At 63.2% G+C, this 49,012-nt stretch carries 44 protein-coding genes and 1 riboswitch; of the genes, 12 read left to right on the forward strand and 32 right to left on the reverse strand.

Annotated features, from left to right (window positions below; genetic code table 11):
• On the reverse strand, positions 1 to 520 hold a 520-nt coding region (locus GX515_12715), incomplete at its 3' end, for a glycosyltransferase family 2 protein (protein HHY33856.1).
• 281 nt (positions 521 to 801) lie between these two features.
• On the opposite strand from GX515_12715, the gene GX515_12720 reads away from it, so the two are divergent.
• Entirely contained in the window at positions 802 to 2,721 is a 1,920-nt protein-coding gene (locus GX515_12720) for a HAMP domain-containing protein (protein ID HHY33857.1), read from the forward strand.
• A 251-nt stretch (positions 2,722 to 2,972) separates the two neighbouring features.
• Positions 2,973 to 3,518, forward strand: a complete 546-nt coding sequence (locus GX515_12725) for a purine-binding chemotaxis protein CheW (protein HHY33858.1) — start codon at positions 2,973 to 2,975, stop codon at positions 3,516 to 3,518.
• On the opposite strand, the gene csrA is transcribed toward GX515_12725, so the two are convergent.
• The 18 genes from csrA to flgF all read right to left on the reverse strand — a co-directional run bounded on the left by csrA (position 3,448) and on the right by flgF (position 19,563).
• Complete coding sequence (gene csrA, locus GX515_12730) at positions 3,448 to 3,717, reverse strand: carbon storage regulator CsrA (protein ID HHY33859.1); 270 nt, start codon at positions 3,715 to 3,717, stop codon at positions 3,448 to 3,450. The two genes, GX515_12725 and csrA, sit on opposite strands and share 71 nt — an antisense overlap.
• Entirely contained in the window at positions 3,689 to 4,138 is a 450-nt protein-coding gene (locus tag GX515_12735; GenBank protein HHY33860.1) for a flagellar assembly protein FliW, read from the reverse strand. The genes csrA and GX515_12735 overlap by 29 nt, the downstream gene beginning before the upstream one ends.
• A 43-nt stretch (positions 4,139 to 4,181) precedes the next feature.
• Positions 4,182 to 5,132, reverse strand: coding sequence for an HD domain-containing protein (locus tag GX515_12740; protein HHY33861.1), 951 nt, complete (start codon positions 5,130 to 5,132; stop codon positions 4,182 to 4,184).
• 21 nt (positions 5,133 to 5,153) lie between these two features.
• Complete coding sequence (locus tag GX515_12745; GenBank protein ID HHY33862.1) at positions 5,154 to 5,936, reverse strand: protein-glutamate O-methyltransferase CheR; 783 nt, start codon at positions 5,934 to 5,936, stop codon at positions 5,154 to 5,156.
• 89 nt (positions 5,937 to 6,025) lie between these two features.
• Positions 6,026 to 7,153 (reverse strand): chemotaxis response regulator protein-glutamate methylesterase, encoded by a 1,128-nt coding sequence (locus tag GX515_12750; protein HHY33863.1) that lies wholly within the window; start codon positions 7,151 to 7,153, stop codon positions 6,026 to 6,028.
• Between the two features lie 44 nt (positions 7,154 to 7,197).
• Positions 7,198 to 7,554 carry a response regulator gene (locus tag GX515_12755; GenBank protein ID HHY33864.1) on the reverse strand — a complete coding sequence of 119 codons (357 nt, stop codon included), beginning with the start codon at positions 7,552 to 7,554 and terminating at the stop codon, positions 7,198 to 7,200.
• On the reverse strand, positions 7,555 to 8,286 hold the full coding sequence (locus GX515_12760; GenBank protein ID HHY33865.1) for a hypothetical protein: 732 nt from the start codon (positions 8,284 to 8,286) through the stop codon (positions 7,555 to 7,557).
• Positions 8,240 to 10,567 carry a chemotaxis protein CheA gene (locus tag GX515_12765; GenBank protein ID HHY33866.1) on the reverse strand — a complete coding sequence of 776 codons (2,328 nt, stop codon included), beginning with the start codon at positions 10,565 to 10,567 and terminating at the stop codon, positions 8,240 to 8,242. Before GX515_12765 ends, GX515_12760 begins: the two co-directional genes overlap by 47 nt.
• A 13-nt stretch (positions 10,568 to 10,580) precedes the next feature.
• Positions 10,581 to 11,534, reverse strand: coding sequence for a flagellar hook-associated protein FlgL (flgL, locus tag GX515_12770; protein ID HHY33867.1), 954 nt, complete (start codon positions 11,532 to 11,534; stop codon positions 10,581 to 10,583).
• A gap of 36 nt (positions 11,535 to 11,570) precedes the next feature.
• Positions 11,571 to 13,034, reverse strand: a complete 1,464-nt coding sequence (gene flgK, locus GX515_12775) for a flagellar hook-associated protein FlgK (GenBank protein ID HHY33868.1) — start codon at positions 13,032 to 13,034, stop codon at positions 11,571 to 11,573.
• Positions 13,009 to 13,542 carry a flagellar protein FlgN gene (locus GX515_12780; protein ID HHY33869.1) on the reverse strand — a complete coding sequence of 178 codons (534 nt, stop codon included), beginning with the start codon at positions 13,540 to 13,542 and terminating at the stop codon, positions 13,009 to 13,011. The genes flgK and GX515_12780 overlap by 26 nt, the downstream gene beginning before the upstream one ends.
• A 94-nt stretch (positions 13,543 to 13,636) precedes the next feature.
• Positions 13,637 to 13,945 carry a flagellar biosynthesis anti-sigma factor FlgM gene (gene flgM / locus GX515_12785; GenBank protein HHY33870.1) on the reverse strand — a complete coding sequence of 103 codons (309 nt, stop codon included), beginning with the start codon at positions 13,943 to 13,945 and terminating at the stop codon, positions 13,637 to 13,639.
• Positions 13,946 to 14,011: 66 nt separating this feature from the next.
• Entirely contained in the window at positions 14,012 to 14,293 is a 282-nt protein-coding gene (locus tag GX515_12790) for a rod-binding protein (GenBank protein ID HHY33871.1), read from the reverse strand.
• 279 nt (positions 14,294 to 14,572) lie between these two features.
• On the reverse strand, positions 14,573 to 15,754 hold the full coding sequence (locus tag GX515_12795; protein HHY33872.1) for a flagellar basal body P-ring protein FlgI: 1,182 nt from the start codon (positions 15,752 to 15,754) through the stop codon (positions 14,573 to 14,575).
• A 47-nt stretch (positions 15,755 to 15,801) separates the two neighbouring features.
• Positions 15,802 to 16,401: a flagellar basal body L-ring protein FlgH gene (locus GX515_12800; GenBank protein HHY33873.1), complete on the reverse strand. Its 600-nt coding sequence runs from the start codon at positions 16,399 to 16,401 to the stop codon at positions 15,802 to 15,804.
• A 157-nt stretch (positions 16,402 to 16,558) separates the two neighbouring features.
• Positions 16,559 to 17,662 (reverse strand): flagellar basal body P-ring formation protein FlgA, encoded by a 1,104-nt coding sequence (gene flgA / locus GX515_12805; protein ID HHY33874.1) that lies wholly within the window; start codon positions 17,660 to 17,662, stop codon positions 16,559 to 16,561.
• A 25-nt stretch (positions 17,663 to 17,687) separates the two neighbouring features.
• Entirely contained in the window at positions 17,688 to 18,476 is a 789-nt protein-coding gene (gene flgG, locus GX515_12810; protein HHY33875.1) for a flagellar basal-body rod protein FlgG, read from the reverse strand.
• 289 nt (positions 18,477 to 18,765) lie between these two features.
• The gene (flgF, locus tag GX515_12815; protein HHY33876.1) at positions 18,766 to 19,563 is read right to left on the reverse strand and encodes a flagellar basal-body rod protein FlgF; all 798 of its coding nucleotides are present in this window, start codon (positions 19,561 to 19,563) and stop codon (positions 18,766 to 18,768) included.
• Positions 19,564 to 20,069: 506 nt separating this feature from the next.
• Between flgF and GX515_12820 the strand changes: the two genes are divergently transcribed.
• A complete protein-coding gene (locus GX515_12820; protein HHY33877.1) occupies positions 20,070 to 20,906 on the forward strand; it encodes a hypothetical protein in 837 nt (278 codons plus the stop codon).
• 223 nt (positions 20,907 to 21,129) lie between these two features.
• Here GX515_12820 and GX515_12825 read toward each other — a convergent pair whose 3' ends face one another.
• A complete protein-coding gene (locus GX515_12825; GenBank protein HHY33878.1) occupies positions 21,130 to 21,612 on the reverse strand; it encodes a hypothetical protein in 483 nt (160 codons plus the stop codon).
• 132 nt (positions 21,613 to 21,744) lie between these two features.
• Between GX515_12825 and GX515_12830 the strand changes: the two genes are divergently transcribed.
• From GX515_12830 to GX515_12855, 6 genes are all read left to right on the forward strand, one after another.
• Entirely contained in the window at positions 21,745 to 23,190 is a 1,446-nt protein-coding gene (locus GX515_12830) for a UDP-N-acetylmuramoyl-L-alanine--D-glutamate ligase (GenBank protein ID HHY33879.1), read from the forward strand.
• Positions 23,191 to 23,204: 14 nt separating this feature from the next.
• Entirely contained in the window at positions 23,205 to 24,074 is an 870-nt protein-coding gene (gene folD, locus GX515_12835; GenBank protein ID HHY33880.1) for a bifunctional methylenetetrahydrofolate dehydrogenase/methenyltetrahydrofolate cyclohydrolase FolD, read from the forward strand.
• 439 nt (positions 24,075 to 24,513) lie between these two features.
• Positions 24,514 to 25,113, forward strand: a complete 600-nt coding sequence (locus GX515_12840) for a sigma-70 family RNA polymerase sigma factor (protein ID HHY33881.1) — start codon at positions 24,514 to 24,516, stop codon at positions 25,111 to 25,113.
• 5 nt (positions 25,114 to 25,118) lie between these two features.
• On the forward strand, positions 25,119 to 25,811 hold the full coding sequence (locus GX515_12845; GenBank protein HHY33882.1) for a hypothetical protein: 693 nt from the start codon (positions 25,119 to 25,121) through the stop codon (positions 25,809 to 25,811).
• A gap of 53 nt (positions 25,812 to 25,864) precedes the next feature.
• Positions 25,865 to 27,133 (forward strand): outer membrane lipoprotein carrier protein LolA, encoded by a 1,269-nt coding sequence (locus GX515_12850; GenBank protein HHY33883.1) that lies wholly within the window; start codon positions 25,865 to 25,867, stop codon positions 27,131 to 27,133.
• A 120-nt stretch (positions 27,134 to 27,253) separates the two neighbouring features.
• Complete coding sequence (locus tag GX515_12855) at positions 27,254 to 28,447, forward strand: PDZ domain-containing protein (GenBank protein HHY33884.1); 1,194 nt, start codon at positions 27,254 to 27,256, stop codon at positions 28,445 to 28,447.
• A 135-nt stretch (positions 28,448 to 28,582) separates the two neighbouring features.
• Here GX515_12855 and GX515_12860 read toward each other — a convergent pair whose 3' ends face one another.
• The 3 genes from GX515_12860 to hutH all read right to left on the reverse strand — a co-directional run bounded on the left by GX515_12860 (position 28,583) and on the right by hutH (position 32,109).
• Entirely contained in the window at positions 28,583 to 29,242 is a 660-nt protein-coding gene (locus tag GX515_12860; protein HHY33885.1) for an ECF transporter S component, read from the reverse strand.
• 171 nt (positions 29,243 to 29,413) lie between these two features.
• Positions 29,414 to 29,606, reverse strand: a riboswitch (FMN riboswitch).
• Between the two features lie 199 nt (positions 29,607 to 29,805).
• Complete coding sequence (locus GX515_12865; protein HHY33886.1) at positions 29,806 to 30,432, reverse strand: hypothetical protein; 627 nt, start codon at positions 30,430 to 30,432, stop codon at positions 29,806 to 29,808.
• A gap of 147 nt (positions 30,433 to 30,579) precedes the next feature.
• Positions 30,580 to 32,109 (reverse strand): histidine ammonia-lyase, encoded by a 1,530-nt coding sequence (gene hutH / locus GX515_12870; protein HHY33887.1) that lies wholly within the window; start codon positions 32,107 to 32,109, stop codon positions 30,580 to 30,582.
• 488 nt (positions 32,110 to 32,597) lie between these two features.
• On the opposite strand from hutH, the gene GX515_12875 reads away from it, so the two are divergent.
• The gene (locus tag GX515_12875) at positions 32,598 to 33,029 is read left to right on the forward strand and encodes a DUF1232 domain-containing protein (GenBank protein ID HHY33888.1); all 432 of its coding nucleotides are present in this window, start codon (positions 32,598 to 32,600) and stop codon (positions 33,027 to 33,029) included.
• An 18-nt stretch (positions 33,030 to 33,047) separates the two neighbouring features.
• Here GX515_12875 and GX515_12880 read toward each other — a convergent pair whose 3' ends face one another.
• The 4 genes from GX515_12880 to GX515_12895 all read right to left on the reverse strand — a co-directional run bounded on the left by GX515_12880 (position 33,048) and on the right by GX515_12895 (position 38,489).
• Positions 33,048 to 33,584 carry a hypothetical protein gene (locus tag GX515_12880; GenBank protein ID HHY33889.1) on the reverse strand — a complete coding sequence of 179 codons (537 nt, stop codon included), beginning with the start codon at positions 33,582 to 33,584 and terminating at the stop codon, positions 33,048 to 33,050.
• Positions 33,585 to 33,837: 253 nt separating this feature from the next.
• Complete coding sequence (locus GX515_12885) at positions 33,838 to 35,877, reverse strand: glycosyltransferase (GenBank protein ID HHY33890.1); 2,040 nt, start codon at positions 35,875 to 35,877, stop codon at positions 33,838 to 33,840.
• Positions 35,878 to 36,337: 460 nt separating this feature from the next.
• The gene (locus tag GX515_12890) at positions 36,338 to 36,799 is read right to left on the reverse strand and encodes a hypothetical protein (GenBank protein HHY33891.1); all 462 of its coding nucleotides are present in this window, start codon (positions 36,797 to 36,799) and stop codon (positions 36,338 to 36,340) included.
• Positions 36,800 to 37,307: 508 nt separating this feature from the next.
• Positions 37,308 to 38,489 carry an aminotransferase class V-fold PLP-dependent enzyme gene (locus GX515_12895; protein HHY33892.1) on the reverse strand — a complete coding sequence of 394 codons (1,182 nt, stop codon included), beginning with the start codon at positions 38,487 to 38,489 and terminating at the stop codon, positions 37,308 to 37,310.
• A 480-nt stretch (positions 38,490 to 38,969) separates the two neighbouring features.
• Between GX515_12895 and GX515_12900 the strand changes: the two genes are divergently transcribed.
• Positions 38,970 to 40,307: a xanthine permease gene (locus GX515_12900; GenBank protein HHY33893.1), complete on the forward strand. Its 1,338-nt coding sequence runs from the start codon at positions 38,970 to 38,972 to the stop codon at positions 40,305 to 40,307.
• Between the two features lie 355 nt (positions 40,308 to 40,662).
• Here the strand turns inward: GX515_12900 and GX515_12905 are convergent, their stop codons facing one another.
• The 5 genes from GX515_12905 to GX515_12925 all read right to left on the reverse strand — a co-directional run bounded on the left by GX515_12905 (position 40,663) and on the right by GX515_12925 (position 47,657).
• Positions 40,663 to 41,517 (reverse strand): carbohydrate ABC transporter permease, encoded by an 855-nt coding sequence (locus tag GX515_12905; protein HHY33894.1) that lies wholly within the window; start codon positions 41,515 to 41,517, stop codon positions 40,663 to 40,665.
• A gap of 44 nt (positions 41,518 to 41,561) precedes the next feature.
• Positions 41,562 to 42,473 carry a sugar ABC transporter permease gene (locus tag GX515_12910; protein HHY33895.1) on the reverse strand — a complete coding sequence of 304 codons (912 nt, stop codon included), beginning with the start codon at positions 42,471 to 42,473 and terminating at the stop codon, positions 41,562 to 41,564.
• Positions 42,474 to 42,813: 340 nt separating this feature from the next.
• Positions 42,814 to 44,145: an extracellular solute-binding protein gene (locus GX515_12915; protein HHY33896.1), complete on the reverse strand. Its 1,332-nt coding sequence runs from the start codon at positions 44,143 to 44,145 to the stop codon at positions 42,814 to 42,816.
• Between the two features lie 126 nt (positions 44,146 to 44,271).
• The gene (nagZ, locus tag GX515_12920) at positions 44,272 to 45,987 is read right to left on the reverse strand and encodes a beta-N-acetylhexosaminidase (GenBank protein ID HHY33897.1); all 1,716 of its coding nucleotides are present in this window, start codon (positions 45,985 to 45,987) and stop codon (positions 44,272 to 44,274) included.
• Between the two features lie 491 nt (positions 45,988 to 46,478).
• Entirely contained in the window at positions 46,479 to 47,657 is a 1,179-nt protein-coding gene (locus GX515_12925; GenBank protein HHY33898.1) for an ROK family transcriptional regulator, read from the reverse strand.
• Between the two features lie 699 nt (positions 47,658 to 48,356).
• On the opposite strand from GX515_12925, the gene GX515_12930 reads away from it, so the two are divergent.
• Entirely contained in the window at positions 48,357 to 48,683 is a 327-nt protein-coding gene (locus GX515_12930) for a hypothetical protein (GenBank protein ID HHY33899.1), read from the forward strand.
• The last annotated feature ends 329 nt before the right edge of the window (positions 48,684 to 49,012 follow it).

The following is a 49,012-nucleotide window of genomic DNA, read 5'->3' on the forward strand; positions in this document are numbered from 1 at the left end:
CAGGTTTAGGCTGCTCGTGGATGAACCCCTTGTAAGCGACGAGGCCACCCCCGGGAAAGAACCTGGGAGCGACGTGCTCGGTCACCTTGCCCGATTCCCCGACGTTCACGATGCGGCACCCGTACATGGCCTTGGGCGCGTGCCCGCAGGCGACCGCCTTCAGCGCCGCCCCTGAAGACGCGTCGAGACGCTCATCCGCATCGAGCACGAGTATCCACCCGCACGTCGCGTGCTTCAGGCTCTCGTTGCGGGCCGCGGCGAAGTCGTCGTTCCACTCGTAGTGGTATACCTTCGCGCCATACTGGCGGGCGATCTCCACGGTGCAGTCGGTGGAGCCGGTGTCAACGATGACTATCTCATCGACAACGCCCTTGACGCTGTCGAGGCAACCGGGGAGGAACTCCTCCTCATTCTTCACGATCATGCAGAGGCTGATCTGGTGCTCCTTCTCGCTTTTCACGCGCCTTGCCTCGGCTCGTCTCTTTGCCTGCTTCTTCTTGGTTGCGCGTCTATTTGCCATCGTCGTGCAACGCTCCTTCGAACCGTGTCGTTCCGAACCGTGTCATATCGTGTCCATTCATCATATCGGCAATCGCGCGCGCCCCTTTAGCCCGGTCAAACCGGCCTGGTACAGAAACGTTCACACCAGCCGGCACGCGCCAGCACACTCAAGCGGGCCGTGCAAGAGATTGCCACGAGTCTGATACTTGTCGGCAAAGCCACGAGGCTCTAAAACGGTGGCGAAACCTGCCGATATATGTACTTGACGAGTCTCTGGATACCTGGAGGGGTGGGGCGCCTATGAGATCTCGGATCCGGTTCGGGATGGGATTCAAGATCCTCGGGAGCTTCTTGCTGCTTCTTCTATTCATGGCGGTCATCGGATACTTCGGCCTGCAAGGAGTCACCAAGGTCAGCACCGACCTCGGCAAGGTCGTCGACGAGCAGATGCTCCGCCTGACGCAGATCGAAGCCCTGCACGGAGCATTCGAGAGGTTCGCGATCGCGCTGCGCGGCTTTCTCCTCTTGGGTGATTCACGGCTCAAGACCGCCCTCAACGAGGCAGACACCGAGATTCAGCAGCAATTCGACGCGCTGTCGGGGGCCACGGTAAAAGGCGGAGGCGACGCGTCGAGCGACACCGGCGCCACCAGTGACACCGGCAGCATCGGCGACGCCGGAGACATCAAGACCGTCGCGGACATCCGGAAGCTCTGGGACGCCTGCCGGAACACGATCTTCCAGTACATCGATAACGGCCAGCTGGGCGAAGCGCTTGGCTACATGATGGCGGAGGGCGATGGCATCATCAACGACATCCGCGACGAACTCGCGACGGGCCTGAAGGCCTACCAGGACGCAGCGGCGTCCGCGAGCGATGCGGCCAAGATAGCCGCGAAGAACGTCCGGGACCGCGCCATAGCCATCTTCGCTGCCGCCGTGGTGCTCGGTCTCATCCTCGCCCTCGCACTTGCGGCAAGCATCACACGCCCGACGAGGGCCCTCGCTCGCGCGGCCCAGGAGGTGGCCGCTGGCCACCTCCAAGTCGAGGTGCCCGGCACAAAGCGCAGTGATGAAGTAGGCGTCATGGCTCGCGCCTTTTCCGACATGGTCTCAAGCCTCCGCACCGTAGTAGAGGAGCTACGCGGCCACGCGAGACACGTGGCCTCCACCGGCCAGGAGCTCGCCGCGAGCACGGATGAGGCGGCCATCGCCACCGAACAGGTAGCCAAGACCATCGAGCAGGTGGCAAAGGGTGCCGCGGAGCAAAGTGCAAGCGCCCATACGACGTCCACCGCCACAAGCCAGCTCTCGGCCGCCATCGACCAGATAGCCAAGGGCGCTCAAGAACAGGCGGCCTCTGTGAATGAAGCCAACTCCGTGGTCGCGTCAATGGCCCGCCTTATGGAAGGGGTCTCGAAGGCCGTGGGCTCGCTCATCGCGGCCGCCGACAAGAGTCGCGCCGCCGCCGGGAGCGGCTCCCGCGCCGTCGACGACGTCATCGCGGGCATGGACGACATCCGCAAGCAGGCCGAGGCGGTGGCCGCAGGCATCAAGGACCTGGGAGCCCACTCCAGCGAGATCGGGAAGATCATCGAGGTCATCGACGACATCGCCGAGCAGACGAACCTTCTCGCGCTCAACGCTGCCATCGAAGCGGCCCGCGCAGGCGAGCACGGCAAAGGGTTCGCCGTCGTCGCCGACGAGGTGCGCAAGCTCGCCGAGCGCTCGGGCAAGGCGACCAAGGAGATCGCGGGGCTCATCACAACCATGCAGCGCAGCATTGAGATGGCGAAAAGCGCGACAGACGTGCAGGCGAGCCGGGTGTCCCAGGGCACTCAACTTGCGGGCCAGGCCGGCCAGGCCCTCCGCGAGATCGATGCGACCATGAACGCCATGAACGCCGAGGTCGAGAAGATCGCCGCTGCCGTGAAGGAGCTCGAGTCCTCCAGTGCCCAGGTGGTCAAGGCCATGGACAACGTGGCCAGCATCACCGAGGAGAACTCATCGGCCACCCAAGAGATGACCGCGTCCGCTGAGGAGGTCCGCAACGCGGTCCAGGCGATGGCCAGCGTATCCGAGCAAACCGCGAGCGCAGCGGAGCAGGTGTCTGCCTCCACGGGTCAGATGAGTTCCGCCATAGAGCAGATCGCCGCGTCCGCTCAGGACCTCGCGAAGATGGCGGCGGACCTTGAGAAGCTGGTGGCGAGGTTCGCGTAAGAAAAAATGCGCCTAAGTGTGGCGCAGCGCCGTAAGTCTTCGCCACTATCCTTGAGGGTGTTAGGGGTTGACGGTGCTTGCACGACGGGGCGTCGAGAATTTGGCGCGCCCGCGCGCCAAATTCGAACGAGGCGCGCCCCAAGCGCGCCGTCCCCGGAGGGCAACACCGGCAACCCCGGACAGGGCTCACCCGCTGAAAAGCGACACGAGCTTTTGGCGACCTACGCAGGAACGAAAGGAGTGGTCACGGCATGTCAGCTTCAGTCAACGCGCCGGTCGGCGCAACGAACCTGAGGGATGAACCGGCGGGGGCCCGCGTCCAGGCGCAGGCGTCTTCCTCCGCCACGAAGCACGTCGTCGTGTTCCAGCTCGGCAAGGAGCTCTACGCCGTGAGCATCAGCGATGTCAGGGAGATCGTGCGCATGCAGCCTATCACACCGGTGCCCAGCGCCCCTGATTACGTGGAAGGCGTCGTGAACCTGCGCGGCCAGGTGATCCCGGTGCTGAGCCTCGCGAGACGCCTGGGGCTTCCCGTCCAGCCGGTCACGTCCGCCACCCGTATAGTGGTGGTCCAGGCGGGGCAGGACACCATCGGAATGATCGTGGACTCTGTGGTCAAGGTGGCCCACATACCGGAGCAGGACATAGAAAAGCCGCAGGCTCTCACCAGAGAAGCGGCAGCTCTCGCATACGTGGTGGGCATCGCGAGGGCGGAGGACAGGCTCATCACTTTGATCGATCTTGAGCAGGCGCTTTCATTTGCCTCCACGCCCGGGCAAGCGCAGCGAAGTCAGTGAGCGTGGCCCCTGAGGCCGCCTCGTTCTCGCGCTTTATCTCCTCGTAGATCTCCTCGCGGTATATCTTAAGGTCGGCAGGCGCGGTGATCCCCAGCTTCACGTATGCCCTGCCGGCCTTCGTGTCCACAGAGATGATCGTCACCTTGATGTCGTCGGCGATGATCACGCTCTCACCGCACCTGCGCGTCAGGACAAGCACCGGCCAACCCAACCTTTCCCTCGCGGATGTCTTCGGGGAAGATATGCGCGGCGAGCGGAAAACCTGACCCGCGCAGAGGCACCTGCCTGCCCTTGCCGGTGCGCCCGTTCACCACAAGCGGCGCGAAGAGATTCGCCGTGGCAAGCAGGGGGTTATCTGGAACAGTCACGATCACGTACAGGGACAACTCTCTCCGGTCGGTTCCGTCAACAAGGTCCGGGCATGCGCTGGCTATGTCGGGGTCGTAGTCGGGCCAGAAGAGGTGCGGATCCACCACTATGAAAGCGAGCTTTTCCGAGGTCGCGCGAAGCCACCTGAACGGGCCCCGTTCCTCGGGATCGACCAAGAGCTCGTACTCTCGGATGTCTTCAAAACCGAGAATACCCTCGTCAAATACGATCCTCACGCGGTCCGTCGTCACCTCCGGTCACCCCCTCCGGCCACCGCCCCTCCCCTGTCGTTCGTCACTCAATGGCGGTTATGAGCGTCGTCTGGTGCTCGGGCCGGGCAAGGTCCATCTCGGTGGACGTCTCCACCCACACGCCGTCCGCCTCTTGCTTGACGAGCCGCACCACCGGGCGCGTCACCATACCGCGGGAGAGCCTCTCCACCGCCGCGAGCTCCCCTGTGCTGAGGCGCACGAACGCCCCCTCGGGGAACGGCGATACACAGCCGAGCATGGCCCGCACCACGTCCTTGTCGAACTCGAAGCCGGCCGCGCTCATCATATAGTCCACGACCTCGCCCGGAGTCATATGCCTTTGGAAGCGGGACCGCACGAGCATGGAGCTGTACGCGTCAGCACACGCGACGATCCGCGAGAACGGGTGGATGTCGGAGCCCCGCAGGCCCCTGGGATACCCGCTCCCGTCCATCCTCTCGTGATGCTGGGCAACGATGGCTTTCGTAAACGCCGAGATCCTCGGGTGCTGCCGCAAGACCTTCACGCCGAGCTCGGGATGCGTGCGCATTTGCTTCGCCTTGTCGGGTGACAGCCCCTCGCCCTCCGTGTAGCTCGCTTCCGGCGCGACGGGAACAAGCGCCATGCCGACATCATGGAGCAACGCCCCCAGCCCGATGTCTTGAATGCGGGCCTTCTCCCCCATGGCGAGCGCGATCGCCACCGAGAACACCGCCACGTCGAACGGGTGCACGCACTCGTATTCGTCAGGCTCGTCGAAGAGAGTCCAGGACACCAGCACGTTCGGGGAAGCTTTGGACACGCTGGATTTGATGCCCTCCACGACCTCAACCAAATCATCGTAGGGCGGCTCAACCGCGGGATCGCCGGCCTCCCTGAGCTGCGAGAGGAGGTCCTGCATGATCCTGATGGCTCGGTTCCTCACATCATCCGGGACGATGCCTGTCCCTCGTGCAACCAACGGTACCACCTCGGCAAGAACGAACGTTGTCACGCCCGGCCGCCTACGCCACGCCTACGCGACGACCGGGTTCCGCTTTCGGTAGAAGAACGGTGAGACGAGCTCGAACCCGAGCTCGGACGCGGTCATGATGGTCTCAGTGCCCCCGATGAACAGAACGCCGCCCGGCCGTAAACTGGCGTTGAAGCCTTTGAAGACCCGGGTCTTGGCATCCTCGGTGAAGTATATCATCACGTTCCGGCACAGGATGAGGTCACAGTCCTGCTCGTACGGGTCGGCCAGCAGATTGTGGACCCGGAACTCGACCATTTGACGCACCGAATCTTTCAGCCTGAGCTTGTCGCCTTCGGCCATAAAGTATTTCTTCACAAGCTCCGGCTTTACCTCTTTGACATCGTCGCGCGTGTAGATCGCCTCGCGCGCAAGGCGGATGGCGGATGCGTTTATGTCTGTGGCAATGATCCGGTGCCTCGTGCCCGGCGCGACCTCGCTCAGGATTATGCCCACCGTGTACGGCTCCTGGCCTGTGGAGCAGCCTGCAGACCACACCTTGAGGTTCGGGCGCGTCTTCAAGAGGCCCGGGAGGATCGTTCCAGCGAGCTCGTCAAACTTTTCACGGTTCCGGAAAAAACTGGATACGTTGATGGTCACGAAGTCCACGAATTCACGGAGCACTGCGGGGTCCTGCTCCATTGCGCGCCAGTACTCGAAAAGGCTCGCATATCCGGACCTTGTGAGCGCCGCGGACAGCCTGCGCTTCATCTGGTTTTCCTTGTAGCAGCTCAGGTCGATCCCGGCTGCCTGCATCACTTTCCACCGGAAAAGGCTATAATCCATGTCTTGCACGTATACTGCAACTCCCGAGATGCATAGTCGCGCCGCCGTTTCTGCTGCTCGTGCCGCAATTCCTGTTGTCGCCTGGCCGCCTATGGGATTTGGTTGACCATCTGCACGATGGCACCGGCCACCTCCTGGAGCGGAACCACCAGATCCGCGAGCCCTTGATCGACCACGGCCTTGGGCATACCGTATATGACGCAGCTCGATTCGTGCTCTGCTATGGTCCTCCCGCCCGCCGCCTTGATGGCGGCCATGCCGGCCGCGCCGTCCCTTCCCATTCCGGTGAGCACCACCCCGACAAGCCGGTCTCCGTACACCCGGGCCGCGGACTCCATCGTGGCGTCCACAGACGGCCGCACGCCATTTCGCGGCGGATCGGTGGAGAGCGCCACCTCCCCGTCAGCGGTGAGCAACATATGGTATCCGCCCGGTGCCACGAACGCCACCCCGTCCGTAAGCTTGTCGCCCGACTCAGCCTCCTTCACAGCTATGGCTGAGGTCTCTGCGAGCCTCGCGGCCAGCGACTTTGTGAAGCCAGGCGGCATGTGCTGCACGATAAGCACTCCGGCAGAGAGGTCGGCGGGCAAAGCGGGGAGGACCTGGTTGAGCGCGGACGGCCCCCCGGTGGAGGCACCAATGACCACAACCGTGTCGCACTCTTCGCCCGGCCCGGCGCCCTGCCTCGCCCCCTGCCCGAGATGACCGCGCTCTCCTCGAGAGGCAGCCTCCCCTGGAACGCCTGAAGAAGGACGTGGTCCACCCCCGGCCGTCCCGTCCACGCCGGGCCTCGCGAGCCTGGGAACATGTACCTTGGCGCGCGCCGCCAGCTTCACTTTGGCAACGAGCTGGTCCCGCACCTCACCCAGGCCCACGGTCATCGAATGAGACGGCTTTGCCACGAAATCGACCGCGCCGAGCTCCAGCGCCCGGATGGTGGTAGCCGCGCCCTCCTGCGTCAGGGCGCTCAACATGACGACAGGGACGGGGCGTTCGCTCATGATGGCCCGCAACGCAGCAAGCCCGTCCATCACCGGCATCTCCACATCCATCGTGATGACGTCGGGCTGGAGAGCACGAGCCTTCTCCACAGCGGCCTTGCCGTCCCTGGCTATGTCAACGACGGTGATGTCTGGGTCCGACCCCAGCATATCCGAAACCACTTTACGTGTAAAGGCCGAGTCATCCACAACGAGGACTCTGATTGGTAGGTTCACGACGGAATCCGATCTCCCCCGTCTCGGCCGCGGCCGCCCGGCCGTCAGCCGACCAGCTTCTTGAGGGACGCGAGCACCTTGTCAGGATCAAACGGTTTCAGGAGGTAATCACGTGCCCCGGACATGATGGCCTCCATGACCAAAGACTGCTGGCCCACGGCGGTGCACATGATGACCTTGGCATGCGGGTCGCGCTTCTTGATCTCCTTTAGAGCGGCGATGCCGTCCATGACGGGCATGGTGATGTCCATGAGGACCGCGTCGGGAGCGCTCTCCATGTATTTCCTGACAGCCTCCTGCCCGTCTTGTGCCTCCTCGACCTGATAGCCGTGCTCCTCCAGGAGTTTGCGCGACCTCATCCTCATGAAGGCCGCGTCGTCCACGATGAGCACCTTGGGCACCTATATCACCCCGTTCCCCTTTGCGTTGTCCGAGCTCAGCGCATTGAGGATCGTTGCGAGAGAGTTGTTGGTCGGCACGATGAAGAACAACGCCTCGACGCTCTCAAGGCTTTGCTTGAGCACCGTCTGGGCTACCAGTGCGTCCGTACCACCGTCCGCGCGGCCTGCGCCACCGGCGGGCCGCCCGCCCACGCATTCTCCCCCGGTGCCGGGCGACGCGGCCTCTTCATTGGTAGCCACCGAGGCCTCCAGCATCTTCGCGACAAACGTCTCCCCATCCAGCACAGGCGGGGCGGGCATGGCACGCAAGCCGGTGGCCTCCGCCAGCGAGTTCAAAAAGAAAGATCCCGCGAGGTTGCCTACCTCACACAGGGCTGATCCGCCCATCTCCGTCAGACTGGTGGTCGTTCCCGGCTTGTTGCCCATGAGAATGTCCACCAGGCGGTAGGCGCTAGCACGCGGGAAGATGAGGATGACATCACCCGTAACGTCACCTGTGAGCCCGATCCTCACTCCGACAGTGGGTTCTTCCACGCTGTGCTTCGACGCCTTGGCGATGTCCCGGCACGCCACGAAACACACGTCGGGCACGCTCATCTCGATCTTGCGGCCTATCATGTCGGAGAGCACCGATGCGGCGCTCTCCATGCCTCTCGCCAGGATACGTTTCAGCGTATCGAGCTCGCTAGCACTGTAATTGATACTCGAAACGATCCTCGTTCCCTCCCTCATAACCTGAGCCCGACCCCGAGACATGGCTGCGGCCCACGGCCTTCTCCAGCACCCGCGCGACATCCAGGATCAGAGCGACTCGCCCGTCACCGAGAATGGCGCCACCCAGGACGCCCTTGGCACGCCTGGCGAGCCTGCCGAGGCTCTTGATGACTATTTCCTGCTCCCCGAGGAGCGAATCAACAATGATCCCCACCCGCATGTCCTCGTACCGCGCTACTACCACGAAGGCCCGCCCGCGAGCCCGCTCACCAGACTGCTCATCCGAACGGCTCGTGGCTAGCTCACCAGCCGGCTCGCACCCCCCGACGCTCGCTGCGGAGCCCCCGCCGCCCTCCCCAGACGAAGCCGGTGCACTGGCATCGTCTCTCCGCGCGAAATCCCGCAAGTCAAACACCGGCAGGACCTTGCCCCTCAGCACTATCGCGTGCCCCTGCCCGACTGGTTTGACCTCGGTAAGCGAGACGCGAGTAACCTCTACCACGGAAGACAGGGGGATCGCGAATTCCTGGCCACACGATTCGACGAGGAGAGCTCTGAAAACCGCGAGCGTGAGCGGCACCGACAAGACGAAAGCCGTTCCCTTCCCGGCAGCGGTGTTCACACGCAAGGTGCCACCCAGCTTCTCGATGTTGGCGCGCACGATGTCCAAGCCGACCCCGCGTCCCGACACGTCATTCACCTGGGTCGCGGTGGAAAAGCCCGGTTGGAAGATGAGCTCAATGGCCTCCTCGTCCGAAAGGGCCGCGGCCACCTCGGCGGAGATCATCCCCTTTCGCACCGCGGACTCGCGGACCCGCTCGAAGTCGATTCCTCCGCCGTCGTCCTCCACGGTGATGACCACGCGGTCCTCCACGTGTCGGGCAGCCAGCCGCACCCGCCCCTTTTCGGGCTTGCCGCGGCGGACGCGCTCTTCTGGCGGCTCTATGCCGTGCCCGACGGCGTTCCGGAGGAGATGTATGATGGGATCCGCGACCTCTTCTATCAAGGCCCGGTCGAGCTCAGTATCCTCGCCTTCCACGACGAACTCCACCAGCTTGCCAGAGCTTGCGGCGGTGTCCCTGACCATCCTGGGGAAGCGTTTGAACAAGCTCGAAAGCGGCGTCATCCTGGCCTTCATGACCTCTTCTTGGAGCTCGGTCGTGAGCCGGCCCATGTGGGCGGTGATCTGCTCGAGGTCCCCGATGGACTCCGAGTGGCCGTCGAGTGACGCGAGACGCCTTTGGACCTCGGCGAGCCTGGCCTCGTCTATGGCAAGCTCTGAGACTATGCGCACCATCTTGTCAAAGGCCTCGATGCCGACCCGGATGGTGTCCCCCTGGGATCTTCCCAAGAGCTTCGGCACATCGGACGCTGCCGTCCCGGTCTCATCGGCATTCTCGCCAGCCCCGCGAGCGCCGTTCCCGCCGGCACCAGCGGCAGCCTCGGCCTCGGCCTTAGCCTCGGCCTCAGGGCGGACCTGAGCGCAAGCGTGACGATCAGCCCCGGCACCGGTGTTCACATCAGCGTCCCCCTCGGCGTCAACCCCCGCCCCGCTGCCTGCGGCAGCAGCACCGGCGGAAGATTCCGGGCCCGCCCCCGCCGTAGCACCGTGCGCGCCAGGATGCACGCAGCGCACCTCCACGCGCTCGACGTCGGGCACCTCGCCGACCTTGCGCTCCACCTCTGCCTCGCTCACGGGTGACCCGAGCAGCAGCACGGCCGAGAGGTCCAGGCCCGCTTTCTCAGCCTTGATGTCATCCAGCGACGGCTGCGTCCCGGCGACCGTTCCGAGCTCTTGGAGGGCTTGTATGACCTGGAGAGCACGCACGGGCGGCATCGCCGTGTCATCCGCGAACCTCACATGTACCTCATACGTGCCGACCCCCAGTGAAGCGGCGCTCGCGAGCCGGGCAACGAGCGATTCGACGTCGATTTCGCCGGCGCCGCGGACGCGCGGACCGCCGCCGGAGGCGTCGAGCTCCGCGGCAAGCGCCCGTAAGCCATCGACCGCTTCCAAGAGCACGTTCACCAGCTCTTGGCGAGGCGCGACCCTGCCGTCCCGCATGGCCGCAAACACATCCTCCATGGCGTGCGCGAGCGTGGACATCCTGGCGTGGCCTACGGTTGCCGACGAGCCCTTCACGGTATGCGCTATGCGGAACATGTCCTGAAGGAGGGGCTTGTCGTGGCCCTCGCTTTCGAGCCTGACGATCTCCTCTTCGAGCGCTTCGAGCTCGTCGAGGGTTTCATCGAGAAAAAGCCTGATGTCCTCCGGAGTCAACGAATATCCTTCCGCCACTTGGCACCGACCCCTACCGCAAATAGTCCACAAGGGAAGTCTGCATTATCCCGGCAGCCGCCCCGAGGGCCGCCTTGTACACCGTCTCCTGCAACTGCAGGTCAGAGATGGCCTTGAACACGTCCGCATCTTCGGTCTTCGACAGAAGCGCCTCCAGCTCCACCTCGTCCTCGGACAGCTTGGCTGATGCCCGGTCTAGCCGTCGCACCTTCGCGCCGACGCCCGTGACGAGGTTCATGATCCGGTCTTGAGCCGCCTGGGTGGCACTGACGTCGGACGCGATATCGTCGTAGTACGTGGATGATGCATCGCCTGCGAGGAGGTGATCCCGGAGGTCCACGAGGATCTGGAAGAGGTTCCTATTGCCCGCCTCGCTGATGCCCTGCATGAACACCTCGCCGCCGTTCGCGTTGACCTGCATGGTCGTGCCGGGCTCGACTTCGACCTGCTTGCTGCCGTCGAGACCCTCATAGGTAACGGTCGTAACGGTAACGCCCGATGCGTCAGTGTTCTCTGTCAGCACAAAGGGCTTCGTGAGGGTCTTCAGGCCGGCGAAGATGTACCTGCCGTCGTATTCCGTGTTGGCGAGGTCCACGAGCTCGGCGATGAGGCCGTTCACGTCCTGCGCGAGCGCCTGCCGCTCGTCACCGGAGAGAGTGCTGTTCCCGGCGCGGAGCGCGGCGTCGGCGGCATTCTGGAACACCTCCTGTGCCTTCATGAGAGCCCGTTCGGTCGCGCCGAGCCAGTCCTTGGCATCGTCTATGTTGGTCTTGTGTTGCGCGACCCCTGCCCGAAGCGCCCGGATGGCCATGCCCCGCGAGGCGGCGATCGGGTCGTCTGATGGTTTCCGCACCCGCTTCCCGGTGGATATGTCCTCCGAAAGTCTCTGCATCCGAGCAAGTTGCTGGCTGATGTCCCTGGAAAGGTTGTTCAGAAGGTAACTCGTGCTCACACGCAACCCCGTCACCCCCTCCCGCTACTGGATCGCGGGTGTTACCTAGGCCTACCGGCCTACGATGCCCGTGCCGTTGATGAGGGTATCGAGCATCTCATCAATGGCTGTCGTCAGCCTGGCCGCTGCCTCGTACGCCCGCTGATAGCGCATGAGATTCACCATCTCCTCATCGATGGAGACCCCTGAGATGCTATCCTTGTTGTTCGTGTATTGCTGCAGCGTCGCGTCGTGTACCTGCGCCATGTGCGCGGCCTGCCGCGCGCACGTCCCCACGTCGGCGACGATCTGCTGATAGAATCCCCCGAAGCTCACCTTGTCCCCGCCCATCGTGAGCGCGTCCTCGAGACCTGCAATGGCAAGCGCGACCGAGCCGTCCCCGACAAGCCCCGGCTGTGCGGCCGCGGCCACCTTCGCCACGTCTCCACCGGCGTCTGGGTCGAGGTCCGGGTTCACTGAGAGAGTGCGGCGCCCGGCGTCATATACAAAGAAGTCGATGCCGTGCGTCGGGGTCAGGGCATCGTCTATGCCATAGCCGTCCTTATGGAGCTGGTTGACCTCGTCAGCGAGCGTGGTCACGAGCTGCTCCACGTCCTTGTAGTACCCAGTGACATCGGCGTTCCTCGCCTGCAGCAGCCCGCCCACTTCGCCTCCGGTGGCTTCCACCGGACTCCCATCGTTCGCCCAGACTATCTGAGATCCCAGCTCGGTTGCCCCAGGGTCGAGCGCCTCTCCGGGCAGAGTCCCGGACTCGAACCGGAGCTCGCTTGCGGCGTCGCCGCGCACGAGCTCTGCAGAGCCGACTTGAACGACTACGGACCCGTCCTGGGTCTCGAAGGCGCTGATATTGATGAGCCGTGATAGCCTCTCGATGGCGACATCTCGCGCGTCCTTGAGGTCGGCAGGATCGTTCCCGATCGCCGTGATCCTCACGATCTCCTTGTTCTGCGCAGCGATCTCCCTGGCAAGCGAGTTGATCTCGTCGACGCGCGTGGCTATCCCCTCGTCCAGGTCGCGCGCAAGCTCGCGCAGGCCACTGAGCTCGTTGTTGAAGTAGGACGCAAGGGTCTTGGCCTGCTCCACCAGGGCCGTGCGGACGGCGATGCTCTCCGGACGCTTCGATAGCTCGTCCCACGCCGCGAAGAACTCGGTCAAAGCGTCGGCCAGCCCGGTATCGGAAGGCTCTCCGAAAACCGCTTCCACCTGCGAGAGCGCATCGCTCTTGCCTTCCCAGAACCCGAGGGATACCCCAGCCTGGCGGATTCGGCTTTCGACGAACCCATCGAAGACGCGCTTTATCCTGACCATCTCGACTCCCGTGCCCACCGTGCCAGGCCGCTTGAAGCCGGCCCCGGTTTCCACCACGTACCCCGGCGTGGCCGCGAGCACGGGCTCACGCCGCACGTAACCTTGCGTGCCGGCGTTTGCGATGTTGTGGCCGACCACTTCGAGCGCTCTTTGTTGAGCAACCAAGGCGCGCCTTGCGGTCTCAAGGCCGAGAAAAGTGGAACGCATGCGGCCTTCCCGCCTTTCTTCTCAGAGCGGTGGTGTTCACTGAATACGTGTTCCGGCCATCACGGCACGCGTACACCCGAGTCGCGAAATCGACGTAGTCGAGGATGTTGTTTATGAGCACGATGTTTCCACCGTTGATGACGGCGTGTTCCTCGAGGATGGGCGCAAGCTGCTGGAGGATGCTCCTGTACCTCTCGAGACAGCCATCCCCTGCCGAAGCCATGACCTCCTCACACGATACGCGGTCGCTGCCGCGAGACGCGGCGCCGCCGGGACGGCCGAGGCTGCGCGTGACCTCGCCGAGGAGCGCGAGCCTCGCGTTCATGACCGCCCGGACCTTCCCGATGAGGGCCTCAACCTCGCGCAACGTGGCTGTCAAAGCATCTACATCGAAAGAGACGAGAAGGCCCTGTTCCCGGCGGGAGAGGTCCAGGAGATCCCTGTGAAGGGCGGCCTCTTCCTCGAGAAGATCGAGGATCTCGTTGCACCGTTGAGAGATGTCGTGCATCTCGATTCACTCACCCCGCGTCGCCGCACGACGCTGGCCCAGGCACACGGCACGCACATGAGGTGGGGAAGCCGGCTGGCAGCCGGCAGCCCTCCTAGGACGGCCTCAGGAGCTTCCGGGCGACCATGTCGCCGCTCACCTTGTATGTGCCGGTCTCCAGATCCTTGCGAATGGTCTCAACCTTCGCCTTTCGCGCGGCAGCGATCTCATCGAGCCTTTGATGTGCGCGTTGCAACTCGCGTGCGCGGTCGGAGACCACGACCTCGTCCGCCTCCGCCTCCGCCTCCGCCTCCGCGCTTTCCCGTTTCTTTTGCGCCTCTTTGGCTTCCTTGGACTTCGTCGCCTCGGCTTGCTCCGCGTACCTGCTGAGGATCCTGCGGAGTCCCTCGTTTTCGACCTTCACTGGACGCACCTCTCTCCGATGCCGACTCGTTCTCGGTGATCTTATCGGCAAGTCGCGACAAGGTGTTTAGCCCTCCTTGGCATCATGCACGCCGCGGGGCCCGTCCAAACGGTGGCCTCCTAGCTGCGATGGCGTCGCGGACTGCCGTGACAGCTGTCTGTAAAGAATCTCGGCGAGACCGATGCCGCCCCGCGCAGCCATGGCTTTCGCGATCTCCTGGTCGAACATGCTCTGGAACACTTCTTCGCCGCGCCCGCCACCAAAGAGGTCGTCCTTCGGAACCGTCTTGCGCATTTCTTTGAGAAGCTCTTCCAGGAACACGGATTCCAGTTCCTGGCAGGCTTTCATCAGTTCTCGGTCGGTACCTGCGGAATGCGTACGAGCCCCGGCCTTCGCGCCCGCCACCGGCCCGCGCGACTCGGCAGCGGTGCCAAGCGAGGCTTTGACCGCGCCGTCCGACCTGGTGACACCGCTCATCATGTCCCCGACCAACGGTCTACCTCCTCCTCCCATCGGTCGTCCCGGCCCGGCCGCCCATGCGCCGTGAGAGACGCCCCGCCTGCCGCCGCCTGCCGCGCGGCCGCCTGCCTCGCGATGTGTCCGCGGCCCTTGGCCCCGCATTCATGGTCACAAGACTTCTATCTCCGCGAGAAGGGCGCCGCACGCCTTGAGCGCCTGCAAAATGGCGATGATGTCGCGGGGCGTCGCGCCAACGGCGTTGAGCGAGGACACGAGAGCGTCTACAGTGTCCATCGAGGAGACATCGAAAACCGTCCCGGCCGCCGTCGCATCGGGGCCGCCCTTGTCTCGCGAGGTGGAAGGGGATCCCTCGTCTCGGGCGGTGGAGGCGGACCCACCGTCAACGCTGGAGGAGATCTGAACGCGCAGGCTGCCATGGGAAACCACGGCCGGGAGCACTCTCACGTTTCCGCCGATCACGACCGTGCCTGTGCGCTCATTGAACACGACGCGCGCCGGAACGTCCGCGGTGACCGGGATCTCCCCAATGAGCGCGACGAGCCCCACGGGGTCGCCAGCATATCCCGCCGGCACTCGCACCTCCACGGCCCCCGCGTCGAGGGCCTTTGCAGTGCCATCCCCCAGGCGTGCGCAGATGGCTTTCGCTATGCGGTCGGCCGTAGCGAAGTCCGGTTGAGACAGAGACAGGGTGATCTTCCCGTTCTCCGCGCCGGAAATAGCCTCCTCAAGCTCCCGTTCGACCGTCGCCCCCTCCGGAATGGTGGCCACCGTGGGATGCGTTTTCTGGCGCGCCGTCGAACTGCCAGCCCCGCCGCCCAGCGAGACGACCCCTTGCGCCGCCGCGTACATCTTCTCGTCGGCGCCGAGGAGCGGCGTAAGGAGAAGGGTCCCTCCCTCAAGGCTCCGCGCGTCGCCGAGAGACGACACCACCACATCGAGCCGGTCGCCCACCCGTGCGAACGGCGGCAGCTTCGCGGTCACCATCACGGCCGCGACGTTCTTGACGCGCATCTCGTCGGGCGAGACCTTGACGCCGAACTTCATCAGCATGTTCGCAACCGACTGGACGGTGAACATCGCGCCGCTGGAGTCCCCCGTGCCCTTCAACCCGACCACCAGGCCGTAGCCGATGAGATCGTTCTCTCTCACGCCCTCAATCCGCGTGATGTCCTTGATCCTTGACTCTGCGCTTGCCACAGACACGAGCGCGACGGACTCGACCGCGGCCACCAACGCCAGCCCCACGAACACGGCGAAAAGTGCGGGCCTGAGCCTGAAGCCGCGTAGGCCGCGCGCGGTCCGGATGGCATGCTCGCTAGCTCGTTTCATTGCAGGTCCCACCTCCTGCTGGACCAATGGCTCCGTCCTTCCCGTCCCTAGAACAGGAAATCGAGCACCCCGGCGAAAAACCTCCCGAGGAACGACAGCAAGCCCTTCTTCTGCTCGACATTGAGCGAGCCCTCGTACTTGATCTCCGCATCCGCGATGTACGTCGAGAACACGGTGTTGTCGGCACCGATGTCCTCGGGCCTCACGATCCCAGTGATGACGATGTTCTGTCGCTCCCGGTTTATTACGAGGGCCTGCGTCCCTTCAATCCTGAAATTCCCGTCGGGCAGCACCTCCGTGATCTTCGCCGTCATTCTGGCCACGAGGCTCCCGGAACGGGACGTAGCGTTCCGCCCGTTGGACTTCACGTTCGTAGAAAAGCCCGTTTCGGGCAGGAACGAAAACATGCCAACTCCCTCGGCAACGGTAAGCCCGGCGCCTTTGCCGGTCGATGTCTGCGCATCGTTGCTCGCATACGACCTTTCCGAGATGAGGACGGTTATCAGGTCGCCGACCTGCCTTGCCCTATGGTCTGCGAATAGAGAGCGCGCATGGTCGCCCCACAGCGACAACTGGGGCTGCACGGCCCCTTGGTTGGCTCCGGCTTCGTCGGCCACGGCCGCCGCATGGGCCCCAGCGGGTGCCATGCTCGCGAGCCACCACATCGCCCCAAGGACGAGCAGGACTCCAACGCAACGCGGCCTAGGCCGTGCGCCGCGGAGACCTACGGTGAACCCACATCTATCGGACACGACGGCATCACCCCGCACACGTCGTTGTTGATTTGAGTCACGCAGCGCGGTGTCACATCGCGCGGACCACCTTCGCGGAGATCACCACGGCACGAATGATCGCACCGGACGCCGTGTTCCTTACGCGGATGCGAGCCCCCTCACACCCGTCCTCCAGTGCCTCTCCCGGGCTCGCTACGGTGACACCCGCAAGCGCAGCCTCGATGGTCACGGCGTCGCCCTTTCGCATGAGCGGCGGCCGCTCGACGCTCGATCGCGCGAGCACTTCCCCGGCGGTGATCGTGTGGCTCGCCCGCATGCCTACGACGGCGGCGGCATCGAAGAACACGTCCTGGGGAACGCGGCCGAGGTCCCGGGTCTCGAGCCGGATGTCCGGCGTCCCGATGATCTCGTGTCTCTGGATGGTTCTGGCGGCCACGACAACCGCTTTCGCCACGTCCACCCTTGCCCTTACCGGGAGAACTCTGTAAGCCTCCCCGTCCACCGACACGGTGACCCTAACGCTCGTGGTGCCGATGAACGTAGTCGTAGGCAGCGGCTCCACCTTGAGCGAGATCTCGCCGTCCGGCACGAGGACGCTCTCGTTGGGGTCGAGCAACACCGACACCTCTGCCTCGCGGTCGTCCCAGGGCATCGACGCCGTCATGTAGTCCCGCACGGCGGCTGCGATGGCGTCCGCTGTCACCAGCGTGGCGCGCGTTCTCACGACTATCGTGGTAGGGCCCGAGATGACCATTTGACCCGGGTCGAACCCAGCCTGCCTCAGCCTGATACGGACTATAGCGAGGCTCAGCGTGCGTTCCTGCCCCGGAAACGGCGCTCGGCCGATCTCGATCGCCTTGAGGCGAGAAACAAGGTCCGCCTCGCCGGGCTCGGGGCAAGACCCAACAAGGGGAGCACCCGCGCCGGGGACCGAGCCGGGGCTCCTATCTAGGCGGGAGCCGCGAAGACACTCCACGCTCGCGATATCTCCCAGCGTGATCACGGTCCCACGGACCTCGACCGGGCTCGTTATTTCGATCCTCGCTATCGTCCCCGGGTCTTCGGCGGCGCCCCGGCTTCCTATGGTGAGGAACAGCGCCCCCACGACGGCGATGGCCTTTGCGACGACGCCCAGCTTCTTGCAAACGCACCCGTATCGAGCACACGTGTTCATAGCCCGGCCATCCACCCTTGCCCCTTTAGCGCTTGAGGTTGTTCGCTATGGAGAGCATGTCGTCGGATGTCTGGATGGCTTTGGAGTTCACCTCGTAAGCGCGCTGGGCGATTATCATATTGACCATCTCTTCGACCACCTTCACGTTGGACATCTCCAGAAACCCCTGGGATATGGTCCCGAAGCCCTCGAGCCCTGGGGTGCCCACTGCCGGCTGGCCAGAAGACGCAGTCGCGGTGAACAGGTTGCGTCCGATGGCGGAGAGGCCCGCCGGGTTCACGAACTTGGCGAGCTCGATCTTGCCGAGTTCCTGGGGCTCGCTCTCGCCCGACAGGATCACCGACACCGTGCCATCGGTGCCTATGGAGATGTCCACCGCTTCAGGAGGAATGGTGATCTCGGGCTCGATGGGGAAGCCGTCGGACGTGACGATCCTGCCCTCGCTGTCCTTCTTGAACGAGCCGTCCCTCGTGTAAGCCACGGTGCCGTCCGGCATGAGCACCTGGAAGAACCCGTCGCCCTCTATCACAAGGTCGAGAGGCCCTTCGGTCTGCACGAAATCACCCTGCGAGAAAATCCTTTGGATAGCGGCGGGCCTAGTACCGAGACCGACCTCTATGCCGGCCGGCACCCTCGCGCCCTCCGCCACGGTGGACCCGGACGTCCGGAGCTTTTGATACATGAGATCTTGAAAGTCCACCCTGCTCCTCTTGAACCCGTATGTGTTGAGGTTGGCCAGGTTGTTGGCGATCACGTCCATATTGAGCTGCTTCGCCAACATGCCCGTGGCCGCACTCCATAACGCTCGCATCATCTCTTGCTCACCGCCTTCGACCGAACTTCCCGTTGCACTCGATCTGCCTCGTCTGAACCTCTCCTGAACAAACAGCGAGGACGACCTTGCACCCGCACGGGGCGCGGTGCAAACGCAACGCGACGCGCCGCACACCCCGCATTCACCGGGAGAGCCGTCCTCCAACATACCCCGCCTTACCTCGTCCTGCCGGGACCGCCTCAGTCGTTCAGCGGCCCGTGGCCCCCGCTTGCGCGGTCCGGCCACCATACCGGGATCGTATCATGGATTCATGCCTGACGGACAAACCTCAGGCTACTCTCCCGACGTCGTTAATGGATTTGTCGAGGGTCCCGTCCAGAAACCACACCACTCTCTGGCACGTCTCGTACGCCCGCATACCGGCGATCATCTGAACCATCTCCGTCACGACGCTTACGTTGGACATCTCGAGGAACCCCTGCCGCACCACCGTCCCATCCGCAGCCCCAACTGGGCGCGCCGTCGCACCGGATGCCGCCACAAAAAGGCTGCCGCCCGCCTTGGCGAGCGAGGATGGATCATCGAACGCCACGATCCTGAGCCTCCCAACGAGCCGCCCATCCGCCGTGACCCGACCGTCGCCGCGCACCTCCACGGACGCCCGGCCGTCGGCGCCGGAAGGAGAGGAAGGAAGGGTTATCGGTCCGGACTCGCCGAGCACCGGCATGCCGTCCATGGTGACTAGCTCGCCACGGGAATTGAGGGTGAACGACCCATTGCGCGTGTACGCCTCACCCTGGGGGGTTTCGACCACGAAATACCCGTCCCCCTGGATGGCGAGGTCCAGAGGCGCGCCGGTCTCGATGAATGGCCCCTCGCTCGGATCAAAGCCCGTGCCTCTCACGTAAACCCCGGGTCCCAGCCCACCTATGGGAACGGTCCTCGCGAGGCGCCACGGAGCCCTGCTTTCGACTCGTACCGCCAGCTCGTCCGCAAACGCGCCGACCAGCGCGATGTCCTTCTTGTAGCCAGGCGTGTCGACATTGGCGAGATTCTGCGCGATCACGTCCTGCTGAAGCAGCCCCGCGACCATGCCGGATGCCGCCGCGTAAAGCCCGCGAACCAAGCTCTCACCCCCCTTCTTTCCAGCGTATGGGAGCGGCAAAGGGCCCTTGTGCCTTGAGCGGAGAACGTTCGCTCCCAGTGGCAAGCAACTCCCGTGCCAGAGTTGGCACCAAAGGAGACGAACGAGTCGGCCGGCGTCGCAGCGGGTGGGAAGGCAGCAGGCGCAAAGACTTGCGGCACACCCGTATGTGGGACGGGCCTCCATCCCTTTCCGGCCCCCCCGCAAAAGTCACTCCACGGGTGAGCAAGTTTTGCCCACCCCGTGAGCAGCCTGCTCCGCGACCAGGCAGAACCGCAGCGCACGACCTCTGACGTACGTCTCGTCGACCTGCGGCGAGTGGCTCCCTCAGGCGCAGGCACCTGGATACGTGCCGGCCGCGCGCGTGCGAGTGACGCCCGCGACTGATGGCGTCATGGATCGGCCTGTGCAGGAAATAGCAGATCCGGCCGAGAATACGAATTTCATCCTCGCGCGCTTGCGCAGCACAAAGAAGGGAGGTACGCTCCGTGAACGTGCTCCTGGTCTCGGCCGGTGAGAGACTGTACGGGCTCTCGCTCGACAACGTGGTGGAAGTCGTGCGGGCGTTGCGTTCGGATGTGAAGACTGCAAAGGGCAGGCCCGCCATAACCATCCGCGAGAGGGTCGTGCCCCTCGTTTGGCTCGCTGACGTGCTCGCCTCGCCTGGTGGCGGGCATCTCAAGGCGACGTTTCACGATCCGTTGCACACCCTTTCCCTCGACGAGGCCGTCGAGAAGGCCAAACCCGTGCTGGAGCAGGCCGCCCGCGATCCCAGAGCGGCATCCATGGACCCAGGCGCCGCCCTCGCGGTGCTCCGTGAATTGCTCGACGCGCATTGGTTCCTGGAGGTTGCATTCGTGATGAGGAAAGACGGCCGCGTCATCGCAGGCCCGATCGCGCGCGAGGGAGTGAAGATCGCAGGCGAGCTCGACATGGCCGCGCAGGATTGGTCTGCCCGGTCGTGGTTCCGCAACGCCATCCGAGGGGCGACCCACGTCACCGAAAAGTATGTGTCCGCAGCCACAGACTCGGTCTGCGTCACGGTCTCGACCCCGATAAGGAACGCATCCGGCGAGGTCATAGGGGTGATCGGCGCCGATGTTTCAGCGACGGTGGTGAGGGATCGGCTCTACGTAGTCATCGTGAACGACCAGGCACGGCAGGTCGGGGTGGTCGTGGATAGAATCGTGGGCAAGCGCGACGTCCAGGTGGAGCCCTTATCGTTCGCGTTCGCCGGCCCGAATCTCTTGGGCACGGCGGTCCTCGACGACGGCGCCATCGCCATAATCGCGGACATGGAAGGCATAATGAAAGCAGCGTCGTGAGGCACTCCGGGCCCGTCGAAGGAGGCGGGGCTAAGTGGGGGTGCAAAAACGCTCCCGACGTTTGCAAGGGGGTGCCGGTGATTGCACGAGGGGTGTCAAAATCCGGGCACCAGCCGGGCAGGCCGGATTTTGTCAAGGTGCCCTGCTTGGGGCACCGTCCCCGAGTGCAACACCGGCAATCCGGCAACTACTGGAAGAGGGGCGAGGACTAATGCGCCCTCACTTAGCTCTCATGACCATCGAGGGTGCCAGCGGCACGTCCGGGCCGGAGCTCGCGAGACGGCGAAGGCGCGCGGGGCGTGTCCCCTTGGGCGCGAGGGTACACGGTGTGCTTCCAATACCATGGGGCGTCAGTGGCCTTGAGCTGACGCCTCGTCCTGGGAAGCTTGTACAGCTCGTACTCGGCCACAAGCCACCACTGAAAATCGGGGATCCTCCTGCCCGGTTTCGGGGGTCGGAACTCGCGGCACAGCTGGAATGCTCCCCTGTCCGTGATAACGAGGTAATACTTGTGCGGGCGCTCCCAGTACTGTTTTAGTATGTGGAGTATACGGAAACACCGGCCGTTCCACCAGAAGCAGATGGGCTCAGGCGTCGGGGGATACCTGAACCCGACGAGCACGGACGCGTTTATGACCCTTACGACCTTTCGGAAGCCTTTGGCGTGTATCTGGACGCGGGGTCTTTTCTTTGGGGTCTTCCCCATGCGCCAGCCCTCCTCCGGAAAGGATACAAACGAAACCAGAGGAACGAGGAAACGAAAGGCCCTTGTTACATTATTGTATCGCAATTGGGCAACTTTTGGAAAGGGCGAGTTCGTATGACCGAGACGTTTCGCATGAGCGAGAGGCAAAAGGAGTACGTGGCGAGGTTTAAAGGCAAGCGGGCGGCCGTGCTCGGCATCGGCGCGAGCAACGCCCCGGTGATAAGGTTTCTCGTCGAGGCCGGCGCAAGGGTGACCGCATGCGATGTCAAGACAAAAGAGGAGCTTGGGGACGCGTACGAGAGAGTCGCAGGCCTGCCCGTCGAGTTCAGGCTGGGCCCCGGATACCTCGACGGCCTCGAGGAATTCGACATGGTCTTCCCTACCCCGGGGATGCCGCTTGACCTCCCAGAGCTCGTGAAGGCGCGCGAGCACGGAGTCCTGCAGTCGAACGAGGTGGGGCTCTTCCTCGACCTTTGTGAGGCGCCCGTGGTCGGGATCACCGGTAGCGACGGGAAAACCACCACCACGACCCTGGTGAGCGAGGTCCTCAAGGCCGCGGGCAAGAAGGTGTTCACCGGGGGCAACATAGGAAACCCGCTTCTCGCCGAGGTCTTCGGCATCACCCCGGATTCCATCGTGGTTTTGGAGCTATCTAGCTTTCAGTTACAGCCGCTTTCGAGGAGCCCGCACATCGGAGTGGTGTTGAACCTGACCGCCAACCACCTGGACCACCACAGGTCCATGGAGGAATACGCTGACGCCAAGAAGAATATCTTCAGGCACCAGGGGCATGGCGACTTCACCGTCCTGAACTTCGACAACGCGTACACGCGCGCCATGGGGGACGAGTGCCCGGGCCGCAGGGTCTTCTTCTCGCGGCGCCGTGAGGTGCCCGGCGGAGTTTTCCTGCGTGGTGACGACATAATCGTGGCGATCCGCGGAGAAGAGGAATTCGCCGCAAGTCGGAACGACATACAGATCCCTGGCGACCATAACGTGGAGAACGTGCTCGCGGTCGCGGCCGTCGCTGCGCTCTGCGGGTGCGACTTTGCGGCTTTGCGCCGGGTGTTGCGGGAATTCAAAGGAGTTGCCCACCGAATCGAGTTCGTCGCAGAACTGGGCGGAGTTAGGTTCTACGACGACTCCATCGCTACGACACCGAGCCGGGCCGTCGCGGGGCTGCGCTCTTTCCGCGAGCCCGTGATCGTCATAGCGGGCGGGTCGGGCAAGAATGTGCCGTTCGACGAGTTTGCGGAGGCAGCCGTGGAACGCGCGAAAGCGGTGGTGCTCGTGGGCGAGACCGCGCCTCAGATACGGGCCGCCATCGAGGCGGCCGGAGCTGTGGCCGGAAGGGCCGTCCGCATGGTGGAAGCCCGCGGTTTCGAGGAAGCCGTGCATCTCGCCGCAGATGAGGCCTCGCCGGGCGATGTGGTGCTTCTTTCGCCTGCGTGTGCGAGCTTCGACATGTTCAGGAATTACAAGGAGCGCGGAGACAGGTTCAAAGAGATCGTGCGGGCTATGGCACGAGCGGGGGAATCGCAAGGCGATGACCTCGCTCCAATGACAGAAAGGGACTGAAGGAGGCCGCGGGTATGGCTGCAACAATCATCGACGGCAAGGCTGTGGCGAGAGATGTCCGGGCCGAAGTGGCCGCGGGGGTGGAGGAGTTCGCAAAAGCGCACGGATTCCCACCCGGGCTTGCGGTGGTCATAGTGGGAGACGACCCGGCGTCGCGGGTGTATGTGGACAGCAAGAAGAAGATGTGCCGCGCCCTCGGGATCTATTCCGAAGAACACGCGCTTCCCGTCGCGACGACCCAGCGCGAGTTGCTCGACCTCATCGAACGCCTCAACAACGACCCGAGGATCCACGGGGTCCTCGTGCAATTGCCGCTTCCGGGCCATCTCGACGAGGGAGAGGTCCTCGAGGCCATCGATCCGCGCAAGGATGTGGACGGGTTTCATCCCGTGAACGTGGGGAAGCTCCTCGTAGGGGCCGAGTGTTTCGTCCCGTGCACGCCCGCAGGCATCCTGGAGCTCATCAAGAGGACCGGCGTCGAGATCAAGGGCAAGCGCGCGGTCGTGGTCGGGCGCAGCAACATCGTGGGCAAGCCCGTGGCCATCCTGCTTCTCGCCGAGCACGCCACAGTCACCGTATGTCATTCGCGCACTCGCGACCTCCCAGCAGTGTGCCGCGAGGCGGACATCCTCGTGGTGGCCATCGGCAAGCCTGAGATGATCGACGCAAGCTACATCAAGCCAGGTGCCGTGGTGATCGATGTGGGCGTGAACGAGGTGGGCACCAGCGAGAGCGGCAAGCGCAAGCTGGTCGGGGACGTGAACTTCGACTCCGCGGTGGAGGTGGCGGGGTACATCACACCTGTTCCAGGCGGGGTCGGGCCGATGACAATAGCGATGCTCATGAGGAACACCCTCGAGGCCGCGAGGAGGGCCTCGCGCTGACCGGGAGCCGCTCTTGCGCACCGAGTTCGAACGAAGCGCGCGCCACAAGCGCGTCGTCCCCGGAGGGCAAGGCCGGCAACCTTCTCCATGTCTTCCATGCATCTCCGTCTTGTACATGTCTCCCTGGCCCCGCTCGAGTTGCGCAGGCATGAAAGGAGCTGTATACTGCAATTGCAGCAAGCCTGCACCCGGAGCCTTTGCCCCTTCGAGGCTTCGGCCTTTCATGGCTCGATGTAGCCTTCGACGGGGCGGGGCGTCCTTCCGGCTTCAGCATCCCGGCGTCGGCGCTCCCCGGGAGAGTCCGCGGGACCGCGGCGCCGAGGAACTTTTGAGGGCGCGCTGCGTTTCTAGTGAGTGATTGAGGCCCCGGCAGCGAAGGTCTCTCGGGGGCGCCGGGACGGCACAGCATGCCGGCACGGCAGGGAAGCAGGTGATGGGCATGTTGAACACGGAAGCCCTCGCCGGAGTCCGTTACAAGGAAAACGACGTGCAAGCCTTCGAGGAGCTCGTCAGGCGGTACGACCGAAAGCTCTATAACATCGCTCTAAGACTGACGGGAAATGCAGACGAGGCGAAGGATCTGGCACAGGAGGCCCTCCTACGGGCCTACCGCGGCTTCGGCAGCTTCCGGCTGGGCACGTCATTTGAGAAGTGGCTCTTCCGGATCGCGTCGAACCTCTACATCGATCGGCTTCGCAAGCAGCACAACGTGAGGTTCGAATCGCTGGATGAGCCGGTGCTCACCGCAAGCGGACAGGTCGAGAAGGCGTTGCCCGACTGGTCCAGCAATCCGGAAGACGTCGCGGAGAAGAATGAGCTCGCCAGGGAGATCCAGGGGGCTCTTCAGTCCCTACCGCTCAACTACCGGCTGGCGGTGATCCTGTATGATCTCGAGGGGTTCTCCTACGAGGAGATCAGCGGGATACTGCATTGCTCCATCGGCACCGTGAGATCGCGCATACATAGAGGCCGGAGGCTTTTGCGTGAGAAACTCGCGCCGTACGTGAAGCCCGCAGCCTCTGCTGGGGCCAGGTGGTGATCGCGATGACATGCGAGAAGGCCATGAGCCTCATTTCTGCCTATCTCGACAAGGAGCTCGGGTTCGACGAGTATCGTCAGGTCGAGCTGCATCTTGCATGCTGCGAGGCGTGCTCCGAGGAATACGAAGCGCTCAAGGCCACCCAGGAGCTTCTCGGCACGCTCCAAGCGGCCGAGCTCCCCAGGGAGTTCTGGCCCGAGTTGCGCGAGAAGCTCGGTAGGGTCGCCGCCGAGGAGCGTTCTTCCGGCCTCGCGAGGTCCGGAGACTCACCCAGCAGCCCGCGGACGCACGAGCCTTGGTGGCGGGGCCCCGTGCTCGCAGGGGCTGGAATCACAAAGGGGAGTCTCCTCTCTTCCGCCGCCGTAAAGGGGCTCGCCTCGGCGGCGCTGGTCCTCTTGCTCGCGACCGCACCGATGGTTTGGAGCGCTCACAAGAGGTCAAGCGCGACCGAGGCTTCGTCGCAGATCGACAGCTTGGAACCGTATTTCCACGACTACATCATCTCGGAGTACGATAGGCCTCTGTCCGACAAGACATCCGTCGGGTTCGTCGTGACTGGCCAGGCGGTCACGATGTATACATCGGATTTGCTCGGGCCATCAACCAGGGTCACGCAGGCCGGCAGCCTCAGGGACACGTCGCCCTCGGCTTTGAGCCCCGCGGGCACGGAGTACACGCTCATCTCGTACCCGAGGTAAGCACAGTCAACGAAGGCTAAGCGGAAGGGTTCACGGAAGGTGACCACCTCGTTATGAGCAAGAGGCTGGTTGCTGCGGTCGTCGTAGCGCTTGTTGCCATGGTCCTTGCCGGCATCCTGGCCTACCAGCCCGCAGCCCAAACCCAAACGAATATGAGCCCGAGGCTCGGTTCTCCACCAAGCCGGGCGCCTGGTTCAGACTTGGCCCACTCCTTGCTGAGGGCCGTCATAGAGAGGGGCAACGAGGTCAGTTTCAAGGCGACTCAGACGATAATCCTATGGTACCCCACAGGAAGCAGCGCGTGCATCACTAACGTCGTACACAAGGCCCCAAACCTCACCAGGACCGACTATCTCCCCTCGGCAACGGCTACGTCAGGCTATCGAGTGGTCATCTCGGACGGCGAATCGACATGGCACTATGAGCCGTCGCTGGGAGTCGTGTTTCACATGCCCGGCACGGCACCGGACAAGTCACGAGGAGGAAGCCGAGGAGGCCCGGGCGCCGACAGCCCCGGCACGGTCTCCGCAGCGGGAGGTGACGGGCTTGCGCTTATCGAGGCGAACTACGATATCTCGCTGGTGTCTACGGAGAGCCTCGCAGGTCGAAAGGCGCACGTGATAAAGCTCAAGCCAAAGAATCCGGGAAACCCGTCGCGGAGGATATGGGTGGACACAGAGCTTCCGTTCATCCTCCGGACTGAAAAGTACGGTCCGGACGGGTTCATATCGTCGCTGTCGTTTTACAATTATATTGAGTTTACGTCGCAAATCGACGATGATGTCTTTAGACTTCAGGTCCCACCCGGCGTGGCCATCGTGACCATCCCTGGCACGGAGGACCTGATGACGCTGGAAGAACTCCAAAAGAAGGCAGGATTCGCCGTGCCCGTGCCGGAATTCGTGCCAGCCGGGTACGTCCTGGAGGGCGGCACTCTCACGAGACGCGGCGATGCCGAGGTGGCGCACATCCGCTTCACCGACGGGCTCAACACCATATCCTTTTTCGTGGAGCCGCCAGCGCCCAGGGCCGGCCGGAGACCCGGTGTTCCAGGCTTCTCGGACGACGTCGGCACAATGAATGTGGGCAGGCAAGTCGCCCTTGACGGCTCAAAGGGGCTGCTGGCCGACTACCAAGATGCTACGCTGGTGCGCTGGGAAGCATCAGGGTACGAGTTCACGCTAATCGGCGAGGTGGATGAGTCGCTGCTCCTCGACATGGCCAAGTCGGTGAATGCGCCCCAGCCGCGGACCCCGGCGAGGGACTCGTTCGGAGGCTCGGTGATCAAATTCTTCTACGAGTTCTTCTGGGCGGGTAGGTGAGACAGGACGCTTGTTCGGAGCCTATGGAGCCTGTGGAGTCCAGACTGAGGTGTTCTTGCCGAACTTGCGAGATGCGAAGACAAGACCAGAGATCGTAGATCAGGGGAGGCGTAAGCATCTATGAGATTCCGTGAGTCGATGAAAACGTACATGCCCTACGTGATGATCGCGGTGATAAGCGCCCTCGTCACCGGGGTCGTTGTCGTGCAGTTCGCCGGCAACCGCCCGACTTTCGCTGCCGGCGGCGACCAAGCCGCGGGGACGGCGCAGGTTGAGATAACGCCTTCGTCTTCGGTGGCTGCGGCCGCGCAGACCACGGGCGGGTTGTTAGGGCGCGATACCATCGCGAACGTGGCCGAGCGAGTGAGCCGGGCAGTGGTGAACATCGATACCAAGAGCACCGTGAAAGTGCCGGTGGTCCCGTTCGGCGACTTCTTCTTCGAGTTCTTCGGCCAGGCACCGTCGGGCAGCACCAGGGAAATGACCGTGCCGGCCATCGGAAGCGGCTTCATAATAAGGTCCGACGGCTATGTGCTGACCAATAACCACGTCGTTGAAGGGGCGAAGGAGATCGTCGTGACGCTCGCCGATGGCAGGAAGTTCAACGGCAGGGTCACAGGCACCGACTCCAGGTACGACCTTGCGGTCGTAAAGATAGATGCAACGAGGCTGCCCACCGTGGAGCTTGGTGACTCGGATCGTATCCGGCCCGGTGATCTCGCGATAGCCATCGGCAACCCGTACGGCCTGCAGCACACCGTCACCGCGGGGATAATCAGCGGCCTCGCACGTTCGATCGACGGCGACCCGACGGAACCCGGCATCTACATCCAGACGGACGCTGCCATTAACCGTGGCAACAGCGGCGGGCCGCTCGTGGACATCGACGGTCGCGTGGTCGGAATCAACACTGCCATAATACCGCAGGCTCAGGGCATCGGCTTCGCGGTCCCCATCAACGTAGCGAAGAACGTCCTCGATGACCTGATCGCCGGCAAGAAGCTGGTCTACCCATGGATCGGTGTGGGGCTCCAGGAGCTCACGCCCGACCTCGCGAACTATTTCGGCGTGAAGGACAAAACGGGCGTTGTGATAGCCTATGTCTACCCCGATTCTCCCGCCGAGAGGGCTGGGCTCACCGAAGGGGATGTCATTCTCAAGCTTGACGGAAAGCAGATGAAGACTGTCAGCCAGGTCCAGAAGGAAGTGCAGAATCGCAAAGCCGGGGACAAGATAACGCTCCAGATATGGCGCGATAGGGCTGCAAGGTACGTGACCGTTACGTTGGAGGAGAAGCCTGACGAAACCGAATGACGTCGCGGGCCACAAGGCGAGGCGTGCTTCAGCAGAATCCGGCCCCCAGGCAGGGGCCGGATTCTGATTGGGCAGCCTGGTCCAGGCGGGGGCGGGCCCCAAGTCACGCACAATCGTCCACACCTGAGGCGCGAGTCAACCCACCCGCGAGTGAGATGGGTGGGCGCCAGCCCCATCGCCCGGCCTGGCGGGAGCGGGGCGGGCACCGCTGGCCGCGGCCGTTGCTGAGAAGTCCTGTACCGCGTTGCGTCCCTCCTCGCCCGTGGCGAAGTTCTTCACAAGCCACGACACCCTCTTGTACACGAGAAACGTGAGCGCCGAGTTGATGCTAGCCTTGAGGGCGTTGAAGGCGACCAACACCCACATGATGGACAGAACCTGAGCGCGCGTGTACCCGTACAGAACTGGCATGAGCATGAGGTTAGCTACGGGCATGAGAACCGTCATGGCCACGGTGCCGCAGACAAGGGCGACAACCGCGCCGCTCCTCGTGTGGTACCGCCTGTACACAAGGCTCGCCGTGCCAACCAACGCCCCGGTCGCGAGGAAGTGCATCAGCGCGCCGACCATCCCGTCAAGGCCCGTTATGAGTGCCATGAGCACCGCCATGACGAGCGTGACCACGAGGCCGGGGCCTGGGCCCAGGGCGAACCCGGCGATGAGCACCGGAACGTCCGCGGCCTCATAACGCAAGAAAGGCGCTGCAGGAAATATGGGCCAATTGGCGAGGGAAAGAAGCACCGACAAAGCCGCCATGACTCCGAGCGTGACGAGTCGTTTCGTTCTGAAATGCATCTTAAAGACCTCCTTGGAAAGCTTCTCGAAGACCCTCGCGCAACCCCGGGGCCGCCTGCCCGTCTTCCACTGCCCCGCCCCGCCCGGATGGCGGCAAGCGAAAAGCCCCGAGGCAACCGACCTCAGGGCTTGTAGGATCCTTTCTGGACCCACCATCTGCAAGCAAACGCTTGCGACCCTCTTCCATCCGGACTTTACCGTCGGTGCCGGTTTCTCGCCGGCTCTGCCGCGCTTCCGCAGCTCGTGGACTTGTCCCGGGGCTCACCCCGGGGCATCACCACCGGTCGGGAATTGGTCTTGCGCCAGCACGCCTGCATAGTAAGCGGCGCGCCGCGACACACCTCACCCTGCCCTGAAGGTCTCGCGCTATGCAATTGGTCTCTCCGAAGTTATACTACTCTTGTTCCACCGCCCGCGCAAGACCCCTCCGCAAGAAACCTGCGCCGTGCGGCGGCAGAGGGGACCGGTGCCCAAATCAGCACGCACTTCGCCAGAATCCGGCCCGCAAAGCCGGTGCCCGGTATCTGACACCCATCGCGCGCAAGGCGGCGACCTTTACCAAGTCACAAGAACACCTCGCCTTGAGCCACCATTTTTACCTCTCCCTCCAGGCGGACCATAGGCGCCTCTCCCGCCCGCCCTCGATGGCCGAACTCAACGCCCACGTACAAAACGCCTCCGGGTTGCCTCGAGGCGAAGCGCCCGGGGCGCCACGCTGCCACCGACCTTGCCAGCGCCACTGCCACAGCGCCCGATGCGCAACTCGACTCCCAGATTGTGGTGCCCGTGGCCCTGACATGCACGAGAGGTACCACGCGTTCGCATGCATCCTCGCCTTGGGCCTCATGGTCACGCTTGTCCTCACCGTCTTGGTCTTGTCTGTCCCAGCCCCCACGTCCGCGCCCACCGTCGCGCCCGTAGCAGAACATGATGCCAACGCACGGGTCTCGCTCCAGTCCCAGCACGCCTGTCAACCGAAAGAGGACGTCCTCGCGGGGCGCCCACTCATCGGCATCCAGCACTACATGGGTTATTCCGGGCAACGACACAACAGCCACCGAGCTCTGGCGGGCGCAAGGTGGGCTCGCCTGCAGAGGCGTTATCCTCGCCTGCTCGGGCACGGGAACCGGGTCGAGAATGAAGATCGTGGTGTTCCCGGTCGGGTTCAACTTGGCAAACCGCAGCCTCATAGCCTCATGGCCGCCCTTCCGCCCCTGCTTTCACCTCTTGCTGTTCCGTCCCGTCCCGGCGCGTCCAGTCCCATTCCAATCCTATACGCGCACCAGGCCTGGTTCTGGCCTACACCTTGACGACGCGGCCCGCCGCGCGGCCCGCTCCTACGCCACCGACCCTGGCGAGAAGGCCGCCACTACCTGGGCGATCTTTTCTTCCACGATGAGCCGCGCCACCGCCTCGAGATCCGGGTGAAGCCACCTGTCTTCCTCAAGGGGCGGCACGACCTCGCGCACCACGTCGTAGATGGCGCGCGTAGCAGGCGCCAGGTTCTGCGGTCCCCTGAAGTCCGCGGCCTGACAAGCGCACATGAGCTCCACGGCCAGCACCTTGGCGACGTTGTCCACGACCTGACGTGCCTTGCGCGCCGCGATGGTGCCCATGCTGACGTGGTCTTCCTGGGATGCCGACACGGGAATCGAGTCCACGCTGGCCGGAGACGAAAGCACCTTGTTCTCGGAAACGAGTGCGGCGGCCGTGTAGTGGGCTATCATGAACCCGCTGTTCACGCCGCCATGGCGCGTCAGAAACGCGGGGAGTTCCGACAGCGCGGGGTTGAGAAGCCTTTCGATCCTCCGTTCAGACACGCTTCCAAGCTCTGACACGGCCATGCACAGGAAGTCCATGGCGAGCGCCACGGGTTCGCCGTGAAAGTTCCCTCCTGAGATCACGGTCCCATCCGCGAATACCAGCGGATTGTCGCTCGCCGAGTTTATTTCTACCTCCAACACCCGTTTCACGTACGCGAGGGCGTCCCTCACGGCACCATGGATCTGCGGGACGCACCGGAGGGAGTACGCGTCCTGCACTCTCAGCTCCCCGGGCGCGCTCACGAGCCTGCTTCCGTGGAGCAGCGCTCGGAGCGTGCGCGCGCACGCTACTTGCCCTGGATGAGGCCTCGCTTCGAGGTGGATCCTCTCGTCGAACGCCGAAGGTATCCCCCGGAGAGCCTCGATCGAAAGGGACGCAGCGGCATCGGCCGTTGCGGCAAGAACCTCGGCATCGTGAAGCGCCAGCGTGCCGATGGCCGTCATGGTTTGGGTGCCGTTGATGAGAGCCAGCCCCTCTTTGGGCGCAAGGACCAAGGGCTCGATCCCGGCCCGTCCCAGGGCCTCTCTTGCAGTCATCTCAGCCCCGCCCATCCGGACGGAGCCCTCGCCGAGCAACGCGAGGGTGAGGTGGGCAAGGGGCGCGAGGTCGCCGGAAGCGCCGAGAGACCCCTTCTCCGGAACTAGCGGGCAGATGTCTGCCTCGAGGAACTTGAGCAGCATTTCGATGACCTCGAACCGGACTCCCGAAAGACCCTTAGCAAGGGAGTTTGCGCGAAGAAGGAGCATTGCGCGCACGACCTCATCGGGAAGCGGATTCCCCGTGCCCACCGCATGGCTCAAGATGAGGTTGCGTTGGAGCACAGCGAGTTCGTCATGCGGGATCTTGACCCTGGCCAGGTGGCCGAAACCTGTGGTGATGCCGTATGCCGGAGCATCCCTCGCCGCCAACGCCTCGACCGTCCTGCGGCTCAGCTCAACCCTTTCCCTCACACCGGGTGCGATCCCGACCGCCTTTCTCCGTCGCGCCACGCTTACCATGTCGTCGCACGCGAGGGTCACTCCGTCGATCAGCACTGATGACACGCGATTTCCTCCCCTATCCCTCATTGGCCAGCGCCGGCATCAACGGGCGGCGCGCAAGGCCCCGGAGCCGAGGCGGACGCCTGGCGTGACGCTCATGCTAGCGATAGGTATTAGGACGCAGCACGGATCAATTCGCCGGATCAGTGCCTTTTCCTCCGGCAGCCAGCCGCTCACACCGAGCGCGATTCCGACCGCCTTTCTCTCTCGGTGACGCCTCCGGTCGCGGGAGCGTCTTCCAGGCGCGGAAAGGGCTCTGGAACGGCGGCAGCGGCGTTTGAGCGTCGCGTTTCCGAATGGCGCGGCGTCGAAGCGTTCCGCCGGGAGGGTAGCACAAAGCCATTGCAGGTGAGTGTGGACGCCAAGGGCGAAGAAAGGCCCCAGACAGTTGTCACCAAGAGGATAACCGCGGTTCCTCCAGACAAGCGAGTTGCCCCTGACCCGTAAGTTTGATAAGATCGGGGTGACTCAAAGAAGGAGCGTGGCGGGTCTTGAGGTGTCCGAGATGCCGTGAAGAAGTCGCGTTCGCGCGCGTGTGCCCCTATTGCGGCCAACGGATCCCGTCGTCGCCCGCGGCCGCCGCGAGCGAGAGCGGGAACGGAACGTCCCACAAGTCAGAGTCCGCCCGCGAGGAACCCCGCGGGCGTTTCAGGGGCGTCATAGAGCCAACGTCGAGGGCCCGGAGTTCGTCTCCCGCCGAAGAGCTTCGCATCTGGCTGCTCCTGCCCAGGTATCTCCTGGATAGATCCGTGCCGCTACCCCGCAAGCTTCTGCTCCTCCTCGGGGTTCTCTACATCATAGTCCCGTTCGACATCACGCCCGATTTCATCCCGCTCCTGGGCTGGCTCGATGACATCGGCGTCGGCGCGTTCCTCTGGTATTACTTACGGAACGAGCTCGTCAACTATCGCCAGCGCTTGTGAACCGGTCGGCCCGTCGCATCAGGCAGTAACATAGGGACGCCCCGCAGCGGGCGGCAGCGCTATCAATACGATGGTATCCTCCCTTGTCACGGAGACGTCGAGCCGCACAAGCCCACCAAGCGTGGGGCCGGGCGGCCCATCCCAAACCACCGTTGTCACGGAGACCTCAGCCTCCGCCTGCACGCCCTCGCGGAACTCGACCCCCGGTAGGTCAACGAGGGCCGAAACCGGGAGTTCGAGCAGGATGAACCCCACCAGCCCGTCGCTCCTCATGTAAGTGATGGCAAAAGCGAGCGCGCCTGCGACGATGACCCTGGTGCCGTTCCCGCCGTCACCACGGACCGCCAGCGCGCGCACCCGGATGCCGCCCCGCACCGGCCGGACCCTCACCACCTGCGAGCTCGAAACCAGCCCTGGGATGGCCGAGGTTGCGAAGACGTCCTTCCAGGCCCGCCCCACGATCACGCTCACGCTGGCGGGTACTCTGATGAGCGCAGGGGGCCCGGGCCCTGCTCTTACGATGTTGTTCTGGTTAAGAGCCATCGCCGTGAACATAGGGCACCCGTACGAACAGCCTATTCTTCAATGACCCGCTGGGATCGGGGGATCGCCGGAAGCCCGCGTTGGTCTCTCAGCACGTCAACGCGTGCCCCCGCGCGGGACTGCCTGCCCTGCCCCCCTTGCCCCCATGGAATGAAGGCGGAGCCCCGCGCGCCCCTCGGCGCGGCGTCGAATCCCGCGAGTGTTTCGAGCGAGTCCGGCCTGCGGAATGTCCAAACCCCCGTCGCCTCGTCACGCGGTCGCTTGGTCACGTGAATGTGTCCGCGATCACCCTCGCCCACCGGCGCCGCCATCTCTCAAGGCTGAAGGCTTGCGCCACGTCGCGCGCGGCATTTCCCAGCCGCACGCGTTCTTCCCGGTCGTCGATGAGTTCGCCCAACACCTCTATGAGGTCTTGCACCGTGGGCTTGATGAGGCGCCCATTGTAACCGTCGATGACCAGGTCCGAAAGCCCTCCGGTGGCGCCCGCCACTACCGCGCAGCCTGCACCCATCGCCTCGAGGCACGCAAGGGACGTCCCTTCCGTCGACTTGGACGGGATGATGGCGATGTCCATGTTGCGGTACACCCACGGCATCAATCCGGGTGGGCGCCAATAGTAGAATATCCTGCCGGTTGCGTTCGCCCATCTCATCATGTGGCTTTCGAGAACGTCGTCGTGCGCCCGGCCGACGAAATGGAACTCCACGTTATCGTATTCTTTCGTGAGCACCTCGGCCGCCCTGGCCGCCTCGTTGACCCCTCGCACTGACGTGAGGCGCCTTGGAAACACGATTCGAACCCGTTCGTGCGTTTCGGGCTCTGGAAGGCAGCGATACGCGGCCAGGTCCACGAAATTGGGGATGTACTCGAACTTCTGGTTGAGGCCCGGCCATGTGGCCGCCACCCACTGGATCGTGGCCGTGTCGACCGAGACCACTTTCCGCACGGCCGCCAGCGCCATGAGTAGCCTGCGACGCCACTCTCGCCTCGCCTCGCTTCCGCCGAGGGTGGCTTCAAAAGTGGGGTAGTCCCAGTATATGCCGTGTGATATGCTGATGCTCTTCTCGAGCGCCTGCGGGTAGGCGAGAAACGTAACGAAGTATATCGCGCAGTCGATGCCCGTGGCGCGCTCGTGAAAGGTATGATTGAGGCGCGGCGCCGTCTGGAACTGGGCGTCGCCCTCGGGGATCGATCTTACAGGCACGCCCGGGATGATGTCCCGCTCCCACCCCGTCCCGACCTGCCACCACTCGACCTCGAACCCCATTTCCACGAGGAGCCTGGTCAGCTCGACCCCGTACCGCTCGGCCCCGCCATAAACCACGCGATTCCCATCGGGTGCGAAATGGTTCGTCGTGAGAATCCCTACTCGCCGCTTCACACGCGATGGCCGCCTTCCGGAGCCTCCGGCCTTCTCACCGCCACCGCTGGCGACCACGCGAAGCCTGCCCGGCACCGGGGTCCTGACCCCCGGAACCGTCCAGGAGCCCGGTCCCCCTCCGCCGCCGGACCGCTGCTCGCCGTCGCCGGTCTGGGTGCCGCCTGCCGTTTTGAAAAGCGACGCGTATGGGAGCGGCTTGGCGTCGCTCCATTTCTCCAGCTTGACATCGTGAGCCGGTGCCACGATGCTCTCGGTATGCTTTGATGGAGCACCGCGTGTTTCGATCTCCCTGGCCCGGTACAGCTCATACTTGAGCCGGTGCTCTTCCGGCCTCGCCCAGCCCAGATGCTTCACGCGTATGTCGGATTGGAAAGTCGAGAGCGGCCCCCGGTATTCAAGCGGCCAGCGCCCGACGTGGAACGGCACATCCGGCCAAGTACAGACCTTGCCCGGCACATAGCGTGCCAGAAGCCGGACGAACCGGTTCCACGGGTTCCACTCGCCATCCACTCTGTAATGTGTGAGAGAGCCCCAGAAGTCGAAGAGCCTGAACTCGACCGCGTCGTATTCCGTCTGGTTGATGATGTCCCTGACCTCGTGCCGCATCCTGGGCTCGAACAGCTCGTCTGCGTCTATCGCGAGAATCCAGTCAGGGTGGGTCTCCTCGACCATTGCCCAGAGCCGCGCCCGGAGATTCCCTTCGTGGACCATGAACATGGGCAATGGGTTTCTTTCGAACCGAGTCACCTTCGGACAGGCTTTACAAATCGACGGAGTATCGTCATCGGATGCGTCGTCCAGGATGACGATCTCGTCTACCCATTCGGAAAGGTCGTCCAGAACCTGGCGAAGGTACCTTCCCGCTTCGTTCCGGACGACCATCATCGCGGTCAGCTTGTTGCCCCATGATTTGCGCACGGACACCCACTTCGCCATCCTCTCCGCACACTTATCTCTCGCATAGCGCCACTACACCGCCGCTTTCGGCCCTCATCGCCATGGCTCATCGTTTCCTCCGCATCGTGTCATGCTGCCGGCAAGGCTCGCACGCCCGCGCTACCCTGCCTGCAGCGTTTCTCCAAGTGAGCCACCACACGCTCGCCGCACCGTTTTCCAGCGTCGAGGTCTCGCCCAGGGTTGCCGGCCTTGCTCAGGGTCGCTGACTTTGCCCTCAGGGGACAATGCGCTTAGCGCGCTTGTCGCGCTGGCGGCACACCTCATTCGAAACCCAGTGCGCGGGCAGGCCAGATCCTCCGCACCCCATCGTGCAAGCACCGGCAACCCCGGCCCCCTCAAGACCCCCTCAGGAAAAGAGACGCAGAACTCGTGCCACTTGACTTGGTCCGCCCTCATCTATTCGTCTGTCCGGCGAACACTCACCAAATCAGGCCTGAGTCGCCACGAACACGAAGTCGACGGCAAGATCCCGGTTTTGAACCAAGTTCCCGGCACCTGGGTCGAGCGCTACCGTGATTGCCACCTCTTGGACCGAGCCAAGGGGGAGCGATTGCCCGCCAGCCGGCTGGTCCACGAGGCCCGTGAGCGCCCCTGTGTAGATCGTGGTCGTCGGCGGGCTAGCCACGACGCTCACGTTGAGCGAGCTCGCAAGTATGTGAGCCATGCTCGCAGTAGTTGGCGACACGGCGGCCCAGTCGGCGGAAACAAAGTAAAGGCAGTCGACATCGCCGGCGTTAGACACAGCGACCGTGCCCGTGACAGAAGCCCCCGGCAAAAGCGGCGGAGACGCGAGCACGGCGGTTTCGGGCGATATGGCAATGCTTACGGTAGCAGTAAGCACCTGGTTGCCGGTGTTAGCGGCATCTCCGGTGAACGTGAATGACGGCATACGAATACCCCCTCGAAAGAGGCAACGGCCGGGGCAACGCGTCGCGGGCCCAAGACAAGCCCGGCGCGGACCTGGCGCTGCACCTGGCGCTGCCCACATCGGGATCGCGATCCGCGGTAAGCCACGGCCTCCGCGCACATCCGGGTATCCCTGTCGTGGTGCTCCGAGACCGTGCATGCGGCCAAGCATAACCGCGACCGCTGTTCCTTCTGTCAAATGTTATGCGCGCCAGTCAACGATCGTGAACAACGTTGCTGACCAAGCCTGCGGGCTTCCGTGTGGATGGATCAGGCAAAGGCATTGCGAATGCATATGGATGGACGGATGGATGGCTGTATGCATGCATTCCTAAGCACAGGGCCGCCGGACGAGCCGGCGGCCCGAGGTGCGAGACCATTGCCCCAAGCGCGACACCGTTGCCCGAGGATGGCGACGAAGCCGACCTGTGCATGGTGCGTGGCGTGGTGCGTGTACCCCGGTACGTGAGGTCCGTGCCGGTATGCCGGTATTAGGCCCTCTCACCCGCGAGGGCCCGGACGGCTTTCAATAGAAGCTCTACCTCTTCCTCGGTGTTGAAGAAATGTATCGAAGCCCGAACCGCGCGCGGCCACGGGATCGACCGCGTCACGATGTTCCATCTCTCGAAGAGCGCCTCGCAAGCGCGCTCAGGTTCCCATCCGCCAATGTCGAAAGCCACAAGTCCAGCGGAACGACTCGCCTCAACCGGGGTGAAGAGCAGCACGCCTGGGACTTTCAGGAGTTCTCTCTTGAGGTGACCGCAGAGCCCTGCGATCCTCGCTTCGATCTCGCGCATTCCCACGCGTGACAGGAAGTCGATCGCCTCGCCAAGGGCCACGAAGGTCGACGCGTTCACCGTCGCGAGCTCGAATCGCGCCGCGCTTGCCTTCAGGCGGTATCCGTCCCAGATGCTGCTCGAGTCGATGGACGCCCAGGCCACGCCGCGAAGGCCGAGTGTTCCAGCTTCCAGCCGGTCCCGGCGGCAGTAAAACGCGCCCGTCCCCTCCGGCCCGAGGAGCCATTTTTGCCCCGGTAGCGCGTAGAAGTCGCAGCCGATCTCGTGGACATCAAGGTCGATCGCGCCGACCGCCTGGGCCCCGTCGACCAAGAACGGTATTCCGCGCCCGGCGGCAAGCTCGGCTACCTCTTCCACCGGCAGCCGCGCGCCTGTGCAGTATGCCACGTGGCTCATGCAGATGAGCCTGGTCCTGGCCGTCAGCGCCGAACGCACGTCCGCGACTGTGATCTCGCGCACCGCGTCAGAAGGACTTTGCGGGCCGACGATCTTCACCTTGATGCCCTTCGTGTCCCTAAGGTAGAACCACGGGAGGTAGCCGGTGGAATGCTCTAGCGCCGAGATCACGACCTCGTCGCCTTCTCGCCAGTCAATGCCGGCAGCGACTGTGTTGACCCCCTCGCTCGTATTCTGCAGCAACGCGATTTCATCGGGATCCGCACCTACGAACCGGGCGACGCGCGGACGCACCGAGGCATAACGCAGGTGGAGGCTCTCCGCAACGTCCGGCACGACGGGGCCTTCGTAATTTTGGAACCGTTCCGAATCAACCAGCGACTCCACGACCACCCGCGGACACGGGCCCGAAGAGCCGGTATTCATGTAGACATGCTTCGAAAGCGCAGGGATGCACCGCCGAATCTCTTCAACATCCATAGGACGCACCTCCCGAGGAAAGCTCATGCGCGGCCCCCCCCGAACTGAGTCGAGCCGCGCTCTCCCCGTCGCAGCCGCGGGCAAGCCTTGGTGTTTCACTTCTTTCTGCGACGGCGTGCTTTCTCCTGCAATTCACGATCGTGGCAGCGGGCGGGCAGCGTCGCAACACCAGGTCCCGGCGCCGCGAGTCGCGCCACCGACAGACGAGGCAAAAGCCACAAATCGCGCTCGAAACGGCACGAAAACATCGCCCGCCTCCCTTGACACACGGATGGAAACGCTACTATACTGCTACTTGAGACAAGGGTTACCCTTTAAGACGGTCCAGCGAGGCCGGCAAGGGAGTATAGGCGGACACGCGCCGCGCAATGCAAGGCACTTCCTGTCCGGCAGGCGGAAGTGCCTTTTTGTGTGTCCCGCTCCGTGTGTCCCGCTCCGGGGGTAACCGGGCAGACTCACACTTGGAGGAGGTCGAGCACCATGTCTACCCAGACAAATACCCAGATCGTCGGCTACCTTCCCGATGACACGCCCCCAGCGTGGAAACTAGTGTTTTTCGCCTTGCAACAGGTGGTCGTCATGTTCCCAGCCACCGTGCTGGTAGCGCTGCTGACCGGGTTCCACGTTTCCACCACGCTCTTCGCAAGCGGCCTTGCGACCCTCGGTTTCATTCTGGTCACTCGCGGTAGAATCCCACTCTATTACGGTTCCAGCTTCTCGTACATCGCGGCGGTCGCCGCTATCACGGGCGTGAAGACCCTCGGCGCAGTCGCCCCAGACTCCCTCATCTCTCAGGCGCAATGCGGCATCGTGGCTTCGGGCCTCGTGTCCATCCTTGCGGGCATCATTATAAACCGCTTCGGTAGAGACAAGGTGGAGAAGGTTTTGCCGCCTGTCGTGACGGGCAGCGTAGCCATTGTCATTGGAATATCCCTCGCCGGCACGGCAATGAGCGGCGCTGCAAGCAACTGGACAGCGGCGCTCATAACGCTCCTAGCCACCATTCTGTTCTCGGTGTACCTCCGGGGCACTCTCGGGCAGCTTCCAGTGCTCCTCGGCGTGGCCGTGGGCTATCTCGTCAGCATACCGCTCGGCCTGGTTGACTTCGCCACGATCGGTCGCGCCGCGGCCGTGACCGCTCCCCACTTCACGTTCCCGTCGTGGAGCCCGGTCGCCATTCTCGCCATCATGCCGATCGCCATCGCGACCATCCCGGAGTCCACGGCTCACCTCTACCAGATCGACCTTTACGTCAACAACCTCGCCAAGCAACTCGGGCGCAAGAAGAGCTATCCCATAGCGAGCCTGCTCGGCACGAACCTCATCGGTGACGGGCTCGGCGATATGATCGCCGGCGCGATCGGCGGGCCAGCCGGGACCAACTACGGCGAAAACAACAGCGTCATGGCCATCACCCGGAACTTCTCCGTGCCGGTCCTAGTGCTGGCGGCGGTCATAGCGATGGGCTTGTCCTTCTTCGGAAAACTCGCCGCGGCGGTCAGCAGCGTGCCCGGCGCAGTCATCGGCGGCGTATCCATCTACTTGTTCGGAGTCATAGGCGTGCAAGGCGTGGCCCTCATGATCTCGGAGAAAGTGGACCTTTTCTCCCCCAGGACTCTTGCGGTCGCCGCAACCATCCTGGTTATCGGCATCGGCGGCAGCTTCGCCTTCCCCAACGGGATGATCCCGGCATTCGGGATGAAGCTGCCCGCTATCGCTAGCGCTGCCATATTCGGCATCATCCTAAACCTTATTTTCGAATTCTTCCCGGTGAGAACCCGGGCTGCAGCGGTGGAGTCATCGTCGGAGGCCGCGTAGGCCGTACATGCTGCGTAGCTGTATGAAGTTGGCCGAGACGACGGCCCGCAGACCCACGCAAGGCTATGGTGGAGGCTGGGCAGGCCGCGCATGCCCATGAATGCGCGGCCTGCCCATGCATGCATGCGCGCGCAGAAGTCGCCCGTCCGGCCCCCGCGGACCCGTGCACGCTTCCGCGCGGCCCGTGCATCACCCGTGCAACGCGCGCATGCCCACACCCGCACGTCCGCCACACCTCCGCACCTCCGCGCATTGTGCATCGGCGCTGAAGAGATGGGGCCCGGCCCGCCTTCGAGCGGGCCTCCTCATCATCCCGCATTGCCCGTTGATGTTATCCTTTGACCGCCGCATGACGCTATCCCTTAACCGCCCCAGCGGACACGCCTTTCGTGATCTGGTTGCGGAAGACAAGATAGAAGGCTAGCATGGGAAGCATGCCAATTACGAGGGCAGCGAACTGCTTCCCGTAGTCAGAGGATAAGGTGCCTGAGAACTTCATGATCCCTACGGGCAGGGACTTGAGGGAGTTCTTCGACACGAGGATGTTTATGAGCATGAACTCGTTCCACACGCTTGTAACGTTCAGTATCGCCAGGGTCGTGGTCACCGGCCTCGCCATGGGCACAACTATGGAGGAGAAGATCCTGAGATAGCTCGCGCCGTCGATCCGCGCGGACTCGATCACCGAGTCGGGGATGCCCTTGACGTATTCCGTGCACAGGTACACACCTAGGGGAAGTCCTATGCCCGTATAAGGGATGAGGACCCCAAGGCGCGTGTTGTAGAGATGCGTCGCGTTGGCCATCAGGAAGAGCGGAACCATGATCGACTGCAGCGTCAGCAGGATGCCCACTACAAAGCTCCCGTGGAGAAACGGCGTGGCCCGCGACTTGAGCTTCGCGAAAGCGAACGATGCCGCAAGGGACAAGATGACTATCGCCGCCGTCGATACGCCCGTATACAGCAGGCTGTTGAGAAACAGCACGCTGAATCCGCCGATGCGCCAGGCGTGAGGATAGTTGTCGAGAGTCCACGATCGGGGCAGGCCGAGGCGGTTAACCTGAAACTCCTGTGTCGTTTTGAATGAGCTGAACGCGAGCCACACGATCGGATAGGTGGTCATGATGGTGAACCCGATCAGCACAGAGTAGACCAGCACCCGGCCGAAGACGCCGATCTCCCTCCTCCCCAGCTCCCCCGTCTCGCCCATCCTCCTTTGCCCCGTCGCCCTTCGCTTGCTGCGCAGTCTTCCCATCATTCCCTACCTCCGAACCGCCCCTCGATCGCTTTCGTCGCGAGGATGAGGGCGAAACTGATGATCACCATGAACGTGGAGATGGCGTTGGCAAGCGGGTAGTCCGGCGCACCACGAAACGCGTTATCGTACATGTACAGCGACAGCACCGATGTCCTCCTCGCGGGGTTTCCGCCAGTCATCGCGAAGATGAGGTTGAAACTCTGAAAAGAGCCTGATATGGCGAGGATGGCCGAGGTGACGATCACCCCGGAGAGAGCCGGCAATATCACGTATTTCAGCACCTGACCTTCGGACGCGCCGTCTATCCTGGCGGCCTCTATGATGCGAGGCTCGATCTTCTGCAGGTTGGCCAGGAAGATGATGAGGTAGGTCCCGGTGTACATCCACAACAGCACGAAGAGCACAGGCAGCATGGCGGTCCTGGGGTTTATGAACAAGGTGTTCTCCCACCCGGGCCTCAGGCGCTGCATGAACTCGGAAAACGGGCCGTACGGCGAGAAAAACGACTGCCAGAGGATTCCCACCACGATCGTAGATATGGTGCATGGGAGGTAGATCATGGTCTGGAAAAAACCCGGCATCCTCACAAGCTTTCTAAAGAGTATGTAAGCGAGCACGAACCCGAGGGGGATCTGCCCAAAGACGGAAATGAGGATGATGTAAAAGTTGTTCTTCAGCGCTATCCAGAAGTACGGGTCGGAGAACATTCTCACATAGTGCGCGAGCCCGGCGAAATGGACCGGATTGGCGCTGCTGAAAAGCCGGCCCCCGTTATAATCGGTCAGACTGAGCGCCACCGAGAACACGGTAGGGAAGGCCATAACGAGCCAGTAGACAAGGACGGCCGGCAAGACCAAGACAAGGTAGGCACGACGCTGCTCTGTCTTCCATTTGCTGTGCTTCACCATAAGCTACCCCCGTAACACTGCCAGACCCGCGCGTCCACGCGGCAGGGCATCGGCCTGTGCCCCGTTTCCGGCGGGTGCGGGGTTGCCGGTGATTATTGCACGAGGGGTGACAAAGCCCGGCTATCTGCAAAACAAGCGGGGTTTTGTCAGCGCGCCCCATTTGAGACACCGTCCGCGCGCGTAACGCCGGCATCCCGACACCCAAGAGTCAAGAGTTGCGACCGTCTCCGCATCCCCACATAGGGCAAGCAGCGCACTCCTGGGCTGGCGGGGGAGCCCCGGAGCGGAGCTCATACCACGGGGTTCACCCCGCCAGCCAGCCTACGAGACTCCCAGAGCGTCACTTCTGGGAAGCCCTCCAGCTTTCCAAGGCCTTTTGGACCTTCGCAGCCACCTGCTCAGGCGTGGACAGCCCGAGCCCGATCTCCTGAAGACCCACGTTCAGCGGGCCGTACACTTGTGCATGCAGGACATTGTCAAGCACGTACGTGCCGCCGAATTTGCCATAGAACTGGGCCCGCTCCTGGGCGAGGGGCTCCAGCCTGTCGCTGGTCACACCCTTTCTGGACGGGAAGGCTGCTCCGGTCTCCAGGCGGATCTTCTGGACCTCGGGGGAGGTGAGCCACATGATGAGCCTCCATGCTGCCTTCTCCTTCTCGGAACCGGCGGGTATGTCGGCATTCATCCCGAAGCCCGCGCCTGGGACGGAAGATGTGGTGTTGTGGTTAATCTCGCCAGGGATCTCGGGGAAGACGGTCATGACGAAGTTCTTCTGGTCCCGGGGTGGGATGAGGGCCTGGCTCGTAGTCGGATCGGTCAAGAAGTTGCTCACCTTCCAGTCGCCGTCGATCATGAACGGAGCCTTGCCCGAAGCGAACAAGCCATTCACCTCGTTGTACGGCGTCTGCAGGACTTTCCTGCTGAGCACCCCATCAGCGTAAAGCGACTCATAGAACTTGAGCGCCTTCACAAACGGCGCGTCCGTGAACTTGGCCTTCCCCGCCAACACCTCATCTATGTACTTGTCACCGCACATCCTGCCCACGATCATGCTGAACAGGCAGGACTGCATCACCCAGTCGTCCTGAGCGCCCATGAGGATGACGTCTTTGCCGGCGGCCTTCAACTTCGGAACCATCGCCTTCAGATCGTCGTACGTCTTGGGAATGGCAAGCCCCATATCGCGGAGCATCTTGGCATTGACATAGAGCACATGAGTGGCGGTAACACCGACCGGCAGTTCAGCCAGGTATCCGCCGGCTTGGGGCACCAGGGCGGCCTCGGAGAACTCCTTCCTCATCTCTCCCAGGAACGGTGCGAGGTCCTTCACCAGATGTTTGGTGTGCAGAGTGCTGGACCTTCCCCCGGGCCACATGTAGAGGACGTCCGGCAACTGCCCTGCCGCCGCGTAAGCCTCTGTCTTCTGGTGGAACGGTTCGTTGAAGAGGTCTTCGCGTTCGATCTTGATATCGGGATTATTCTTCTCGAAGGCCTCCCAAACCTCCGTGATCTCACGGTACGCCGCAGGGCTCGTGGCGTCGAGATAGTTGAGGACCCTGAGAACGATGGGCTTATCTGCCGCAATCCCGGCGCCGCCTCCCAACCCGCCCATGACCGCGCCGGCCATCAAGACGCATACCAGGGTTACGAGCGCCTTTCGCTTTCTGGACAACATGTGAGTCCCTCCTCGCCTCGCAAGACTTGTGATCCTGGACCCCTGACCCTTGACACCTTACCCCTGACAACTTGCCTGAGCTCCCGTGACTATCCCACAAACGCTCCAGTGATTCTGGCATCCTCACATCCGGACCGGGATCACCCCCTTAGGACTCGCTTTCCCTGCCAGTACCCGCGCGAGTGCAAACAGGACAACGCTTTCGGTGCTGTAAGTAAACAGAGCCGGGGCCCGGTGTGCCAGCGCCGCCTGCACAGGGCGCACTTCGCGCGGATCCCTGATGCCTATCAAGAGCAGGCTCGACCTCCGCTCCAACGCGGCCGCCAACGCCGCCTGCCCTGGGGCGCCGCCGCCGTTTCTGATTATGAGCGCCACCCGCGGCAGACACGTGGCAGCCCCGTCCACATGCGGACTTGCCGCACCCAAGCCCTCCGAGCCTGCTGAACCCCCCGCCCTTTCGAATTCTGTCCCGGTTGCCGCATCCGCGTAGCGCAGCCCCGTCCCCATCGCCGAGCCGCGTTTCATGGCGCGCCAGTAGCCCTCCACGAGTGAGACAACATCCTCTATCTCTCGGAGGTCCGGATCCATCGAACAGCGCACTCTCACGCACTGGACACCGCAGGCATCAAGCTCTTGGAGGAGCAGCGAGACGTCCGCCGAGTCCTCGGCCAGGGTGATCCGGTCCATGGCCGGCGTCACCAGCACAAGCGGGCCTGGACCGAACACCCACGGTCCTGATGACGTCTTGCCATTCACCAACGTGACCACTCGCTCACCCAGCGCGTCCAGGCACTGGATTTGCGATGCCGCTGGCAATGAAGACGCGCGCACCGTCACCCCGAGCCCCTGCTTCCACTCACGAATTCTCGCCACGGACCGCTCCACCCTCTCCAGGCTGATCCTCCCCGACAAAACCGCCTCTCGCACCGCTTGGAAAGCCGCCTCCTGAAGTCCCGGTGTGTGGCTGATGAGGATGATGTCACAGCCCGCCTCTATCGCCATCACCGCAGCCTCGGGCACCGAGCCAACGGCTTGCGCCCCGCCCATTTCGAGGCAATCGGTGAGCACCACCCCCTCAAAGCCGAGTTCGCCCCTGAGAAACCCGGTCACCAACGGGTAGGAGAGAGAGGCAGGGTGATCTCGGTCGAGGCCGGTGAACCTGACGTGGGCGACCATCATAGCCGCCTGGGGGAGCTTGCCGACCTCGATGAATGGGACGGCATCTTCAGCCAGCAGGTCATCCTTGGACATCCCGCACTCGGGGAGCGAGAAATGGGAATCCTCCGACACACTCCCGTGACCCGGGAAGTGCTTCGCCACGAAGCGGATACCTGCGTCCAGGAGACCATTGGCGTATGCCGCTCCGAACTGCGCGACCCTGCGCGGGTCATCACCGAACGAGCGGGTTCCGACCGCGGGGTTCAACGGCTCGCGGGCAAGGTCGAGAACCGGGGCGAGGTTTACATTGATGCCAAGAGACAGAAGACCGCGCCCGGTCACATAGCCCGCCCAGCGGGCGGCCTCGGGATCTCCCGTAGCAGCGAGCCCCATGTTGCCTGGAAGGGACGGGACAAGCCCTTTGAGCGGGGACAAAGTGCCACCCTCCTGGTCGATGGCCACGAGCGGCGGACCGAGGTCGTGGCCGTGCCGCGTTGCGAGGTCTACTAGGGCACGAGTAAGCTCCTTTACCTGTGTGGAGTCGTGTATGTTCCTGCCGAACAGTATGAACCCGCCGCTCGGACAACGAGAATAGTGCGTCTCGAAGTCGCGGTCCACTTCAAGTCCCGGCAGGCCGGTAATGAAGAGTTGGCCGATAAGTGACTCCAGGTCTTGTCTCATTGGCTTGCTCCTTCTTTCCCTGGCCCGGGTCGGACGAGGTCCCTGGCGCTCAAAGCAGGCCCGGGAACGATGTGCACGATAAGATGTTGGATGTGCGCGAACCATCGGTGACAGAGACCGTTGGTTCTCGGACACTAGACATTACGGCGATGCGGCTCGCAATGCGGCCCGGGCGAACTGCGCAAGCAAAGCCTTCCCCGTGGTCAGCCGAGCTGGCAGGCAGTGCCGAACTTCAACAGCCGCGTAACAACCTACTTATATGCGAACTGCAAAGAAGTGGCTAACCTCCAGGGCAACGGCAGGCTGAATTCCCGCCCCGTCGTCGCGGGCGCGCCTGCAACCGTTGCGCGGGTGTCTGCCACCCTGGCACTCACGGTGCTAGCTCCCGCGGGGACAGCCGGAAAAGCTTTCAAGCTGCACTCCTCGGGTGCCTGGAACGATGCCTGGGCCTGAGCGCGCCAATACGCGAGAATGATGCCCGGATACGACGCCTATATCGGTGGGGTGAACCACCTGTTGATCACGATGCCAACCGCACCGCGTATGTCGGAATCCTCCCCCAGCGCCGAACCGCGAACCTTGAGGGTCTTGGCCAGCCCACTCCGCTCTATGATCTCGTTGCAGCGCTTCTCCACCGGGCCGCAGAATCTCTCCCCAAGCTCCCCCCAAAGCCCGCCGACGACTATGAGGTCGAGATCCAGCATCGTAGCCGCAACCGACGCCATCACCCCGAGCGCCTCTGCGGCCTCGCTCATCATCCCCTGAGCCGTTGGGTCACCAGAGACTATAAGCTCGAAGAAGTCCCTCGGTTGCTCGAGGTGGATTCCCGTTTCAGCCTCGTACCGCCTAAGCAGGCCCTGGGCATATAGATAGGTCTCCAGGCACCCGCGCTGGCCACACACGCACTCGCGCCCGTCCTTTATGACAGGCGCGTGCCCGATCTCGCCGGCCATCCCGCGCGGGCCGGCCATGAGGCTTCCGCCGCATACTATGCCTGCCCCGACACCGGTGTCGGTCTTGAGATACATGAAGTTGGACACATCTCGGGCACAGCCGAACCACAGCTCAGCAAGGGCCGCAGCATTAGCGTCGTTCTCTACCACTACCGGGAATCCCAGCGCCCCCTCCAGCGCCTCGGATATCGGCACGTCGCGCCACCCAAGGTTCACCGAGCGAACCAGGAGGCCCGTATCTGCCCTCACTATTCCAGAAATGGCGAGCCCGCTCCCCAGTATGTGCTCTCTGTTTAGTCCGTTCATACCTAAAAGAAGTTCGAATTCCCTAGACAGCTCGGCGACGAGGCTCCTGGGCTCAAGGGAATATGGCTGGAACACCCTCTTGACAAGAATCTGCCCCTTTAGGTCGCATAGCCCAAGAGCGACGCGGTCCCGCACCAGTTGAATGCCGACCACGTAAAGCTTGTCATAATTCAACCTGAAAATAACTGGCTTGCGCCCGCCGGTGGATTCCGCGACCGTATACTCGCTTACGACGCCCTGTTCCACAAGTTCCGAGATGATTCTCGTCACAGTGGCAGGGCTCATGCTCGTTATCTGAGAAATCCTCGATTTCGGGCACGCGCCTTCCCGGTATAATGTCCGGAGCACCGAGACCACATTGAAAGACCTTATGAACCTGGTGCTGGAGAGCGAGCGCCTCTGTCCCGGCATGAAATGTGCCCCTTTTATCACTATGAAAAGATCTCGGTTTAATGATACCCTTGGCGTTGATGGATGTCAATGGTCACGTTGAGAATTCCCGACTGAGAATATGGCGCGGTCCCAGAGGAGGTCGGCGGTTGCTATTCTCATCTCAAAGGCGACCAACTCATCTCATAGGTGACTTAAGCACGAGGTCACAACGATGCCCGCGTCCCTGCCGCGCCTCGCCGGCTGCCGCTCAGTCGAGTAGACGAAAACACGTACAGCTTGTGGGTTCGAATTCGGGAGCCCCTATCAGTGGGGCCATATCAATGGGGCGCTCGAATTCTCACCCTCTCGCGGGTCTCTGTCGCCACCTGATACCTGCAACTCTTCTGCCAAGCACAAGATCCCAGTGCGGTCACTCTCGTGCTCGCGCGGCAGGACCTTGCCGCTCGTCCGATTGCAGACGCCCGATGCTCAACTTGCGGTGAGATAGGCGCGTGTTCACGTCATGGCATGGCGCCCATGCATATGGAACTCACGCAATGCCGTTACCGTGGTCGCGGACCTGGTTGTCCGTGTTGTCCATGCCTGCCCGACTCTGCAGCTCTCAAGCTCCACCGGTCTTGGCACACTCAGGTAACACCGTGTGGACATCTCGCGTAGACTGCTACTGGCATCAGGCTGGTCCGCGTTGGACCTCAGATGCTAAGGAGGGAAAGCGAAATGGAGGAGCAAGAGGTAAAAAGGCCTGTGGATTCCGGCTTCGTTCCTCATTCTAACCCGTTGCTAAGCGCGCTCAAGCACATAGGGGACCCGGACTCGCTCCGCGTCACCGTTGATTTTCAATGCGGCGAGTGCTGCAAGAGAGTCATCAACGCAAAGATTCTGAAAGCAACAGACGAGTTCCTGGTCCTGGGCAGCTGCGAGGACAGTTGCGTTGTAGTGAAAACGATCAGCGACGGAGAAGTGATAGGGACGGAACTAGTCAAGGCAATTGCCATTCCACTCGACAGGGTCTGCTGCATAGAAGTGGGCGCTGTGCAGGTGTGATGACGGCGTTTGCCATTGGCCCCATGGAAAAGGAGCTTGCGCTCCTTCTCAGTAACCGAGCCCAGCCCCGACGGGACTGGGCTCTGTCGTAGCTACCCCACAATAGGCGGCGGTTGCCATTCTCATCCTTTCGCTGGTACCAACTGTAGACCGGCATGGAGAACTACCCCGAAAATAACCCCATCGGAGCCGCGGACCCCCAGGGGCAGTATTAGGCGGCCTCCTCCAGGGTTACCTTGTATCCGAGGGCTTCGAGTCGCTTGACTGCGCGGCGGACCGTCGCGTTGCGGTTGAGCTCGTCAAAATGATTGGAGCCTAGATCCTGGTAC

Source organism: Bacillota bacterium (assembly GCA_012842395.1).
Taxonomy (GTDB): Bacteria; Bacillota; SHA-98; order UBA4971; family UBA4971; genus UBA6256.

What these genes read in the sequence shown, in the direction of transcription:
- GX515_12720 (HHY33857.1), top strand. Translation starts at nt 802, where the DNA reads ATGAGATCTCGGATCCGGTTCGGGATGGGATTCAAGATCCTCGGGAGC.
- GX515_12725 (HHY33858.1), top strand. Translation starts at nt 2,973, where the DNA reads ATGTCAGCTTCAGTCAACGCGCCGGTCGGCGCAACGAACCTGAGGGAT.
- GX515_12745 (HHY33862.1), bottom strand. Translation starts at nt 5,936, where the DNA reads ATGGATTATAGCCTTTTCCGGTGGAAAGTGATGCAGGCAGCCGGGATC.
- GX515_12760 (HHY33865.1), bottom strand. Translation starts at nt 8,286, where the DNA reads ATGAGGGAGGGAACGAGGATCGTTTCGAGTATCAATTACAGTGCTAGC.
- flgK (HHY33868.1), bottom strand. Translation starts at nt 13,034, where the DNA reads ATGCGTTCCACTTTTCTCGGCCTTGAGACCGCAAGGCGCGCCTTGGTT.
- GX515_12780 (HHY33869.1), bottom strand. Translation starts at nt 13,542, where the DNA reads ATGCACGACATCTCTCAACGGTGCAACGAGATCCTCGATCTTCTCGAG.
- GX515_12790 (HHY33871.1), bottom strand. Translation starts at nt 14,293, where the DNA reads ATGAAAGCCTGCCAGGAACTGGAATCCGTGTTCCTGGAAGAGCTTCTC.
- GX515_12795 (HHY33872.1), bottom strand. Translation starts at nt 15,754, where the DNA reads ATGAAACGAGCTAGCGAGCATGCCATCCGGACCGCGCGCGGCCTACGC.
- GX515_12800 (HHY33873.1), bottom strand. Translation starts at nt 16,401, where the DNA reads ATGGCACCCGCTGGGGCCCATGCGGCGGCCGTGGCCGACGAAGCCGGA.
- flgA (HHY33874.1), bottom strand. Translation starts at nt 17,662, where the DNA reads ATGAACACGTGTGCTCGATACGGGTGCGTTTGCAAGAAGCTGGGCGTC.
- flgG (HHY33875.1), bottom strand. Translation starts at nt 18,476, where the DNA reads ATGATGCGAGCGTTATGGAGTGCGGCCACGGGCATGTTGGCGAAGCAG.
- GX515_12825 (HHY33878.1), bottom strand. Translation starts at nt 21,612, where the DNA reads ATGGGGAAGACCCCAAAGAAAAGACCCCGCGTCCAGATACACGCCAAA.
- GX515_12830 (HHY33879.1), top strand. Translation starts at nt 21,745, where the DNA reads ATGAGCGAGAGGCAAAAGGAGTACGTGGCGAGGTTTAAAGGCAAGCGG.
- folD (HHY33880.1), top strand. Translation starts at nt 23,205, where the DNA reads ATGGCTGCAACAATCATCGACGGCAAGGCTGTGGCGAGAGATGTCCGG.
- GX515_12840 (HHY33881.1), top strand. Translation starts at nt 24,514, where the DNA reads ATGTTGAACACGGAAGCCCTCGCCGGAGTCCGTTACAAGGAAAACGAC.
- GX515_12845 (HHY33882.1), top strand. Translation starts at nt 25,119, where the DNA reads ATGACATGCGAGAAGGCCATGAGCCTCATTTCTGCCTATCTCGACAAG.
- GX515_12850 (HHY33883.1), top strand. Translation starts at nt 25,865, where the DNA reads ATGAGCAAGAGGCTGGTTGCTGCGGTCGTCGTAGCGCTTGTTGCCATG.
- GX515_12855 (HHY33884.1), top strand. Translation starts at nt 27,254, where the DNA reads ATGAGATTCCGTGAGTCGATGAAAACGTACATGCCCTACGTGATGATC.
- GX515_12860 (HHY33885.1), bottom strand. Translation starts at nt 29,242, where the DNA reads ATGCATTTCAGAACGAAACGACTCGTCACGCTCGGAGTCATGGCGGCT.
- GX515_12865 (HHY33886.1), bottom strand. Translation starts at nt 30,432, where the DNA reads ATGAGGCTGCGGTTTGCCAAGTTGAACCCGACCGGGAACACCACGATC.
- GX515_12880 (HHY33889.1), bottom strand. Translation starts at nt 33,584, where the DNA reads ATGTTCACGGCGATGGCTCTTAACCAGAACAACATCGTAAGAGCAGGG.
- GX515_12890 (HHY33891.1), bottom strand. Translation starts at nt 36,799, where the DNA reads ATGCCGTCATTCACGTTCACCGGAGATGCCGCTAACACCGGCAACCAG.
- GX515_12895 (HHY33892.1), bottom strand. Translation starts at nt 38,489, where the DNA reads ATGGATGTTGAAGAGATTCGGCGGTGCATCCCTGCGCTTTCGAAGCAT.
- GX515_12900 (HHY33893.1), top strand. Translation starts at nt 38,970, where the DNA reads ATGTCTACCCAGACAAATACCCAGATCGTCGGCTACCTTCCCGATGAC.
- GX515_12905 (HHY33894.1), bottom strand. Translation starts at nt 41,517, where the DNA reads ATGGGCGAGACGGGGGAGCTGGGGAGGAGGGAGATCGGCGTCTTCGGC.
- GX515_12910 (HHY33895.1), bottom strand. Translation starts at nt 42,473, where the DNA reads ATGGTGAAGCACAGCAAATGGAAGACAGAGCAGCGTCGTGCCTACCTT.
- nagZ (HHY33897.1), bottom strand. Translation starts at nt 45,987, where the DNA reads ATGAGACAAGACCTGGAGTCACTTATCGGCCAACTCTTCATTACCGGC.
- GX515_12925 (HHY33898.1), bottom strand. Translation starts at nt 47,657, where the DNA reads ATGCCGGGACAGAGGCGCTCGCTCTCCAGCACCAGGTTCATAAGGTCT.
- GX515_12930 (HHY33899.1), top strand. Translation starts at nt 48,357, where the DNA reads ATGGAGGAGCAAGAGGTAAAAAGGCCTGTGGATTCCGGCTTCGTTCCT.